43 protein-coding genes and 5 pseudogenes (1 of these 48 only partly in view) are annotated in these 50,351 nt (G+C 54.1%); 18 read left to right on the top strand and 30 right to left on the bottom strand.

Annotation, left to right across the window (positions count from 1 at the left end):
* Positions 1-189: the 5' end (the start) of a chromosomal replication initiator protein DnaA gene (dnaA, locus tag HA45_RS14450; RefSeq protein ID WP_100701607.1), read on the bottom strand. Its footprint begins 1,215 nt before the window's first position; 189 of the gene's 1,404 nt are visible here — the first part of the coding sequence; its start codon is at positions 187-189; the stop codon falls past the left edge of the window.
* A 601-nt stretch (positions 190-790) separates the two neighbouring features.
* On the opposite strand from dnaA, the gene rpmH reads away from it, so the two are divergent.
* The 8 genes from rpmH (at position 791) to HA45_RS14490 (ending at position 7,207) form a co-directional block, all read left to right on the top strand.
* Complete coding sequence (gene rpmH / locus HA45_RS14455; protein WP_003849659.1) at positions 791-931, top strand: 50S ribosomal protein L34; 141 nt, start codon at positions 791-793, stop codon at positions 929-931.
* Between the two features lie 14 nt (positions 932-945).
* Positions 946-1,305 carry a ribonuclease P protein component gene (rnpA, locus tag HA45_RS14460; protein WP_034830013.1) on the top strand — a complete coding sequence of 120 codons (360 nt, stop codon included), beginning with the start codon at positions 946-948 and terminating at the stop codon, positions 1,303-1,305.
* Complete coding sequence (yidD, locus tag HA45_RS14465) at positions 1,269-1,526, top strand: membrane protein insertion efficiency factor YidD (protein ID WP_071668252.1); 258 nt, start codon at positions 1,269-1,271, stop codon at positions 1,524-1,526. The genes rnpA and yidD overlap by 37 nt, the downstream gene beginning before the upstream one ends.
* 2 nt (positions 1,527-1,528) lie before the next feature.
* Positions 1,529-3,175: a membrane protein insertase YidC gene (yidC, locus tag HA45_RS14470; RefSeq protein WP_100701609.1), complete on the top strand. Its 1,647-nt coding sequence runs from the start codon at positions 1,529-1,531 to the stop codon at positions 3,173-3,175.
* Positions 3,176-3,382: 207 nt separating this feature from the next.
* Positions 3,383-4,747, top strand: a complete 1,365-nt coding sequence (gene mnmE, locus HA45_RS14475; RefSeq protein ID WP_100701610.1) for a tRNA uridine-5-carboxymethylaminomethyl(34) synthesis GTPase MnmE — start codon at positions 3,383-3,385, stop codon at positions 4,745-4,747.
* Between the two features lie 160 nt (positions 4,748-4,907).
* Positions 4,908-5,156, top strand: coding sequence for a helix-turn-helix domain-containing protein (locus HA45_RS14480; RefSeq protein ID WP_100701611.1), 249 nt, complete (start codon positions 4,908-4,910; stop codon positions 5,154-5,156).
* Positions 5,156-6,466: a type II toxin-antitoxin system HipA family toxin gene (locus tag HA45_RS14485; RefSeq protein WP_100701612.1), complete on the top strand. Its 1,311-nt coding sequence runs from the start codon at positions 5,156-5,158 to the stop codon at positions 6,464-6,466. The genes HA45_RS14480 and HA45_RS14485 overlap by 1 nt, the downstream gene beginning before the upstream one ends.
* A 150-nt stretch (positions 6,467-6,616) precedes the next feature.
* The gene (locus HA45_RS14490; protein ID WP_100701613.1) at positions 6,617-7,207 is read left to right on the top strand and encodes a malonic semialdehyde reductase; all 591 of its coding nucleotides are present in this window, start codon (positions 6,617-6,619) and stop codon (positions 7,205-7,207) included.
* A gap of 44 nt (positions 7,208-7,251) precedes the next feature.
* Here the strand turns inward: HA45_RS14490 and HA45_RS14495 are convergent, their stop codons facing one another.
* Positions 7,252-7,761, bottom strand: coding sequence for a flavin reductase family protein (locus HA45_RS14495; RefSeq protein ID WP_100701614.1), 510 nt, complete (start codon positions 7,759-7,761; stop codon positions 7,252-7,254).
* Between the two features lie 293 nt (positions 7,762-8,054).
* On the opposite strand from HA45_RS14495, the gene HA45_RS14500 reads away from it, so the two are divergent.
* On the top strand, positions 8,055-8,804 hold the full coding sequence (locus HA45_RS14500) for a 4'-phosphopantetheinyl transferase family protein (protein ID WP_100701615.1): 750 nt from the start codon (positions 8,055-8,057) through the stop codon (positions 8,802-8,804).
* Positions 8,805-8,833: 29 nt separating this feature from the next.
* Here HA45_RS14500 and HA45_RS14505 read toward each other — a convergent pair whose 3' ends face one another.
* Positions 8,834-10,147 carry an NCS2 family permease gene (locus HA45_RS14505; RefSeq protein ID WP_100701616.1) on the bottom strand — a complete coding sequence of 438 codons (1,314 nt, stop codon included), beginning with the start codon at positions 10,145-10,147 and terminating at the stop codon, positions 8,834-8,836.
* Between the two features lie 150 nt (positions 10,148-10,297).
* On the opposite strand from HA45_RS14505, the pseudogene yieH reads away from it, so the two are divergent.
* Positions 10,298-10,956, top strand: a pseudogene (gene yieH, locus HA45_RS14510) (6-phosphogluconate phosphatase).
* 112 nt (positions 10,957-11,068) lie between these two features.
* On the opposite strand, the gene HA45_RS14515 reads toward yieH, so the two are convergent.
* The 24 genes and pseudogenes from HA45_RS14515 to ravA form a co-directional block, all read right to left on the bottom strand.
* Positions 11,069-12,307, bottom strand: coding sequence for an MFS transporter (locus HA45_RS14515; RefSeq protein ID WP_100701618.1), 1,239 nt, complete (start codon positions 12,305-12,307; stop codon positions 11,069-11,071).
* 119 nt (positions 12,308-12,426) lie between these two features.
* Positions 12,427-13,161 carry a phosphate signaling complex protein PhoU gene (gene phoU, locus HA45_RS14520; RefSeq protein ID WP_100701619.1) on the bottom strand — a complete coding sequence of 245 codons (735 nt, stop codon included), beginning with the start codon at positions 13,159-13,161 and terminating at the stop codon, positions 12,427-12,429.
* Between the two features lie 14 nt (positions 13,162-13,175).
* Complete coding sequence (gene pstB, locus HA45_RS14525) at positions 13,176-13,949, bottom strand: phosphate ABC transporter ATP-binding protein PstB (protein WP_100701620.1); 774 nt, start codon at positions 13,947-13,949, stop codon at positions 13,176-13,178.
* A gap of 44 nt (positions 13,950-13,993) precedes the next feature.
* The gene (gene pstA / locus HA45_RS14530; RefSeq protein ID WP_100701621.1) at positions 13,994-14,881 is read right to left on the bottom strand and encodes a phosphate ABC transporter permease PstA; all 888 of its coding nucleotides are present in this window, start codon (positions 14,879-14,881) and stop codon (positions 13,994-13,996) included.
* Complete coding sequence (gene pstC / locus HA45_RS14535) at positions 14,878-15,840, bottom strand: phosphate ABC transporter permease PstC (protein ID WP_100701622.1); 963 nt, start codon at positions 15,838-15,840, stop codon at positions 14,878-14,880. Before pstC ends, pstA begins: the two co-directional genes overlap by 4 nt.
* A 90-nt stretch (positions 15,841-15,930) precedes the next feature.
* Positions 15,931-16,974 carry a phosphate ABC transporter substrate-binding protein PstS gene (pstS, locus tag HA45_RS14540; RefSeq protein ID WP_100701623.1) on the bottom strand — a complete coding sequence of 348 codons (1,044 nt, stop codon included), beginning with the start codon at positions 16,972-16,974 and terminating at the stop codon, positions 15,931-15,933.
* 178 nt (positions 16,975-17,152) lie between these two features.
* On the bottom strand, positions 17,153-18,982 hold the full coding sequence (glmS, locus tag HA45_RS14545; RefSeq protein WP_100701624.1) for a glutamine--fructose-6-phosphate transaminase (isomerizing): 1,830 nt from the start codon (positions 18,980-18,982) through the stop codon (positions 17,153-17,155).
* 246 nt (positions 18,983-19,228) lie between these two features.
* A pseudogene (glmU, locus tag HA45_RS14550) lies at positions 19,229-20,598 on the bottom strand (bifunctional UDP-N-acetylglucosamine diphosphorylase/glucosamine-1-phosphate N-acetyltransferase GlmU).
* A gap of 243 nt (positions 20,599-20,841) precedes the next feature.
* Positions 20,842-21,261, bottom strand: coding sequence for a F0F1 ATP synthase subunit epsilon (locus HA45_RS14555; protein WP_034830038.1), 420 nt, complete (start codon positions 21,259-21,261; stop codon positions 20,842-20,844).
* 24 nt (positions 21,262-21,285) lie between these two features.
* Entirely contained in the window at positions 21,286-22,683 is a 1,398-nt protein-coding gene (gene atpD / locus HA45_RS14560; RefSeq protein ID WP_100701627.1) for a F0F1 ATP synthase subunit beta, read from the bottom strand.
* A 63-nt stretch (positions 22,684-22,746) separates the two neighbouring features.
* On the bottom strand, positions 22,747-23,613 hold the full coding sequence (gene atpG / locus HA45_RS14565; protein WP_100701628.1) for a F0F1 ATP synthase subunit gamma: 867 nt from the start codon (positions 23,611-23,613) through the stop codon (positions 22,747-22,749).
* A 52-nt stretch (positions 23,614-23,665) separates the two neighbouring features.
* Complete coding sequence (gene atpA, locus HA45_RS14570) at positions 23,666-25,207, bottom strand: F0F1 ATP synthase subunit alpha (protein WP_100701629.1); 1,542 nt, start codon at positions 25,205-25,207, stop codon at positions 23,666-23,668.
* Positions 25,208-25,221: 14 nt separating this feature from the next.
* Positions 25,222-25,755: a F0F1 ATP synthase subunit delta gene (gene atpH / locus HA45_RS14575; protein ID WP_100701630.1), complete on the bottom strand. Its 534-nt coding sequence runs from the start codon at positions 25,753-25,755 to the stop codon at positions 25,222-25,224.
* A gap of 14 nt (positions 25,756-25,769) precedes the next feature.
* Positions 25,770-26,240: a F0F1 ATP synthase subunit B gene (gene atpF, locus HA45_RS14580; RefSeq protein ID WP_100701631.1), complete on the bottom strand. Its 471-nt coding sequence runs from the start codon at positions 26,238-26,240 to the stop codon at positions 25,770-25,772.
* A gap of 107 nt (positions 26,241-26,347) precedes the next feature.
* Entirely contained in the window at positions 26,348-26,587 is a 240-nt protein-coding gene (gene atpE, locus HA45_RS14585; protein ID WP_003849523.1) for a F0F1 ATP synthase subunit C, read from the bottom strand.
* A 50-nt stretch (positions 26,588-26,637) separates the two neighbouring features.
* The gene (gene atpB, locus HA45_RS14590) at positions 26,638-27,456 is read right to left on the bottom strand and encodes a F0F1 ATP synthase subunit A (RefSeq protein WP_100701632.1); all 819 of its coding nucleotides are present in this window, start codon (positions 27,454-27,456) and stop codon (positions 26,638-26,640) included.
* An 8-nt stretch (positions 27,457-27,464) separates the two neighbouring features.
* The gene (atpI, locus tag HA45_RS14595) at positions 27,465-27,845 is read right to left on the bottom strand and encodes a F0F1 ATP synthase subunit I (RefSeq protein WP_100701633.1); all 381 of its coding nucleotides are present in this window, start codon (positions 27,843-27,845) and stop codon (positions 27,465-27,467) included.
* A 713-nt stretch (positions 27,846-28,558) separates the two neighbouring features.
* On the bottom strand, positions 28,559-29,176 hold the full coding sequence (rsmG, locus tag HA45_RS14600; RefSeq protein ID WP_100701634.1) for a 16S rRNA (guanine(527)-N(7))-methyltransferase RsmG: 618 nt from the start codon (positions 29,174-29,176) through the stop codon (positions 28,559-28,561).
* A gap of 47 nt (positions 29,177-29,223) precedes the next feature.
* Complete coding sequence (gene mnmG, locus HA45_RS14605) at positions 29,224-31,113, bottom strand: tRNA uridine-5-carboxymethylaminomethyl(34) synthesis enzyme MnmG (RefSeq protein ID WP_100701635.1); 1,890 nt, start codon at positions 31,111-31,113, stop codon at positions 29,224-29,226.
* Between the two features lie 441 nt (positions 31,114-31,554).
* On the bottom strand, positions 31,555-31,995 hold the full coding sequence (gene mioC / locus HA45_RS14610; RefSeq protein ID WP_100701636.1) for an FMN-binding protein MioC: 441 nt from the start codon (positions 31,993-31,995) through the stop codon (positions 31,555-31,557).
* Positions 31,996-32,149: 154 nt separating this feature from the next.
* Positions 32,150-32,611 carry a transcriptional regulator AsnC gene (asnC, locus tag HA45_RS14615; protein ID WP_034830053.1) on the bottom strand — a complete coding sequence of 154 codons (462 nt, stop codon included), beginning with the start codon at positions 32,609-32,611 and terminating at the stop codon, positions 32,150-32,152.
* A 107-nt stretch (positions 32,612-32,718) separates the two neighbouring features.
* On the bottom strand, positions 32,719-34,845 hold the full coding sequence (gene ovoA, locus HA45_RS14620; RefSeq protein WP_100701637.1) for a 5-histidylcysteine sulfoxide synthase: 2,127 nt from the start codon (positions 34,843-34,845) through the stop codon (positions 32,719-32,721).
* Between the two features lie 66 nt (positions 34,846-34,911).
* The gene (gene viaA / locus HA45_RS14625; protein ID WP_100701638.1) at positions 34,912-36,372 is read right to left on the bottom strand and encodes an ATPase RavA stimulator ViaA; all 1,461 of its coding nucleotides are present in this window, start codon (positions 36,370-36,372) and stop codon (positions 34,912-34,914) included.
* The gene (gene ravA, locus HA45_RS14630; protein WP_100701639.1) at positions 36,369-37,865 is read right to left on the bottom strand and encodes an ATPase RavA; all 1,497 of its coding nucleotides are present in this window, start codon (positions 37,863-37,865) and stop codon (positions 36,369-36,371) included. The genes viaA and ravA overlap by 4 nt, the downstream gene beginning before the upstream one ends.
* 298 nt (positions 37,866-38,163) lie before the next feature.
* Here ravA and kup point away from each other — a divergent pair.
* Positions 38,164-40,031, top strand: a pseudogene (gene kup, locus HA45_RS14635) (low affinity potassium transporter Kup).
* Between the two features lie 12 nt (positions 40,032-40,043).
* Here the strand turns inward: kup and qseC are convergent.
* Positions 40,044-41,375 carry a quorum sensing histidine kinase QseC gene (qseC, locus tag HA45_RS14640; RefSeq protein WP_100701641.1) on the bottom strand — a complete coding sequence of 444 codons (1,332 nt, stop codon included), beginning with the start codon at positions 41,373-41,375 and terminating at the stop codon, positions 40,044-40,046.
* Positions 41,372-42,031, bottom strand: a pseudogene (qseB, locus tag HA45_RS14645) (quorum sensing response regulator transcription factor QseB). The gene qseC and the pseudogene qseB overlap by 4 nt, the downstream one beginning before the upstream one ends.
* Positions 42,032-42,202: 171 nt before the next feature.
* On the opposite strand from qseB, the gene HA45_RS14650 reads away from it, so the two are divergent.
* From HA45_RS14650 to rbsR, 7 genes and pseudogenes are all read left to right on the top strand, one after another.
* Positions 42,203-42,598, top strand: coding sequence for a YgiW/YdeI family stress tolerance OB fold protein (locus HA45_RS14650; protein ID WP_100701643.1), 396 nt, complete (start codon positions 42,203-42,205; stop codon positions 42,596-42,598).
* A gap of 154 nt (positions 42,599-42,752) precedes the next feature.
* Complete coding sequence (rbsD, locus tag HA45_RS14655; protein WP_128598965.1) at positions 42,753-43,187, top strand: D-ribose pyranase; 435 nt, start codon at positions 42,753-42,755, stop codon at positions 43,185-43,187.
* Between the two features lie 7 nt (positions 43,188-43,194).
* Positions 43,195-44,702: pseudogene (gene rbsA / locus HA45_RS14660) on the top strand (ribose ABC transporter ATP-binding protein RbsA).
* Complete coding sequence (gene rbsC, locus HA45_RS14665; protein WP_100701646.1) at positions 44,699-45,670, top strand: ribose ABC transporter permease; 972 nt, start codon at positions 44,699-44,701, stop codon at positions 45,668-45,670. The pseudogene rbsA and the gene rbsC overlap by 4 nt, the downstream one beginning before the upstream one ends.
* Positions 45,671-45,697: 27 nt before the next feature.
* Positions 45,698-46,573 (top strand): ribose ABC transporter substrate-binding protein RbsB, encoded by an 876-nt coding sequence (gene rbsB, locus HA45_RS14670; protein WP_084932739.1) that lies wholly within the window; start codon positions 45,698-45,700, stop codon positions 46,571-46,573.
* A gap of 64 nt (positions 46,574-46,637) precedes the next feature.
* Positions 46,638-47,567: a ribokinase gene (gene rbsK, locus HA45_RS14675; protein WP_100701647.1), complete on the top strand. Its 930-nt coding sequence runs from the start codon at positions 46,638-46,640 to the stop codon at positions 47,565-47,567.
* 13 nt (positions 47,568-47,580) lie between these two features.
* The gene (rbsR, locus tag HA45_RS14680; protein ID WP_100701656.1) at positions 47,581-48,564 is read left to right on the top strand and encodes a ribose operon transcriptional repressor RbsR; all 984 of its coding nucleotides are present in this window, start codon (positions 47,581-47,583) and stop codon (positions 48,562-48,564) included.
* Here the strand turns inward: rbsR and mdtD are convergent.
* Positions 48,561-49,964, bottom strand: coding sequence for a multidrug transporter subunit MdtD (gene mdtD, locus HA45_RS14685; protein ID WP_100701648.1), 1,404 nt, complete (start codon positions 49,962-49,964; stop codon positions 48,561-48,563). The genes rbsR and mdtD overlap by 4 nt on opposite strands.
* Positions 49,965-50,351: the final 387 nt, after the last annotated feature.

Genomic DNA, 50,351 nt, shown 5'->3' on the forward strand with positions numbered 1-50,351 from the left:
CAGCAGCCCATTGATACTGTTGAGATATTTATCCCGAACCCAGTCAAGCACAAACCGATTTGGTGCATACAAGGTCAGCGTATTGTCGTTTAATTCAGCCTGCAGCGGACGAATCCACATGCTGAATTCGGTGGCAGGAAGCTCATCCTGCAAACGGGCAAGACACTGTTGCCAAAGCGTAAGTGACACGGCGGACTCCACTCGTACAAAATCGATAAGAATTTCAGGCGCTAATAATAGAAACTGTCTTTTTTGACACAGGCGGTCAGAAAGCGCCTGCGACCGCTGTTCGCGGTAGTCATCCCCGGCGATCTCTGTGAGGATCGTCAGCGGAAGGGCGGATCATAGCGCAAAGCGGCACAGAGATCTTCCCTTTCTACACAGTTTTGATCCAATTTATCCACAGGCTGCTGAGGCGCTAATGAGTTTACGCTTTCTGTAGAAAAAGCGAGCGGGGATCTCGCTGAAAGAGGCAATTTTTCTGGTCGCCTCTCGTTTCCGCGCAATAAATCTGCAAATTGATCGCAAGAAGATCTTGCGCGATCCTTGCGCTTTACCCTGTAGCCCGTATAATTCCCCACCCGGCATTGTAGCGTGAAGCCTTAATGCCCGGAATCAGCGGGCTGTATCTGGGTTTCCAGGTGCCGCGAACTGCGAAGTAAATTGACTCTGGACTGTACAATTATTACAATCCCGCCTCTTTATTAAAGACACATTGAGGCGTCGGTCGATTTACTGGCCCGAAAACGCGTCACCCAGTGAAAATTTTCAAGTTTAGGTAGAAATCGCCATGAAACGCACTTTTCAACCGTCCGTACTGAAGCGCAACCGTTCACACGGTTTCCGTGCTCGTATGGCAACAAAAAATGGTCGTCAGGTTCTGGCACGTCGTCGTGCTAAAGGCCGTTCTCGTCTGACCGTTTCTAAGTAATAAAGCTAACCCTCGTGGTTAAGCTCGCATTTCCCAGGGAGTTACGTTTGTTAACTCCCACTCATTTCACTTTCGTCTTCCAGCAGCCACAAAGAGCCGGTACGCCGCAAATCACCATCCTCGGCCGACTTAATTCGCTGGGGCATCCCCGCATCGGTCTTACCGTCGCTAAAAAGCATGTGAAACGCGCCCATGAACGCAACCGGATCAAGCGATTGACCCGCGAAAGCTTTCGTCTGCGCCAACACGAGCTGCCTGCGATGGATTTTGTCATCGTGGCGAAAAAAGGGATTGCTGACCTCGATAACCGTGCGTTAACGGAAGCGTTGGAGAAACTATGGCGTCGTCACTGTCGCCTGGCTCGCGGCTCCTGATTGCCCTGATACGCGTTTATCAACGCGCCATCAGCCCACTGCTTGGACCTCATTGTCGGTTCCATCCCACCTGCTCGCAGTATGGGATTGAGGCCTTACGTCGCTTTGGCGTTATAAAAGGTAGTTGGTTGACGATTAAACGCGTATTAAAATGCCACCCTTTGAACCCGGGTGGTGACGATCCTGTGCCGCCAAAAACCTTTGATACCAGAGAACATTAACGATGGATTCGCAACGCAATCTCTTTCTCATCGCTTTTCTGTTCGTGTCTTTTATGATCTGGCAAGCCTGGCAGACGGACCACGCTCCGCAGCCACAGCAGACTCAGACCACGCAAAACACAAGCAGCGCAGCGGGTGATGCCGCCACTACCGGCGTCCCGGCTAGCGGTCAGGGCCAAACGATCACCGTTAAGACTGATGTCCTGTCACTCAGCATCAATACGCGCGGTGGCGATATTGAGCAGGCACAGCTGCTGACTTACCCGGACAAACTGGGTTCAGATGCACCGTTCCAGCTGCTGGAAACCACACCTGCCTTCATTTATCAGGCGCAGAGTGGCTTAACCGGTCGTAATGGTCCGGACAACCCGAACAATGGCGCACGTCCACTGTTCACCACTGCACAAGATCACTTCGAGATGGCCGATGGCCAGACCGAGCTGCGCGTGCCGCTGACCTGGACCGATGAAAAAGGTGTGGTTTACACCAAGACCTTCGTGTTCAAGCGTGGTGACTTCGCGGTTAACGTTGACTACAACATCAATAACGCCTCACAGCAGCCGCTGGAAGTGTCGATGTTTGGTCAGTTGAAGCAGACGATTGATCTGCCGAAACACCGTGACACCGGCAGCAATAACTTTGCTCTGCACACTTTCCGTGGCGCAGCGTACTCGACCAGCGAAGCGAAATACGAAAAATACAAATTCGATACCATCGCGGATAACGAGAACCTGAACGCAACCACCAGCAATGGTTGGGTGGCGATGCTGCAGCAGTACTTCGCTACGGCGTGGGTACCGCGTACTCAGGGTAACAACACCCTGTATACCAGCAACCTCGGCAACGGCATTGCGGCAATCGGTTATAAATCTTCACCGGTGACCGTAGCAGCAGGCGCACAGCAAGACCTCGGCGCAACCCTGTGGTTAGGGCCAGAAATCCAGGACAAAATGGCCGCTATCGCGCCACACCTGGACCTGACCGTGGATTACGGTTGGTTGTGGTTCATCTCTCAGCCACTGTTTAAGCTGCTGAAGTTCCTGCACAGCTTTATCGGTAACTGGGGCTTCTCTATCATCGTTATCACCTTCATCGTTCGTGGAATCATGTACCCGCTGACCAAAGCGCAGTACACCTCCATGGCGAAGATGCGTATGCTGCAGCCGAAAATTCAGGCGATGCGTGAACGTCTGGGCGATGACAAGCAGAAACAGAGCCAGGAAATGATGGCGCTGTATAAAGCAGAGAAAGTGAACCCGTTGGGTGGTTGCTTGCCGCTGGTTATCCAGATGCCAATCTTCCTGGCCTTGTACTACATGCTGTCAGGTTCGATTGAGCTGCGTCATGCGCCGTTCATTCTGTGGATTCATGACCTGTCCGCGCAGGACCCGTACTACATCCTGCCGGTTATCATGGGTATCACCATGTTCTTCATCCAGAAGATGTCACCGACCACCGTGACCGATCCGATGCAGCAGAAGATCATGACCTACATGCCGGTTATCTTTACCGTGTTCTTCCTGTGGTTCCCTGCCGGTCTGGTGCTGTACTACATCGTCAGTAACCTGGTGACCATCCTCCAGCAGCAGCTGATTTATCGCGGCCTGGAAAAACGTGGTCTGCACAGCCGCGACAAGAAGAAAGCGTAACGTCTGACTGCAACAGCAGCAGCGTATACTCAAGGGGCGGCATTTATGTCGCCCTGTTTTTTTCAAAATTTGTACCCTAAATAATTCGAGCTGCAGTAAGGCGGCAAGCGAGAGCATCCTCAGGAGCTTACTCAAGTAAGTGACTGAGGTGAACGAGCGCAGCCAACGCCGCTGTGGCTTGAAGTATGACGGGTAAGAGAGAGAATCATGAGCCACAGCGACACGATTGTTGCCCAGGCGACGCCTCCCGGCCGTGGCGGCGTCGGCATTCTGCGTATTTCCGGTGCCAAAGCCGCTGACGTTGCGCAAGCCGTGCTCGGCAAATTACCCAAACCGCGTTACGCCGACTACCTGCCGTTTAACGATGCGGATGGCAGCGTGCTGGATCAAGGGATTGCGCTGTGGTTTCCTGGCCCTAACTCCTTTACCGGTGAAGACGTGCTGGAGCTGCAGGGCCACGGCGGCCCGGTCATTCTCGACCTGTTGCTGAAGCGTATCGTGGCGCTGTCAGGTGTGCGCATCGCCCAGCCGGGTGAATTCTCTGAGCGAGCGTTCCTCAATGACAAACTCGATCTGGCGCAGGCGGAAGCCATCGCCGATTTGATCGACGCCAGCTCAGAGCAGGCCGCACGCTCTGCCGTGAACTCTCTGCAAGGCGCATTTTCACTGCGCATCAATACACTTGTGGAAGCACTCACTCACCTGCGCATCTACGTGGAGGCCGCCATCGACTTCCCGGATGAGGAGATCGATTTCCTGTCTGACGGCAAAATCGAAGGCCAGCTGAATGTGGTGATCGGCGACCTTGATAACGTGCGCGCCGAAGCACGCCAGGGCAGCCTGCTGCGCGAAGGGATGAAAGTGGTGATTGCCGGTCGTCCTAACGCTGGTAAATCCAGTTTGCTCAACGCCCTCGCCGGTCGTGAAGCCGCGATTGTCACCGATATTGCCGGCACCACGCGTGACGTGCTGCGTGAGCATATTCATATCGACGGCATGCCGCTGCACATCATCGATACTGCAGGCTTACGTGAAGCCAGCGATGAAGTCGAACGTATCGGGATTGAGCGCGCATGGCAGGAGATCGAGCAAGCCGACCGCGTACTGTTTATGGTGGATGGCACCACCACCGACGCCATCGAAGCCGCTGCTATCTGGCCTGATTTCGTGGCGCGCTTACCAACACAGCTGCCGATTACCGTGGTGCGTAACAAAGCCGATATGACTGGCGAAGTGCTGGGCCTGACAGAAGTGAATGATCACTCACTGATTCGCCTCTCTGCGCGAACGGGTGAAGGCGTGGATGCACTGCGCGACCATTTGAAACAGAGCATGGGCTTTTCCGGCAATATGGAAGGTGGCTTCCTGGCCCGCCGCCGTCATTTGCAGGCACTGGAGTTGGCGGCCACTCACTTACAGCAGGGCAAAGACCAACTGCTGGGTGCATGGGCGGGTGAACTGCTGGCAGAAGAGCTGCGTCTGGCACAACAGGCGCTGAGTGAAATCACTGGTGAGTTCACCTCCGACGACCTGCTCGGCAGAATCTTCTCCAGCTTCTGTATTGGTAAGTAACGCCCTTCCATATTGACTCAATTCACCTGCTGTAGCCGGTATACGTCAAATTACCTGCTATAGCGGGTAACATTCGTTCTACCTGCTATAACAGGTAGGACTTGATTTACACGCTATAGCGTGTAGATTTATGAACATTCCCTTTGCTGGAGCTGTTCATATGAAAGTGACGAATGCTAAGCAATTAAGCAGCTACCTGAAAGACGTAAGGCAATCCGAACGGTTATCGCAGGAAAAAGTGGCCAGCAAAGTGGGTATCCGGCAAGACACGGTTTCCAACTTTGAGCTACAGCCCGGCACCACCAAACTGGAAACACTGTTCCGCATATTGGCGGCTTTAAATCTTGAACTCGAAGTAAAGCCACGAGGCCATCAGCAAGAGACGGATGGCTGGAAAGAGGAGTGGTGATGCCTAAACTCGACGTCTACATGAACGGCTATAAAGTGGGCATTTTTGCTCGCGATGGCACAGGTTCCCATCAATTTCACTACGTTGATGAATGGCTAAGTCAGCCAGGAAATCGTCCGATATCCCTATCTATGCCGCTACGTCATCAGCCCTACATCGGTGACGAGGTTTATAATTTTTTTGATAATCTCCTGCCCGACAATCCTGAAATTCGCAATCGCATCCTCGCGCGTTATCATGCGGATTCAACTCAGCCATTTGATTTGCTTGCAAAAGTAGGGGCAGACACTGTGGGAGCGATCCAACTGCTCGCCCATGATGTAGCTCCGGGTAACGTGCAATCGATCCATTATCAAACTTTAGATGATACCGAGCTGGAAAAGATTCTGAATGGTTACCAGACCGGCGCTCCACTTGGCATGCTTGCGGAGATCGCTGATTTCCGTATTTCACTGGCTGGGGCACAAGAAAAAACGGCGCTGCTCCGTCTGAAAGATCAGTGGTGCTTACCACAGGGCACAACCCCCACAACTCATATTCTTAAGCTGCCGATTGGTAAAATCCAAAGCCATTCTCATACTATCGATCTCACTAATAGCGTAGAAAACGAATGGCTGTGTACCCTTATCGCGAAGGCTTTTGGTTTGCCTGTGCCAGAATGCTTCGTTGTCAAAGTGGGCGAGTGCAAAGCGCTGGCTGTAGAACGCTTTGATCGCCGATGGGCATCGGATGACCGTTGGATCATGCGTTTACCCCAAGAGGATTTCTGCCAGGTTCTTAATATTCCTTCCGCTGGTAAATATGAAAGCCACGGTGGCCCAGGCATCCTACAAATTATGCATTTTCTGTTGAGCTCCGCAGAGGTTGATCAGGATCGCTATGACTTTATGAAAGCACAGGTTCTCTTCTGGCTGCTTGCGGCGACAGATGGGCATGCCAAAAACTTTTCTATCTTTATCGAAGCAGATGGTCGCTTCCGACTAACACCCTTTTACGACATTCTCTCAGTGTATCCGGTTATTAAGGCAAAAGGGCTGCATATGCGCGATGCAAAACTGGCAATGGGGCTGAAAGGATCTCACGGGAAAAAATATGCAATTGAGCAGATATTTCCCCGTCACTTTCTGGCAACAGCCAAAGCTGTGGGTTTTGATAAAACAGCAATGATGCATATCCTGCAAGAGTTAAGTGCCAGCGTGGATCAGGTTATCGAACGCGTGACTGAACAATTGCCGGATGATTTTCCACAGGAAATTCAAGCAACTATTCTGGATGGACTCAAGGCACGCTCAGCGCGTTTAACCTTCTAACCAGTCAAATCTGATACATGCGTCTTTGTTATTTGGCTCCCTCTCTCCTTTGCAGTATAACGATCGCTGGCCTTTGCTAAAGCGCACCGGCCGCATTCACTATTCATGCTAAAAATCAGGCGCGGATGGCTGCCTGAACAGGAGAGAAACATGAGTACACCGCTCGACAGCGTGGCGCTGAACGCGCTGTTCAATGACGCTCGCACGCACAGCTACTGGCAGGACAAACCGATTTCTCATGATGTATTGCAGCAGCTCTACAACCTGACCGCGCTCGGCCCGACCTCAGCCAACTGCTCTCCAGGACGTTTCGTGTTTGTCACTTCGCAGGAAGGCAAAGAGAAGCTTAAACCTGCGCTCTCCTCAGGCAATGTGGATAAAACCATGGCAGCACCGGCAACGGTGATTGTGGCGTGGGATCCGGAATTCTATGAAGCACTGCCAAAACTCTTCCCGCACGGTGATGCGCGCAGCTGGTTTACCAGCAGCCCGGATTTGGCGAAAGAGACGGCGTTTCGCAACAGCAGCCTGCAAGCGGGTTATCTGATTCTGGCGGCGCGTTCGCTGGGGCTGGATGCCGGCCCAATGTCCGGTTTTGATCCGTCAAAAGTCAACGAAGCCTTCTTTAGCGAAAGCAAATGGCAGGTGAACTTGCTGATTAATCTCGGCTATGGCGAAGCCAGCAAACTGCACGCGCGTTTACCGCGCCTCGGCTTTGATGAAGCCAGCAAATTTGCCTGATTGAGCAAGGCGTCGAGCTTCTGCACGACGCCTGTTATGGGTGCTTAACCCAGCGAGTGGAAACCGCTGTTAAAGTAGATCATCGGCTCAGCCGCTTCACCTGGCAGTGAAATGCCAACAATGCGCGCCAGCAGCACGCTATGTGTGTTCCACTCCACCACTTTCTCCAGCTGACAATCAAAACTCACCAGCGCATCCGCTAATACGGGCGCACCGGTGCTCAGTGTCTGCCATTCTCCGCTCTGGAAACGCTCTGCACGACGGGCAGACTGGCTGAACTGCGCGCACAAATCGTCATGCTGCTCACGCAATACGTTGACGGCAAAATGGCCTGCATTCACGAAGGCATCGTGGCTGGATGCGCTACGATTCACGCACACCAGCAAGCTTGGCGGCTCGGCGGCCAGTGAGCTAACAGAGGTCGCAATCAGACCCAGTTTTTCGCCCTGGAACTCGGTGGTCACTAAAGAAACGCCTGCAGTCAGGCGGCGCATACCATGACGAAATTCATCAAGAGAGATTGATTCCTGGCGAGCAAGTGAGGTCACTGACATAAAAAAAACTCCGACGTGCATGCTGCTGCGATGAGCACGATTAGCTTGAGGTGGATTGTTTACGCACTTCGATGTGCTTTTGGCTGTCCAAATCCTACACCACATCAGGCTTTACGGCATCCTATCCGAGCGAATTCAGCAAAAGCGTTATATGCAAATTCGCCTGGTGGGATTGGTTGCCGCTTCGGTCTTATCTGAATTTTTGGTCATTAGATGTTATGCCGGATGCAAATCCGTGAGAAAATTCCTACAATAGCCCTGATGATTATCTGACCATTTTCACGGAGCGACAGATGGCTAGTCATTTTGTACGTTGGATGGGTCACTCGCCGCTCTCTTCAGAGCTGATGCGAGTTCCACAGGATGTGATTAACAGCGCCGAGCGCTTCCCTGACAAGCGCCGTAGCCGGTTTCTTGCCGCACGCGAATTGCTGGCGCAGCTGATGTTGCGCGTTTATGGCATTCGTGAACTTCCGCCGCTCGTCACCAGCAGCAGCGGCCGCCCTGGCTTTGCCGATCCTAACCTTCCTGACTTCAGTATTGCGTACGCCGGTAATACGGTGGGTGTGTTGCTGGCAGAAGAAGGCGGGCGCGCCGGATTGGACATGGAAATTGTGCGTGCCCACAGTCGTCAGACACAAGATACGCTGACGCAGGACCTTTCATCGGGTGAGAAGGCATGGATCAATGCCCAGCAAGATTTTATGGAGGCGGTGACACAAATCTGGACGTTACGCCAAAGCATTCTCAAATTGACTGGGGAAAGGGAAAACGGTGCGGGTTCACTGCAGCTGCATCCTGCTGCCGGTCGTTTGCGCTCCAGCGTGTTTCCGGATATTCAGGCGGTATGTGATGCCGAGCCGATGCTGGTATGGTCTTGCGCCCTTTCACCGGGCACTGAGCGCTTATGTCTGTGGGAGATTGATGCCCAACAGCAGTGGCAGCCACTGCGCGATGTTGAAATGAGTAAGCCGAATATTGGACCGCGTTCGCTGAGACTCACCAGCCTTACCCCCTCGCTACAGGAAATCGGACACCTGTAATAAAACAGGCCGCAATCGCGGCCTGTTTTTTAGTGCGCGTCGATAAACGCGATTTTCAGTACGAACAGTAACGCCACCACTACCACGCACGGGCTGATTTCACGCCAGCGACCAGTACCCAGTTTCATCACGCAGTACGAGATAAAGCCCAGTGCGATACCTTCGGTGATCGAGAAGCTAAACGGCATCATCGCCGCCGTGACAAACGCCGGTACCGCCTCGGTGAGATCGTCCCAGCGCACGCGTGACAGCGATGCCGTCATCAACACGCCAACATAAATCAGCGCACCCGCAGCCGCATAGGTTGGCACCATGGAGGCCAGCGGCGACAGGAACATCACCAGCAGGAACAGAATCCCAGTAACCACCGCCATCAAACCGGTGCGGCCACCAATCGCTACGCCCGATGAGCTTTCAATATAAGCTGTCACCGAAGAGGTGCCGATCAGCGAACCGGTCACCGAGCTGATGCTATCGACGTACAGCGCCTGTTTCATGCGCGGGAAAGTGCCTTTCTCATCGGTCAATCCGGCTTTATCCGTGACGCCAATCAGCGTGCCGGAAGAGTCGAACAAGTTGACCAGCATAAAGGAGAAGATCACTCCGGCCATGCCGATGTTGAACGCGCCTTTAATATCAACCTGGCCCACCACGGATGTCACCGCCGGCGGCGCGGAAAATACGCCACTGAATTTCACATCGCCAATTGCTAAACCAATCGCCGTGGTCACCACAATCGACACCAGCACCGCCGCGTGAATATTGCGCGATGCCAGAATCGCGATGATGAAAAAGCCCAGTGCACCCAGCAAGACGCTGTGTGAAGTGAGATTGCCCACGGTCACGATTGTGTCGGCGTTAGGAACGATGATACCGGCGTTTTTCAGTCCCATCATGGCGATGAACAGGCCGATGCCCGCGGTAATACCCACACGCAGGCTCATCGGGATATTGGCAATCATCCAGTAGCGCACGCGCAGCAGCGTCAGGATCAGCAGCCCCAGCGCACCCCAGAAGATTGCGCCCATGCCGACCTGCCATGAGTAACCCATGGCGCCCACCACCACAAAGGCAAAGAAAGCATTCAGCCCCATTGCCGGTGCCAGCGCGACCGGCAGATTCGCCACCAGCCCCATTAGAATGCTGCCAAAGGCGGCAATCAAACAGGTGGTGACAAACACCGCCTGCGTATCCATGCCCGCCGCGCCGAGAATCTGCGGGTTAACAAAGACGATGTACACCATCGTCAGGAAAGTCGTGAAACCGGCGATCACTTCGGTGCGCGCGGTTGTGCCGTGTTCCTGCAGCTTAAAGATGCGCTGCAACAAGCCCTGATTGTTCATTCAACTGTCCCGAAAAAAAATTAATCGCCGCGTATCCTATAGAGTTTAGCCGGGCAAAACACTGATTTTTCGCAAACGGTTGCCGGGGTCGCTTTCTGCGCTCAGTGCGCTAGAGTGTCAGCTGGTTGTTTAATAAAAGGATGATGTGCGATGTCAGTTGAATGTGTGTTTTCGATTGCGACGGCACGCTGGTCGACAGCGAAGTGATCTGTACGCAGTCTTACGTCAACACCTTTGCCCGCTACGGTATTGAGCTGTCTCTGCAGCAGATGTTTGAGCAGTACAAAGGGGTGAAGCTTTACGACATCATCCGCGACGTGGCGGCTGAGCATCAGGTTGAACTGCCATTGGAAGAGGTGGAAACGGCCTACCGTGCTGAGGTGGCGCGACTGTTTGATCTCGATTTGCAGCCGATTGCCGGAGCCAAAGCGCTGGTGGAGAGCGTGAAAGTGCCGATGTGCGTGGTCTCGAACGGTACAGTGAAGAAGATGCAGCACTCGCTGGGGTTAACCGGCATGCTGCCCTACCTCGAAGGTCGGCTGTACAGCGGATACGACATTAACCACTGGAAGCCCGATCCGGAATTGATGTATCACGCGGCGGAGCAAATGCAGGTGCCGATTGAGAAGTGCATTCTGGTGGATGATTCAGAAGCCGGTGCGCGTGCGGGGATCGCGGCGGGGATTCCGGTGTTCTATTACTGCGCCGATGCGCACAATCCAGAGTTGGATCACCCACTGGTGACGCGCTTTGACGATATGGCGCAGCTGCCGGATTTGTGGCGCGCCAGAGGCTGGGATTTGGTGTAACGCCGCATTCCATGCGATTTCGTAACGGCGCAATTTATTGCGCCTGTGTTGACCCTGTCATCGCTTCACATATGCGCGATGAATCACGCCGCTACGGTTTTCCCAAATCGGATTAGCCAATCGCGCCCAGCGAATCCTCGTTGCTCTGCTTCTTAGGCAGCAGGAACAGCGTCGCAACAATATCCAGCAGATAAATCAGCGCCAGCAAGGTGATCGCCGCCGTAAATGAAATCTGCGCCGCCAGCAGGCCGATCACCAGCGGACCGAAGCCGCCGACACCGCGCCCGAGATTAAACAACACGTTTTGCGCGGTCGCGCGCGCCTGCGGTGGGAAGGTATCCGAGATCAGCGCACCGTAGCCGCCAATCATGCCATTCACAAACATCCCCATGATCGCCCCGGTAAACAGCATCACGGTGGGATCGCGCAGCTGCGCATACACCACCACCATCACCACCGCACCAAACTGATACAGCAGGAAGATTTTCCAGCGCGCGAAGCGATCGGCCAGCACCCCGAACAGCCAGATACCGAAGGTCATGCCAACCACGGTGACCGCCGTCCACAAGCCGGACTTGGTCAGGCTGAAGCCAAAATTGGAGGACAAATAGCTGGGCATCCAAATCATCAGGCCGTAATAACCAAAGTTCTGCACCGAGCACAGGATGAAAATCCCCAGGCTGGCTTTGCGAGTGGCGCTGTCGACAAACAGCAATTTGATGCGCGCGCTGAATGACAGCTGCGGCGCTTTCTCCACGTGACGGGTAAAACCTTCCGGCTCGCCCATGCTGCGACGAATCACAAATGAAACCAGCGCCGGCAGCAGCCCCACCAGGAACATACCGCGCCAGCCAATTACGCTTAACAGCGGCGGAGTGATAAATGCCGCCAGCAGCACGCCTAGCTGCCAGCCAATGCCCACCCACGCCGAGGCGCGATTGCGCTTCTCCTTCGGCCAGGCTTCCGCAATCAGCGCCATGCCGATACCAAACTCACCGCCTAAGCCCACGCCCGCCAGCGTACGATAGGCCAGTAAATCCCAATAACCCTGCGCCACGGCGCACAGTCCGGTGAATACCGAGAACATCAGAATAGTGACGGTAAGAATACGGATACGACCATAGCGATCGCTGAGATGGCCAAACACGATGCCACCGATCACCGCGCCAATCAGCGTCCAGGTGACCAGGGAACCGGCCTGAGACGGATCGAGCGCCAGCGACACGCTGATCGCCGGTAACATAAAGCCCAGAATTAACAGATCGAAGCCATCCATCGCGTAGCCACTGATGGCGGCGAGCATCGCTTTCGCCGGTGTCACGGCGTTCTTTTTGGTTGTTGGGGGAGACATTTAACAGCACCTGGCAGTAAAAAGTGCGCCAAGTATAAAGAGAGGGAATCGCGGAGACCAATCAGAAATGAAGATGGCTGCCTGTTTACCACAGTGGCAACAGGCAGCCGAAACGGCAATTAAGAGGGTTTATTGCTGCCGTCATCACCAGACAGCAGTTCATCCAGCTTGTCGCCGCCAACGTGACGGAAATCCTGACCTTTAACGAAATAGAAGATAATTTCGCAGATGTTCTGGCAACGGTCACCGATACGCTCGATGGCGCGGGCACAGAACAGGGCCGTCAGTACGCTTGGGATGGTACGTGGATCTTCCATCATGTAGGTCATCAGCTGACGCACAATGCCTTCGTACTCTTTATCGACCTTCTTGTCTTCGCGGTAGATCTTAATCGCTTCATTAAGGTCCATACGCGCAAACGCATCCAGCACGTCGTGCAGCATCTGCACGGTGTGGCGGCCTAAAGACTCAAGGCTGACCAGCAATGGCAGGTGCTGCTGGCTGAATTTCTCCAGCGCGGTGCGGCTGATTTTCTCGGCAACGTCACCGATACGTTCCAGCTCAGAGATGGTCTTGATGATCGCCATCACCAGACGCAAATCGATCGCGGTGGGCTGACGTTTGGCGATGATGCGCACGCAGGCTTCATCAATCTCCACTTCCATCATGTTGACCTTCTGGTCACCTTCGATGACGCGACGTGCCAGCTCGCCATCCTGGTTATGCATCGCGGTAATGGCGTCGGTGAGCTGCTGCTCCACCATACCACCCATGATCATCACCTGAGTACGAATGTGTTCCAGCTCCGCGTTGAACTGACCGGAGATGTGTTTATTCAGATTCAAATTATCCATGTGCGTCTCCTGAATCAGCCGTAACGACCGGTGATGTAATCTTCGGTCTGCTTCTGTGCGGGCTTGGTAAACAGCGTATCGGTGTCGCTAAACTCAATCAGCTCGCCCAGATACATGAAAGCGGTATGGTCAGAACAACGCGCGGCCTGCTGCATGTTGTGCGTCACGATCACCACGGTGTAATCTTGCTTCAGCTCGGTGATCAGCTCTTCGATACGACCGGTTGAGATCGGGTCGAGTGCCGAGCATGGCTCATCCAGCAACAGGACTTCCGGACGGATCGCGATGCCGCGAGCGATGCACAGACGCTGCTGTTGACCACCGGAGAGACTGTAACCGCTCTGATGCAGCTTGTCTTTGGTTTCATTCCACAGCGCGGCTTTCGTCAGCGCCCACTGCACACGCTCGTCCATATCGGCACGGGACAGCTTTTCAAACAGACGCACACCAAACGCGATGTTGTCATAAATCGACATCGGGAACGGCGTGGGCTTCTGGAACACCATGCCAACGCGTGCGCGCAGCAGGGCGATATCCTGATGGGAAGCCAGAATGTTGTCGCCATCTAACAGGATGTCACCTTCAGCACGCTGCTCCGGATAGAGCGAGTACATTTTGTTGAAGGTACGCAGCAGGGTGGATTTACCACAGCCTGATGGCCCGATGAAGGCCGTCACCTGGTTCTTAGCGATATCCAGGTTAATGTTCTTCAGCGCGTGAAACTTACCGTAATAGAAGTTCAGATTGCGAACCTGGATTTTATCGGCAGAAGTCGTTGCCATACTCATTGCTCATCTCTCATGTGCAGCGCCGCCGAAGCCGCGCCGGGAAATTAATGTTTGCCCTTGGCGAAAACCACTCGCGCGACAATATTCAGCAGCAGCACACACAGGGTAATAATCAATACACCCGCCCACGCCAGACTTTGCCACTCGGCAAACGGGCTCATGGCGAATTTGAAAATCGTCACCGGCAGGTTAGCGATTGGCTGCATCATGTCTGTGCTCCAGAACTGGTTCGACAGCGCAGTAAACAGCAGCGGTGCGGTTTCGCCCGCGATACGCGCGACGGCCAGCAGCACACCGGTGATGATGCCGGAAACCGAGGCTTTCAGGGTGATGGCCGAAATCATCTTCCACTTCGGCGTGCCCAGCGCATAAGCCGCTTCACGCATGCTGTCAGGTACCAGACGCAGCATGTTTTCCGAGGTACGAATCACAATCGGAATCTGCAACAGCGCCAGCGCCACCACGCCTGCCCAGCCAGAGAAGTGCTGCATCTGCGCCACTACGATGGTGTAGACGAACAAGCCGACCACAATCGAAGGTGCTGAAAGCAGAATGTCATTGATGAAGCGAATCACTTCCGCCAGCCAATGTTTACGACCGTATTCAGCAAGGTAGATACCGGCCATGATGCCCAGCGGCGTACCAATCACCGTTGACCACAGAATCAGCAATCCACTGCCCGCCAGGGCGTTGGCTAAACCACCGCCTGCGGTGTTCGGTGGCGGGGTTGATTCGGTGAACAGTGACCAGCTCAGACCATCGATGCCTTTGGTGACGGTAGTGAACAGAATCCACACCAGCCAGAACAGGCCAAAGGCCATGGTCAACAATGACAAGGTCAGCGCGATTTTGTTTTTGGTGCTGCGCCACGCCTGCATTTTGCGGCGTGAAGCTTGCAGCTCTGCACGAGCCTGCATTTCGATAGCGGTCATGAACGGGCTCCTTCACTCTTCGCCAGGCGCAGGATCATCAGTTTGGAGATCGCCAGCACGATAAAGGTAATCACGAACAGGATCAGACCCAGCTCCATCAGTGCCGCCACATGCACACCTGATTCCGCTTCAGCGAATTCGTTCGCCAGCGCCGAGGTGATGCTGTTGCCCGGCATAAACAGCGATGCGCTGTCGAGCTGGTAGGTGTTACCGATGATAAAGGTCACCGCCATGGTTTCACCCAAGGCACGACCCAGGCCGAGCATCACGCCACCGATCACGCCGTTTTTGGTGAACGGCAGCACGATGCGCCAGATCACTTCCCACGTGGTGCAACCGATGCCATAAGCCGACTCTTTCATCATCACCGGCGTTTGTTCGAAGACATCACGCATCACCGAGGCAATGTACGGGATGATCATGATGGCGAGAATCACGCCTGCGGCCAGAATACCGATACCAAAAGCCGGGCCAGAGAACAGTGTGCCAACAATGGGAATGTTCGACATCACGTTGCCGACCGGAGTCTGGAAGTATTCCGCGAACAGCGGAGCGAAAATAAACAGCCCCCACATGCCGTAAACGATACTTGGAATCGCAGCCAGCAGTTCAATCGCGGTGCCCAGCGGACGGCGTAACCAGTTAGGCGCCAGTTCCGTCAGGAACAGTGCGATGCCGAAGCTCACTGGGACAGCAATGACCAGGGCAATAATCGAGGTGACGAGGGTGCCGTAAATCGGAACCAGCGCACCAAATTGTTCGTTTGGCGCATCCCAGGTTTTGGTCCACAAGAAAGAAAAACCAAATTTTTGGATGCTTGGCCAGGAAGAGAAAATCAGGGAGACGATAATGCCACCCATCAACAACAACACGATAAGCGCGGAGAGTCTGACCAGCGCGCCGAAAATCATGTCACCTTGTTTACCTGGGGCTTTGAACGTCGGCTTAGTGGCAGCCATAAGTTTCTCGGTTCTCAGAGGAAGTTCAGGGCGGCATACAATGCCGCCCATCGGGTTGGTCAATCAGGGTGGACTGACCGGGTCATTCGCTTACTTGTAGAGCGCTTTGCCGGAGCTGTCTTTGATGTTCGCTTTCCAGGCAGTACGAATCTGGTTAGCAACGCTTTCTGGCAGCGCAGCGTAATCCAGTGAGGTTGCAGTTTTGCTGCCACCTTTGTAAGCCCAGTCGAAGAACTTCAGCACTTCAGCGCCTTTCTCAGCATTCACCTGATCTTTGTAAATCAGGATGAACGTGGTTGAGGTGATCGGCCATGCATCGTTGCCTTTCTGGAAGGTCAGGTCTTGAGCGAAAGATTCGCTCCAGTTTGCGCCTTTGGCCGCATTAGCAAAGCTGGCTTCGCTTGGTGCAACAGATTTGCCATCGGCATCAACCAGTTTGGTATAGGTCAGGTTGTTCTGCTTAGCATAAGCGTACTCAACGTAACCAATTGAACCAGGCAGACGCTGTACGAAGGCTGCAACGCCATCGTTACCTTTACCGCCCAGACCGGTTGGCCAGTTAACGGTGTTGCCGGTGCCGATTTTTTCTTTCCAGTCTGCGTTCACTTTCGCCAGGTAGCTGGTGAACACATAAGAGGTGCCTGAACCATCCGCGCGGCGCACCACGTTGATGTTGGTATCTGGCAGTTTAACGCCTGGGTTCAGTTTAGTGATCGCCGGGTCGTTCCACTTTTTGATGTTACCCAGGTAGATGTCGCCAACGGTTTTGCCGTCCAGCGTCAGTTCACCTGATTTCACACCCGGGATGTTGACAGCCAGCACCACACCACCGATGACGGTAGGGAACTGGAACAGACCGTTTTTCTGCAGATCTTCATCTTTCATTGGCGCATCAGACGCACCAAAATCGACGGTTTTAGCGATGATCTGCTTAACGCCGCCTGAAGAACCAATACCCTGATAGTTCACTTTGCTACCGGTGGCTTGCTGATACTCTGCTGCCCACTTGGCATAAACCGGTGCCGGGAATGTACCGCCAGCGCCAGTCAGATCGGTGGCTGCAAAAGCAGATACCGCGCTTACTGCGAAGGTGGCGGCGAGGATTCGGGCTACGGATGTACGCATCAGTGTCATGTTCCCTCCAGGGGATTCAAAAAAAATCAGGCTCAATGCCTTTTTTAGTAAGAGTCAGTGATTGCTGCTGGAGGGAAAATAGGACAGTTTGATGACAGTGAAATGTACGAAATATGACAGTTATATGACACCGATTAAAAAGCGAGCGGGCCCGTTGCAGACCCGCTCTTTTTACTGATTATTCAACGGTAACCGATTTCGCCAGGTTACGTGGCTGGTCAACGTCTGTGCCCTTAATCAGCGCAACGTGGTACGAAAGCAGCTGCAATGGCACGGTGTAAAAGATCGGGGCAATCACTTCTTCGACGTGCGGCAGTGAGATGATTTTCATGCCATCGCTGTCGGTGAAACCGGCATCTTGATCGGCAAACACATACAGCAGACCGCCGCGTGCGCGTACCTCTTCAATATTGGATTTCAGCTTCTCTAACAGCTCGTTGTTCGGCGCCACCACGATAACCGGCATATCGGCATCAATCAGCGCCAGCGGACCGTGTTTGAGTTCTCCGGCGGCATAAGCTTCAGCGTGAATATACGAGATCTCCTTCAGCTTCAGCGCGCCTTCCATAGCGATCGGATACTGATCGCCACGACCGAGGAACAACGCATGATGTTTGTCGGAGAAACCTTCCGCCAGGCTTTCAATCACTTTATCCTGCGCCAGCATCTGCTCAATACGGCTCGGCAGTGCCTGCAGCGCATGCACGATTTCGTGCTCGGTTTCCGGCTTCATGCCGTGCAGACGACCGAGTTTCGCCACCAGCATCAGCAATACCGCCAGTTGGGTGGTAAAGGCTTTGGTCGAGGCTACACCGATTTCGGTGCCGGCTTTGGTCATCAGCGCCAGATCGGACTCACGCACCAGCGACGAACCGGCAACGTTACAGATGGCCAGCGAACCGAGGTAACCGAGTTCTTTCGACAGACGCAGCGCGGCCAGCGTATCCGCGGTTTCACCCGATTGCGACAGGGTGATCAGCAGGCTGTTTTTACGCACCGCGGATTTGCGATAGCGGAATTCAGAGGCGATTTCCACGTCACAAGGAATGTTGGCCAGCGACTCAAACCAATAGCGCGACACCATGCCGGAGTTGTACGACGTGCCGCAGGCGATAATCTGGATGTGCTCAACCTTGCTGAGTAATTCTTCGGCATGAGCGCCCAGCTCGCTGAGATCAACCTGCCCGTGATTAAAACGACCGGTAAGGGTGTTTTTAATCGCGTTCGGCTGCTCGTAGATCTCTTTCTGCATGTAGTGGCGATAGGTACCTTTATCACCGGCATCGTACTGCGCGGTAGATTCGATTTCCGCGCGTTTGGCTGGCTTGCCATCACGATCGATGATGGTGACTTCACGGCGCGTAATCTCCGCGATATCGCCCTCTTCCAGATACATAAAGCGGCGGGTTACCGGCAACAAGGCCAGCTGATCGGAAGCGATAAAGTTTTCACCCACGCCACGGCCAATCACCAGCGGGCTGCCGGAACGCGCGGCCACCAACACGGACGGATCGCGGCTGTCCATGATCACCATGCCGTAAGCACCGCGCAGTTGCGGAATCACGCGCAATACCACTTCGCGTAACGTGCCGCCCTGCTTCTGCTCCCAATGCACCAGATGCGCCACCACTTCGGTGTCGGTTTCTGAAGCAAAGTTATAGCCGCGCGCAATCATCTGGGCGCGCAGGGGCTCATGGTTCTCAATGATACCGTTGTGCACAATGATAATGTGCTCAGAGATATGCGGATGCGCATTGGCTTCCGATGGCTCACCGTGGGTTGCCCAACGGGTGTGAGCGATACCGGTGCCACCAATCAGCGGCTGCTGCTCTGCAGCTTCGGCCAGATTGGCGACTTTGCCAAGACGACGCAGACGCGTCATATGTCCCTGGCGATCCACTACCGCTAAACCCGCAGAGTCATAACCGCGGTACTCAAGACGACGCAGACCTTCCAGCAGAATTTCTGCGATGTCACGCTGCGCTACTGCACCAACAATTCCACACATATTCGTTTCCTGACTTCATGGCTTTTGGCCATTGCGTTGTCTTCTGACCTGACGTTCCCCGAGCCTTGTAGAGAGTTGGGGATCTACCCTTCATACTTCAAATTTCTGGTGCGTTGGCTGCGTGCATTCACCTCAGTCACTGACTTCAGTAAGCTCCTGAGGATTCATGCACTTGCCGCCTGCCTGAAACTCGAATTATTTCGGGTAGCTTTTTCCTACGAGCCGATCTTTGCCGGCCCTTAAAATTTATTTTTTCTTCACCGGACGTTGCCAGCCAGACTTCTGATTCTGTTCTTTGCGGTTATAGACCAGATCGGCGGCGGTGACATCTTTCATCACCGTGGTGCCTGCTGCAATGGTCGCGCCAGCTGCAACGGTGACCGGCGCCACCAGCTGCGTATCGGAACCGACAAACACGTTGTCGCCGATGATGGTTTTCGATTTATTGGCGCCATCGTAGTTGCAGGTAATGGTGCCCGCCCCGATATTCACGCCCGCACCAATTTCGGCATCGCAAGATAAGAGAGATGGCCGGCTTTAGATCCTTTGCCCAGCGTGGCTTTTTTCATCTCAACGAAATTGCCCACGTGCGCTTCTTCCGCCAGTTCACTGCCAGGACGCAGACGCGCGAATGGCCCCACCGTACAAGCGGCGGCTAAGCTGGCATCCTCGATCACCGAATAGGGACTGATTTCACAATCGTCGCCAATCACGCTGTTTTTAATAATGCAGCCCGCGCCGATTTTCACGCGATCGCCCAGCGTCACCTTGCCTTCAATAATGACGTTGGTATCGATCTCAACGTCACGACCGTGCGCCAGCGTACCGCGCAGATCAAAACGTGCCGGATCGCGCAGCATCACTCCTGCCAGCAGCAGATTTTCCGCCTGTTCTGTTTGATAAGCGCGCTCCAGCGTGGCCAGCTGCAAGCGGTTATTCACGCCATCGGTTTCGCTGATACGCGCCGGATGGACTGCGTTAATCACGCGACCTTCGTGGTGTGCCATGGCGATGATATCGGTGATATAGAACTCGCCCTGTGCATTGTTGTTGTTGAGCTGCGCCAGCCAGCGCTTGAGATCACCACCGTTGGCAATCAGGATGCCGGTGTTAATCTCCTGAATTTTCAGCTGCTCTGCTGATGCATCTTTCTGCTCGATGATACCGGTCACCGTGCCGTTTTCACGCACGATGCGGCCATAGCCGGTCGGGTTGTCTAACACCACGGTGAGCAGACCGATTCCACCCTCAGGTTTGGCGTCACGCAGACGCTGCAGCGAGGGTTGAGAGATCAGCGGCACATCGCCGTACAGCATCAGGATATCTTCGTCATCGGCAAAGAAAGGTGCTGCCTGCTGCATCGCATGGCCGGTACCCAGTTGCTCGGCCTGCAATACCCAGTTCAGGGTGTTGTGTGCCAGTTTCTCTTGCAGCAGATCGCCGCCGTGACCGTACACCAAATGCACCTGCTGGGCACCAAGGCCGGTCGCCGCATCAATCACATGCTGAACCATCGGTTTGCCTGCCAGGGTGTGCAGTACTTTGGGCAGATCGGAATACATACGGGTGCCTTTGCCAGCGGCCAGGATCACCACACTCATCGCGCTTGTAGACATAACTATCCAGACTCAATTTATCTTTCGAAAGTGTAAGGTTTACCCCTGAGATTACTACATTTTTCTCGGACCGAAATTAGCGGATAAAGATGAAAGGGATTTAAGGGGGGGTCAAAATGCTGAAGGTGGGCGATCCGAAGGCCACAAAGACGTTTCACAGCGGTTTCGTCAGGGGGTTTTCATGGGCACCGGGCAAAAAAAATGCCAACCCGAGGCTGGCATTTCGTGACGCATAAAGCCTGATTACATCGCTTTTTTGGTCAGCTCGATTACACGCAGTTTTGCGATAGCTTTCGCCAGCTCCGCAGAGGCCTGAGCATAGTCCACGTCGCCGTGGCTGCTGTTCATGTGCTCTTCTGCTTTACGTTTCGCTTCCAGCGCGCGCGCTTCGTCGAGGTCTTCACCGCGGATCGCGGTGTCGGCCAGAACGGTCGTGCTGCCCGGCTGTACTTCCAGCACGCCGCCAGAGAGGTAGATATACTCCTCTTCGCCGTGCTGTTTCACGATGCGAATCATACCAGGCTTGATGGCTGTCAGCAGCGGGGCGTGGCCAGGGTAAATACCCAGCTCACCTTCGCTACCTGACACCTGGATACGCTCAACCAGACCGGAGAACATTTGCTGCTCCGCGCTGACAACGTCCAGATGATAAGTCATAGCCATACTATTCCTCCTGGGAAACCGTTATTACAGTTTCTTCGCTTTTTCTACGGCTTCTTCGATAGCGCCGACCATGTAGAACGCCTGCTCTGGCAGGTGGTCGAATTCGCCTTCCATGATGCCTTTGAAGCCACGAATCGTGTCTTTCAGGGTCACGTACTTACCTGGAGAACCGGTGAAGACTTCAGCAACGAAGAACGGCTGAGACAGGAAGCGCTGAATCTTACGCGCACGTGCCACCAACAGTTTGTCTTCTTCAGACAGCTCGTCCATACCAAGGATGGCGATGATGTCTTTCAGTTCCTGGTAACGCTGCAGCAGAGACTGCACGCCACGCGCAACGTCATAGTGCTCCTGACCCACGATCAGTGGATCCAGCTGACGGCTGGTTGAATCCAGCGGGTCAACGGCTGGGTAGATACCCAGAGAGGCGATCTGACGGCTCAGCGTAACGGTTGAGTCTAAGTGAGCAAAGGTGGTTGCTGGTGACGGGTCAGTCAAGTCATCCGCAGGAACGTAAACGGCCTGAACAGAGGTGATTGAACCGGTCTTAGTGGAGGTAATACGCTCCTGCAACACACCCATCTCTTCTGCCAGCGTTGGCTGGTAGCCTACCGCAGATGGCATACGACCCAGCAGAGCTGATACTTCAGTACCGGCCAGGGTGTAACGATAGATGTTGTCGATGAACAGCAGAACGTCACGGCCTTCATCACGGAATTTTTCCGCCATGGTCAGACCGGTCAGTGCTACGCGCAGACGGTTACCCGGCGGCTCGTTCATCTGGCCATACACCAGCGCTACTTTATCGATAACGTTGGAGTCAGTCATTTCGTGGTAGAAGTCGTTACCCTCACGAGTACGCTCACCTACACCAGCAAAGACCGAATAACCTGAGTGCTCAGCCGCGATGTTACGGATCAGCTCCATCATGTTTACGGTTTTACCTACACCCGCACCACCGAACAAACCGACTTTACCGCCCTTAGCGAACGGACACATCAGGTCGATAACCTTGATGCCGGTTTCCAGCAGCTCTTGCGAGTTAGACTGATCTTCATATGAAGGGGCTGCACGGTGAATAGAGGAAACCTCTACTACGCTGCCGTCTTCATTCTGCAGGTCGCCTTTCATGTCGATTGGTTCGCCCAATACGTTCATGATACGGCCGAGGGTTGGTTTACCAACCGGTACCTGGATCGGTTTTTTCAGGTCGTTGACTTCGAGGCCGCGCTTCAGGCCATCAGAAGTACCCATGGCGATGGTACGTACCACGCCACCGCCCAGCTGCTGCTGAACTTCCAGCACCAGACGAGCATCACCATTTTGAACCTCAAGCGCGCTATATACCTGCGGTACCGCGTCCTGAGGGAATTCGACGTCAACTACGGCGCCGATAATCTGGACAATCTTTCCAGCTGCCATCTTGAATCCTCTACCTAATACGAGAATATCCGGCCGCGCTCGCGCGACAGGATATATGCCTGGTTAAACCGCGGAGGCTCCCGAGACGATCTCGGTAAGTTCCTGGGTGATGCTGGCCTGACGAGCTTTGTTGTAAACCAACTGCAGCTCTTTGATCAGGTTTCCGCCGTTATCGGTTGCAGCTTTCATCGCAACCATACGTGCGGCCTGCTCACTGGCCAGGTTTTCCACCACACCCTGATAAACCTGCGATTCGACATAGCGGCGCAGCAGAGTATCCAGCAGCGCTTTCGGATCGGGTTCGTACAGGTAATCCCAGGTCTTCGCCTTCATCTCTTCTTCACCTTCCGCTGGCGGTAACGGCAGCAGTTGGGTGATGGTCGGAGTCTGAGACATGGTGTTATTAAACTTGTTGCCGACGATATACAGCTTGTCGATGCGACCTTCATCATAGGCCTGCAACATCACTTTTACTGGGCCAATAAGATCAGACAGTGCAGGCTTGTCGCCCATACCAGTGACCTGTGCCACGATGTTGCCACCCACAGAGCCGAAGAACGAATTGCCTTTAGAACCGATAATGGCCAGATCGCTCTGCACGCCTTTATCAGCCCAGCTCTTCATATCTGCCAGCAATTTTTTGAACAGGTTAATGTTCAAACCACCACAAAGCCCGCGGTCAGTCGAAACGACCAGGTAGCCGACGCGCTTAACGTCACGCTCATCCAGGTAAGGGTGCTTGTATTCCAGATTACCGAGTGCAAGGTGACCAATCACTTTGCGCATGGTATCTGCATACGGACGGCTGGCCGCCATGCGTTCCTGCGTTTTACGCATTTTGGAGGCGGCGACCATTTCCATCGCTTTGGTGATTTTCTGCGTATTTTTTACGCTTCCAATCTTACTACGTATTTCTTTTGCGCCGGCCATTAGCTTCTCCTCAAAGCCTTGCGGCCTGCCTTTTCAGACAAGCCGCCAGACATTACCAGGACTGGGTTGCTTTAAACGTTTCGAGCAAGCCTTTCAGCTTCGCTTCGATATCGTTATTAAAGTTGCCCGCTTGGTTGATTTCAGCCATCAGCTCAGCGTGGTCGCGATCCGCGAACGCCAGCAGAGCGGCTTCGAAGCTGCCGATTTTCGCCAGTTCAACGTCGTTCAGGAAGCCGCGTTCAGCAGCAAACAGCACCAGACCCTGTTGCGCGACAGACATCGGCGCATACTGTTTCTGTTTCAGCAGCTCGGTCACTTTCTGACCGTGGCTCAGCTGTTTACGCGTTGCATCATCCAGATCGGATGCGAACTGAGAGAACGCAGCCAGTTCACGATACTGTGCCAGTGCGGTACGAATACCACCGGACAGTTTCTTGATGATCTTGGTCTGTGCAGCACCACCAACACGGGATACAGAGATACCCGGGTTAACGGCTGGACGAATACCGGAGTTGAACAGGTTTGATTCCAGGAAGATCTGACCATCGGTAATCGAGATTACGTTGGTCGGAACGAACGCAGAAACGTCACCCGCCTGAGTTTCGATGATTGGCAGCGCGGTCAATGAACCGGTCTGGCCTTTCACTGCACCTTTGGTGAAGCGTTCAACGTAATCAGCGCTCACGCGTGATGCGCGTTCCAGCAGACGAGAGTGGAGATAGAACACGTCGCCTGGGAATGCTTCACGGCCTGGTGGACGGCGCAGCAGCAGTGAAATCTGACGGTAAGCGATAGCCTGCTTAGACAGGTCATCGTACACGATCAGGGCATCTTCACCGCGGTCACGGAAGTACTCACCCATCGCACAACCGGCGTACGGTGACAGGTACTGCAGTGCTGCTGATTCAGAAGCAGAAGCGACAACGACGATGGTGTTAGCCAGCGCGCCGTGCTCTTCCAGCTTACGTACCACGTTAGAAATGGTTGACGCTTTCTGACCAATCGCAACGTAGACACACTTGATGCCTGAATCGCGCTGGTTGATGATGGCGTCGATTGCCATTGCGGTTTTACCGGTCTGACGGTCACCGATGATCAGCTCACGCTGGCCACGGCCGATTGGAATCATCGCATCGACAGATTTGTAACCGGTCTGAACAGGCTGGTCTACTGACTGACGGTCGATAACGCCCGGTGCAATCATTTCAACTGGCGAGAAGCCGTCGTTGTCGATTGCGCCTTTACCGTCGATCGGTGCACCCAGGGTGTTCACCACACGGCCCAGCAGGCCGCGGCCAACTGGAACTTCTAAGATACGGCCAGTACATTTAACCTTCATGCCTTCGGCAAGGTCAGCGTACGGACCCATCACTACTGCACCAACCGAGTCACGCTCGAGGTTCAGTGCGATAGCGTAACGGTTACCCGGCAGGGCAATCATCTCACCCTGCATCACATCGGCCAGGCCGTGTACGCGGATGATACCGTCACTTACAGAAACAATAGTACCTTCGTTGTGAGCTTCGCTCACCACATTGAACTGAGCAATGCGCTGCTTGATCAGTTCGCTGATTTCGGTGGAATTCAGTTGCATATGCTCCAGTCCCCTTAAGACTGCAAGACGTCTGCCAGACGATCAAGACGGCCGCGTACGCTGCCATCTATCACAAGGTCACCCGCACGGATAACCACACCTGCCATTACAGACTTGTCAATTTTGCAATTCAGCTTAACTTTGCGTGACAGACGTTTTTCCATCGCGGCGCTGATTTTACTCAGCTGACTGTCACTCAGGGTACTGGCAGAAATCACATCAACTTCGGCTGTCGCTTCATAAGCGTCACGCAGTTGAATGTACTGTTCCAGTACCGCAGGAAGCGCTGTCAAACGTCCGTTTTCCGCCATTACCTTAATCAGGTTTTGAGCGGGTTCATCAAGTTGATCGCCACATACCGCGTTGAAAGAAGCAGACAAAGCTTCCGGCGCGAGAGCACCGGAAAGAAGATCTGCCATCTGTTCGTTACGAGCCACTTCTGCGGCAAACGCCAGCATAGACTGCCAGCGATCGATACCTTGATGCTCAACAGCAAAGTCAAAAGCTGCTTTGGCGTAGGGGCGAGCTACAGTAATCAGATCAGACATCAGCCCCTCCCTCCTTACAGTTCAGCGACCAGTTTATCAACGATGTCGCTGTTAGCAGCTTCATCCACGGAACGTTCGATGATTTTCTCGGCGCCAGCTAATGCCAGCAACGCGACTTGCTTACGCAGCTCTTCACGGACACGTGAACGCTCGGCTTCGATTTCTGCCTGCGCTTGTGCCACGATGCGGTTACGTTCAGTCTCAGCTTCAGTTTTCGCTTCGTCCAAAATCTGAGCGCGGCGTTTGTTCGCCTGCTCGATAATGACCTGAGCGTCTTCTTTCGCTTTCTTCAGCTGGTCGGTCGCATTGGCCTGCGCGAGATCTAAATCTTTCTTCGCGCGCTCAGCAGAAGCAAGGCCTTCAGCAATTTCTTTCTGGCGCTTTTCGATGGCAGCCATAACCGGCGGCCATACGTACTTCATGCAGAACGCGACAAACAGAATGAACGCGATGGCCTGGCCGAGGATTGTTGCATTAATGTTCACAGCACAATGCCTCTCATTAAGTTAACTTGCTCTGCCGCTATCAGAGATAAGCGGCAGAATCCGTCCCTCATCACACCAGGTGCCATGAGTGAACAAGGCTACCAGGTTTAGGCGACAGCAAACATCACGTAGAGACCCAGACCTACAGCGATCATCGGGATTGCATCCACCAGACCCATTACAACAAAGAACTGCGTACGCAGCAGAGGAATCAGATCCGGTTGACGCGCTGCGCCTTCCAGGAATTTGCCTCCGAGGATGCCGATACCGATCGCAGCACCGATTGCCGCCAGGCCCATCATCACAGCGGCAGCCATGTACAGCAGATCCATATTCAGGTTTTCCATGACAGTCTCCAGTTTGTTTCAGTTAAAAGCTTACGTAGTTGAGATAAAAATCAATGTTCTTCAGATGCCATCGACAGATAGACAATCGTGAGGACCATGAAAATGAAAGCCTGCAGCGAAATGATCAGGATGTGGAAAATGGCCCATGGCACATTCAACAACCACTGCGACCACCACGGCAGCAAGCCGGCAATCAGGATGAAGATCAGTTCACCCGCGTACATGTTGCCGAACAGTCGCAGACCGAGTGAAACCGGTTTAGACAGCAGGCTAACACCTTCAAGAATCAAGTTGATTGGGATGAAGATCGGGTGATTGAAAGGCTGCAGCGTCAGTTCTTTGGTGAAGCCGCCAATACCTTTCATTTTGATGCTGTAGAACAGAATCAAAATAAATACGCCCAGCGCCATAGACAGCGTGATGTTCACATCTGCAGACGGCACAACGCGAAGCGCAGGCAGACCTAAATAGTGCTCACCGATAAACGGCAGCAGGTCAATAGGAAGCAGATCCATGAAGTTCATCAGGAAGACCCAGACAAAAATCGTCAGAGCCAGCGGGGCGATAAGTTTGCTTTTACCGTGGTACATGTCGCGCACGTTGTTATCAACGAAACCGACAACCAGTTCGATAGCCGCTTGTAGTTTCCCTGGCACACCGCTGGTGGCGCTTTTTGCCACTTTACGGAACACAACCAGGAAAATAAGTCCCAGTACCACAGAGAAAAACATGGAATCGATATTTAATACCCAGAACGTCGCAGGAGCGTCGTGCGGATTCACCAACTCGAAAGTACGCAGGTCCAACTGAAGGTTATTCAGGTGGTGACCTATGTATTCTTGCGGAGTAGAGATTTCTCCAGCAGCCATGATGCCTCTTACCCTTTGTTGTTAATTACAGCCGGCGCGACGATCTGCACCACCAGCACCGATAACCACGTGATTGCGAGAGGCCAAAAGACCGCTCCAAGCACACCTAACGCCACCATAAGAAGAATGACCGTCATGAAGACTTTGAACACCTCACCGAAGGCGAAGCTCCATGCAACACGACCTTTGGCAGGCGTTTGATCCTGCAGGCGCCAGGCTAAAAACATAAACAACACATTCGGCAGCCAGGCTGCCGCTCCACCGGCGATGGCGGAGGCGCCCCAGGTAACATCTTTCAGAGCAAAGAGCGCGCCGATGATGACAAACGTCACCAGCTGGATGACCAGCACGGTCCGGGCTAATTTTGCACTGTAAAGAGACACTGACATGGCGTTGAACTCTCCTGCCCCGAACGGGGTATGTCGCGTGTCGTATAAGACTGCCTTTACTCATTTGAGTCAAGCAGCAAAAGCCGTGCAAATTATACGGGCGCCACCTGCGATTTCAATCGGTAAGTAGCGAAAAGGTGAACAATTATTTAAATTTCTTTCTGAAGGGCTATTTTTCAAAACATCCTCTTCCACAATGGCTCAGCTAAATCGCTGAAAATGCCGTGTTGGCTTGCTTTTAAAGCGTGCTTTAGATCACATTATAAGCAATACAACGGCGGGTGAATTTGTTTTAAGCATGAAATCTATGATTCCAAAATGGATTAAAACCGTTTTCAATCATCATGATAGAATTAAACATCCCATAGCGAGTCATGATTTTCGATAAAAACACTCTATTGACATCGTACACCGCAATAAAAACGTAAAACGGATATTACGCACGCCGATTTATTGCAGAGTTATATTTTCCGGCGTGACTATTTGCGTCAGTAAATACAGCCAATAAAGTGATCTAACTGATAATGAAATGTGAAATGTTCGTTAAATGTAACAGAGCTTTTCGGATAATTTCCGCGGAGGTTGTTAACCCGTCCACCCTGCCCTGCCGAATAAAAGCTTTTGACTAAAAGTGTTCAACCGCTGTTTTTTTATGCAGCTTAATTTCACTGGCGGTGGGTGCGGCGGGTGTTAAATCCGCACCCTTTTTAGGGCTATTGCCGAGTAACCACCACTAAATGACGCTCACCTTCCAGTTCCGGCACGTGCAGTGATTCAATTTTCTCCACCACAAAGCCCGCAGGTAAGGCACTGATTTCATCATCAGGGCGTACACCCTTAAGCGCATAGAAGCGGCCTGAGGTGCCCGGCAGATGGTGACACCAGGTCAGCATATCTTCCAGTGAAGCAAACGCCCGGCTGATCACGCCATCAAACGGCGGCTCAGCGGGGAAATCTTCCACACGGCTCTGCACCGGCGTGACGTTAGTAAGTCCTAACTCATGCTGTACCTGGCGCAGGAAACGGATGCGTTTTCCCAGGCTGTCCAGCAGCGTGAAATGCGCCTGTGGACGTACAATCGCCAGGGGAATTCCCGGCAGTCCAGGGCCCGTTCCCACATCAATAAAGCGCTCACCTTGCAGATGCGGCTCTACCACTACGCTGTCGAGAATGTGGCGCACCAGCATCTGCTGCGGGTCACGCACCGATGTCAGGTTATAGGCCTTGTTCCACTTATGCAGCAATTCAACATAGCCCACGAGCTGCTGTTTTTGTTGATCGGTAAGGGAAATGTTTGCCGCGTCGAGCAGCTGGGAGAGTTTGTTAATCACAACGAGAGTTCCATTAACGGGGGCGAGTTGCCTCGCCCCGGGGTCGATCAGGCGCTTTTACGTAGCAGGCCCTGTTTTTTCAGATAGATCAGCAGAATCGAGATGGCTGCCGGGGTGATACCCGAAATACGGGAAGCCTGCCCGATAGAGGTTGGTTTGTGATCGTTAAGCTTCGCGATCACTTCATTCGACAGGCCATTAACCTGACGATAGTCGAGATCGGCAGGCAGCAAAGTGTTCTCATTGCGCTGCTGGCGATCAATCTCTTCCTGCTGGCGGGCAATGTAACCTTCATACTTAACCTGAATCTCTACCTGCTCAGCAGACTCTTCATCCGCTAACGCTGGGCCGTAGCTCGGCAACGTCATTAGTCGTTCGTAGGTCATTTCCGGACGACGTAGCAGATCTTCAGCGCTGGCCTCTTTGGTGAGTGGCGCACTGATCACGCTATTCACTTCGTCCACGTTGTCTGATTTTGGATGGACCCACAAACCGCGTAAACGCTGACGTTCCTGCTCAATCGCTTCCAGTTTCTGGTTATAACGCGCCCAACGCGCATCATCGACCAGCCCCAGTTCGCGGCCGGTTTCCGTCAAACGCAGATCGGCGTTGTCTTCGCGTAGCATCAAACGATATTCAGCGCGTGAAGTGAACATGCGATACGGTTCTTTGGTACCCAGCGTACAAAGGTCGTCTACCAGCACGCCAAGGTAAGCCTGATCGCGACGCGGTGCCCAGCCTTCTTTGTCTGCAGAAGCGCGTGCAGCGTTTAAACCCGCCAATAAACCTTGCGCTGCCGCTTCTTCATAGCCGGTGGTGCCGTTGATCTGGCCAGCAAAGAACAGACCGTGAATATATTTACTTTCCAGCGTCGGTTTCAGATCGCGTGGATCGAAGAAATCGTACTCAATGGCATAGCCTGGACGAATGATCTTCGCGTTTTCCAGACCTTTCATCGAGCGAACGATCTGCATCTGCACATCGAATGGCAGGCTGGTGGAGATACCGTTCGGGTAAATTTCATTGCTGGTCAGCCCTTCCGGTTCAAGGAAGATCTGATGAGCATTACGATCGGCAAAGCGCATCACTTTGTCTTCGATCGATGGGCAATAACGTGGGCCGATCCCTTCGATGATCCCGGCATACATTGGGCTGCGATCGAGGTTATTACGGATCACATCATGTGTTTGTTCGTTGGTGTGAGTGATCCAGCACGGGACCTGCTGCGGGTGCTGAGACACATTGCCCATAAACGAGAACACCGGCATTGGCGTATCGCCATGCTGCGGTGACAACACTGAGAAATCGATGGTGCGTGCGTCAATACGCGGTGGCGTACCGGTCTTCAGGCGGTTGACGCGCAGCGGCAGAGCACGCAGGCGTTTTGCCAGCGGGATGGATGGCGGATCGCCAGCACGGCCACCGCTGTAGTTATCCAGCCCGATATGAATTTTACCGTCGAGGAATGTGCCGACGGTCAGTACCACGGATTTTGCGCGGAACTTGAGACCCATTTGGGTTACAGCACCAACAACGCGATCGTTTTCCACAATCAGATCGTCTACCGCCTGCTGGAAGATCATCAGGTTCGGCTGGTTCTCCAGCGCGGTACGAACTGCCTGACGATAGAGCACACGGTCGGCCTGCGCACGAGTGGCACGCACTGCTGGGCCTTTGCTCGCGTTTAGTATCCTAAACTGAATGCCGGCGTGGTCAATTGCCGTTGCCATCAATCCGCCTAAGGCATCCACTTCCTTCACCAGGTGTCCTTTCCCAATACCACCGATCGCAGGGTTACAGGACATTTGTCCAAGCGTATCAATGTTATGGGTGAGTAACAGCGTTTGCTGACCCATTCGGGCTGCCGCCATCGCGGCTTCTGTGCCCGCATGACCACCACCAATTACGATGACGTCAAAAGGATCTGGATAAAACATGAAGTGGGTCCTCGTTAGTATTTGAACAGGGATCGTTGCCCTGGGCGGTGGATTCTACTGAAATTCTGTGGGCGGCGATAGTCGCGGGATCCGATGGTTTAAAAGAAAGGATCTTTATTCTTTTATATGATCTTCCTATTAGATCTCTTATTAGGATCGCGCATATCTGTTGATAACACGGAAAAGCCAAGACTTAACAGCGGATTAGAGAGGATCATTTGCTGTGAATGATCGGTGATCCTGATCGGTATAAGCTGGGATCAAAATAGCGAGTTATGCACAGAACAAAAAAGCATCACCCGTTGTTCTTTGGGTAACTACCGGTTATACGCATGATCTAAGCCTATTTATCCACAGGTGAAGCGAAAATAAAAAGATAAAAACAGCGTAATAAACTGGGGATCGCACCATTTTCACGATCCCCAACCAGCAAAGATCGCTTTAAATCTGGGTGTGCCAGCTCGCCACCCACACTTCAGCCGGATCTTCAGGAATCTCATGCTCGAGAACGTCGATCTCCAAGCGATCGCCAATACGTTTGGCGCCTAACTGGTTCAGTTGATCTTCCAGCAGCTTGATCGCACCACAGAACAGGTCATATTCATGATTGCCAATACCGACGGCACCATAACGCAGTGCCGAAAGATCCGGTTTGGTCTCCTGCAACGCTTCATAAAAAGGCAACAGATTGTCAGGCAACTCGCCCGCACCGTGGGTAGAGGTCACAATGAGCCAGATCCCTTCCTGCGGCAGTTCATCCAGCTCCGGTCCGTGCAGCACCTCGGTTGAAAAGCCCGCTTCCTGCAGTTTTGCTTCCAGATGTTCGGCGACGTATTCGGCGCTGCCAAGGGTACTGCCACTGATTAACGTAATATCGGCCATGATGCTCTCCCGCACTAAAGGCGAGCATTGTACGCTGTGATCAAGCCGTGATCCACCTGTGGAAAACAGGGTTAATAGTGGAAAGCATCAGGCGACAAGGCGCATCACACAAGTGATCCGCCTGGGATAAGGTTGTGCACAGCTTAGGAAGGGATCAAGGCTTAATGGTGCGCATGATGGGGTTTTGCAGCGAGATCAGCGTTTCGGTTGATTGAATTTCATCAATGGTCTGGATCTTGTTGATCAATACCTGCTGCAATGCATCGATCGATCGACACATCACCTTAATAAAGATGCTGTAGTGACCGGTGGTGTACCAGGCTTCGACCACTTCATCCAAGGCTTCCAGCTTGCTCAGCGCCGCAGGATAGTCACGCGCGCTTTTCAGGATGATGCCAATAAAGCAGCACACATCGAAACCCAACTGACGCGGATCGATTTCTACACGGGTGCCTAAAATAATCCCGGCCTGACGCATTTTTTCCACGCGCACGTGAATGGTGCCGGGGCTAACGTTGAACTGTTTGGCGAGCTCGGCATAAGCGGTGCGCGCGTTCTCCAGCAGCGCATTGAGAATGCCGCGATCAAGGTTATCCAGTTGCAGTTGTTCCGCCATCATCCATCCTCTTAAGGTTCTTCTTCTATGAACAGTGGAGAATGTGCAGCAAATTGACATCGCAGGCAAGGTGCAGACTGCGCGGCTGTCGCAGTCTGCACGCTTTTTTAACGCTTACGCCACAGGGTGAGCTGCGCCAGCGTATGTTGATACTTACGTGCGGTCTCACGGATAACGAAGGGCACATCCTGTGGTGATGCCACTTCTTCAAAGTCATCGCGCAGTAAACGTTGCAGCGCCTGGTAGCTGGTGAGTGCTTCGCCGTTTTCACGAACGCCACCCAGCCAGTTCTCCTTCGGAGTGAATTCTTCCAACCAGGTATACGGGGAAGAAAGTGCCAGGATCCCACCAGAACGGATCATCGGGATGACGTCCTGTAAAAAGCGTTTTGGCTGACGCAGTCGATCAATCAGATTGGACGCCAGCACCAGATCGTAGCGATCGGGCTGCGGTTTGAGATTACAGGCGTCACCTTGTACAAACTGAATGCGCGCGGCTGCTTCATCGCTGATAGTAATGTCCTGCAAGCGCACCTGACGATATTCCACCAGCTCACCTTCTTCGGGCACCACATAACGGAAATCCTCACCGGAAGTCAGTTGCAGCGCCACATCAATAAAGCGTGCTGAGTAATCCATTCCCGTTACCGTGCTGAAATGACGTGCCAGTTCAAAACTGGCGCGGCCGGTAGCGCAGCCGATATCCAGCGCTTCGCCACGCTGCTTGCAGTGGGGTAACAGCGTTTCAACCAGAGCAGCGGCATAATTGGGCACCGCGTAATAAGTCGGACCATATTGGAAATCAAGATACTGCGACACCATGCTGTCAGTTTCGTACGGATTCAGCGCCATGGTCTCTTCATGTGAGGAGACCACATAGCGGAAGCCCGCATGCTGGAAGAAATGACGGCGGAAGGCATAGCGAGCCGATTTCAACGCCTCGTTACCGGTAGAAATCCAGCTGCCGCCTTTGATCAACGCGTGTTTGCCATCAAAGGTGGGAGTGGAAAAGTCGTCATACAGTGGATGAACTTTAAAACCGGCAAAACCGTTGGTTGGCGTGGTGGTCCACTGCCAGACATTGCCAACGATGTCGTAAAATTCGCCCTGAGCAAAACGATCCACCGGGCTGGAAGAGGCCCAATGCGCCAGATTGATATTACCTGGCGCATCGTGCCAGTCAGGTTGATCGCCCGTGACCTGCTCACGCAATTGAGCCCATTCGGCTTCGCACGGTAACTGGATGGATTTGCCCGTTTCTTCTGCCAGCCAGCGACAGAACGCCGCCGCTTCCAGCTGATTAACTTCCGCTGGCCAATCCCACGGCATGGCCACTTCCTCAGCCATCAAACGCAGTTTCAACCGATCGGGCTGCGAAATGTCGCCGACCCAGAACGTTGGCATCTGCGCTGCTGAGAATTCACGCCAGCCCCAGCCTTCATCATCCCACCAGCGTGGATCCTGATAGCCGTTCGCGGCGACAAAGCGGTAAAACTCGGCGTTGCTGACCAGCATTTTGCTGGCCTTAAACGGTTTGAGTTCAGTCACTTGATTACCGTATTCATTGTCCCAGCCGTAAGTGTCGTCGGTTTTACCCTGCTGCACGCGGCCGCCAGGCATCACGACCAGGCTGTTATCAGGAACGGAGGCACGATCGTGGCGCGCCTGAGGGCAAACCGGCCAATGCGGCTGCGGGTTAACCCACTCAACGGGCAGCTGACGTATCAACACGCTGGAGGTTTCAAGGTGAATACGTTCGTGTTCAATCCCCATGAGCACCACCCACGCCGGGCTGTCCCATGTTATCGGTAATTCCAGCGGCAGGGTGCGGATAAACTCACTGACCAGGCTTTTAACTTTGCCTCGGTAGTCACGCACTTCTTCTATTGTTGGCCACGCATAATGGCTGTCGTTGAGATCATCCCAGCTCATCTCATCCACGCCGATCGCCATCATCGCTTCAATACGATCGTCCACGCGGTGATCCAGATACTGACCCGCCATCAATTTATTAATGTAGAACGTCGCGGTGTGGCCAAAATAGAAGATCAGCGGATGGCGCAACGAAATAGCTTTGTTAGTCCAGGCGCGTTCGTCAGCGAGACAATCAAACAGGCTTTCGTACAGTTCCCAGGTTTGGGTGAAATACGCCAGCAGCTCGGTCCGTTTTTGTTCGGTGTTTTGACCGGAGAGCGTCAGCGTGCGGGTGGGTGCAGGAAGTTGGGCGGTGGTCACAAGTTGCTCCAGATGCTCGGTGTGCGAACTAATCACTATAGCAAATAAGCATTTCTGTCAGATGAATTAGCGCTGCCAGCGGCGCAGCAGGCGACTTTTCAGGCCAGTATCAAAGCGCCAGATATGATCGAAGATGCGTAAGATGCCCGGTTTGCCATGAGTTGACATGGCGACCGCGTGGAAACGCTGCTGTTGATGACGCTGGCGCTGTTTAATGGTGTTGATGATCTCATCAGGCAGGCGCTGGGCGATAAAGTCAGACACGATCACTGCATCGGCCTCCTGCCACACGCTGCCTTCCATGCGCTGCACCACTGCGGCCAGACAGGCCGCGAGATCGGTGCCGCCACGAAAACGCTGACTGAGGAAACGGATCGCCTGTTCGATACCGCTATCGGCAGTGAGTTCGTAGCCAATCACTTCGTGAGCGAACAGCATGATGTAGCAGCGACGTTTATCGGCCAGCGCGACCTTTAATAAAGCCAGACAAAAAGCCTTGGCGCAGCGTTCATTAAATCCACCCATCGAACCCGAAGTATCGACACAAACGATAAAGGGTCCGCGCGGCTGCGCTTCATGTTGCTGGTGGCTGACCGGGCGCAGCGTGACTTTCTCGTGCCAGGCATCGCCCTGCAGTTGGTAGGTTAACAGGCGCTTTTCCACCAGACGGCGATAAAACTCCAGCTCCAGTTCGCTGATACTCAGCGCTGCCAGCTCGGGCGGCAGCAGGCGCAGCACATCGTCGCTCTGATGAATGCCGCTGACCTCTTCCGGCACGTTATCCGGCTCACGTACCAGCTGGTGAAACTCTTCCAGCGGTGCGTCCTGTGAGGGCACAGACTTGGCTTCGCGGCTGCGGCCCAGCTGCTGCGCCAGTTTCATCAACTCCGGCTGCTGCGCGAGGAAATCGCCGTATTGCACGATCAGCTCGTAATCACCGTGCTGCAGTGGCGCTTTGCTCATATCCCACAAACGTCCGGCAGCAGCTTCATCATCCTCGGTGAGAATCGGTGCCAACTGACCGCTGATGGCCATCCGCTGCTGCAGTTCGGCCATCAGGCGTTCACGCTGTTCTTCGAGGATAGTCTCGTTCAGCGTCAGCGTTTGCAGCGTCAGGCTGAGTCGCCAGCGTTGTAAAAACAGCGTGTGCTGCGCGTTGCTGAGTTGCACCGTTTCATTGCGCAGCAGCAGTTTGCTGGCTTCCTCGATAAACGGCGACGGCAGGCTTTTCAGCTGCGTCATGATGTGGGGAAGCTGGTGGCTGAAATCGTGGGTGCTGACGAGCTGCATCTGCTGGAAGAGCTGGAACTCCTGCGCCAGGGCTTCTGGCACCGGCGTGGCTTTCATCTGTTCGGCGATCTCCGTGCGCCAGCGTGGCAGATCGCGCATTAAGGCTTGTTTCATGCGCGGAAATTTTTCAAAGAACAGTGCCAACTGGGGCGACGCGAGCAGTGCCAAAATCAACTCTTCGATTAACTCGGTTTCGCCAATCGATAGCAGCGTGCTCAGCGTCTCCAGTGAGATCATTTACGTGCCTGTTTCAGCTGTTCCGCCACGTCCTGCAAGCTGGTTTCAATGCGTGCCAGCCAGTCGTCACTGATAAACAAGCAGCGCTGATGCTGGCTGAACAAGGTGCGCTGCGCACGTAACTGGGTATCCAGCGCATCGTATTCATCGACGATTTCCTGCGGCATTTCGCGGCTGTCACTGGCGCCAGGCAGGGTTAAGCGCGTTGATTGCAGGCTGACATCACGCAATGTCAGGCAATGATGCGCGTCCACCAGCAGATCGAGTGTCTGGCCAAAACCGATACCGTTCAGCTTGCCGCGAATCTCTCCGCCCTTCAGCAACCACTGATCAAGTGCTTCATGGCTTATCAGCACATGCGTCACCTGCATATCGTGCAAGGTCAGCGGCTGTTGCAGCATCAGTGTCAGTTGTTCGTCGGCGATGGCGGCAGGTAACTCGTAATGTGGTTTGCGGCTGAACATGCCGCTGTGTTTTTCCAGCGTCAACGCATGCGCCACGCTCTGCTGTTGTTGCAGGGCCAGACGGCGGCCTTTGATCTGCTGCAGCTTATGCAGCAGCGGCTGTTGCTGCCACGCATGTTGCGTCATCAACACATCAATTTCGCGATCCAACAGCTTCATCGAGGTGACGTCGTGCCACAGGCAATCCTTTAACAGGATGATATCGATAGGCGCGATGGTGACTCGACCACTGTAAAACGCACTGGCTTGCAGCAAATGGATGGCTTTTTTCCAGCGACGGTCGGAAATATACGGCGCGTCAGGCAGCGTTTCCAGCTGCTGGCGCAGCTGATAAATCAGTTCAAACACATGATCGGGCAAACTGACCTGACTGATGCCTTTCTGCCACTGATGGTACTCTTCATCGCTAATGCGCAGCGCTTCCGTCACCGGATTATCGTTTTCGTCCTGCTGGTGGGTGAGCATGCTGCGGAAGTTTTGCTTTTCGTGCACGTTGTCCAGCCACAGGCGAATCAGCATGCGGTCATACAAGGCTTCCAGCCCGCTGTCGGCTTCCGGCAGTTCGTTGGACGCGGTGACCAGCAGGCGCATCGGGATCTTTTCTTCGCTGTCGCCATTACGGAAGCGGCGTTCATTGATGGCGGTCAGCAGGGTGTTCAGAATCGCCGGACCAGCTTTCCAGATCTCATCAAGAAACACGATTTCCGCATCCGGCAGATAGCCTTTGGTTAATCGCTGATAGCGGCCTTCATCTTTCAATGCCTGGATAGACAAGGGGCCAAAGACTTCTTCAGGGGTGGAAAAACGGGTCATCAGGTATTCAAAGGCGCGGGCATTCTGGAAGGCGTATTTCAGGCGGCGGGCAATCAGGCTCTTGGCAATACCCGGCGGACCGAGGAGAAAAACGCTCTCGCCACTCAGTGCAGCCAGCAAGCACAGACGGATCGCATGATGCCGTTCATACAGCCCTTTCTCCAGGGCGTTGCTCAGGCGAGAAATTCTTTCTGCCAAAAGATGGGGTTGAGCCATAATCACATCATTGTCCTTCAGATTCTGGTGCCGTCATGTTCTGGCGAGCGCATTACTCTACTGGTTATCATGCTTGATTGCGTTGATAGCCGTCAGCTTTTTTGTTTCAGAAGGTTGAAGCGAGACAACTCGCTGCTTCAGGCGGCTTTTTTGGCCGAATTTCGGCGAAAAACCGCGTCGCTGACGTGATGGTGACATGTTGTAAGAGTAGGTTTTTTGGGAATATGTGCATACTGTGCGCTTTTTGATGGCCTGAGCGGTAGGCAAGTGCCTTATCGGCTCCAACAAAAGACAACTTATGAGCTCGGATAAGAAGCAGTCCCTTGGCGCAGTCACTCTCGCCGCGATTGGCGTGGTGTATGGCGATATCGGTACCAGCCGCTCTATACTTTGCGTGAATGTCTCTCTGGTCAGTTCGGCTTTGGCGTAGAACGCGAAGCGGTATTTGGCTTTCTCTCGCTGATCTTCTGGCTGCTGATTTTAGTGGTCTCACTGAAATACATCAGTTACGTAATGCGGGCCGATAACGCCGGCGAAGGCGGGATCCTGACATTGATGTCTCTGGCCGGGCGCAATACCGGTGCCAGAGCCACGGCCGTGCTGGTGATTATGGGCCTGATTGGCGGCAGCTTCTTCTATGGCGAAGTAGTGATCACCCCAGCGGTGTCGGTGCTCTCGGCGATTGAAGGTCTGGAGATTGCCGCGCCGAGCCTCGATGCCTATATCGTTCCGCTGGCGATTGCGGTGCTGACGCTGCTGTTTGTGATTCAAAAGCACGGTACTGGCATTGTCGGAAAGCTGTTCGCACCGGTGATGTTGGTGTGGTTTATCATTTTGGCGGTGCTGGGTGCGCGTAGCATCATCAGCAACCCTGATGTGCTGCATGCGATGAATCCTTACTGGGCGCTGCACTTCTTTATCCAGTACAAAACGGTGTCGTTCTTCGCGCTCGGCGCGGTGGTATTGGCGATTACCGGTGTGGAAGCGCTGTATGCGGATATGGGCCACTTTGGCAAATTCCCGATTCGTCTTGCCTGGTTTATCGTGGTGTTACCCTCGCTGGTGCTGAACTACTTTGGTCAGGGCGCGCTGCTGCTCAAACATCCTGAAGCGATCAAAAACCCCTTCTTCCTGCTGGCGCCAGACTGGATGCTGATTCCCATGCTGATTCTGGCAACGTTAGCCACCGTTATCGCTTCTCAGGCGGTGATTTCTGGTGTGTTCTCGTTAACGCGCCAGGCCGTGCGTTTAGGCTATTTGCCGCCAATGCGCATCGTGCACACCTCGGAAGAAGAGTCGGGCCAGATTTACATTCCGGTGATCAACTGGCTGCTCTACTTCTCCGTGGTGATCGTCATTGTCGGCTTTGAACACTCCAGCAACCTGGCAGCGGCTTACGGCATCGCGGTAACCGGCACCATGGTGCTGACCGCGATTCTCTGCTCCACGGTGGCGATTCAGAACTGGCACTGGAACCGCTATCTGGTGATTGTGGTCTTGATCGGCATGCTGTGTATCGACGTGTCCTTGTTCTCGGCCAACCTGGTCAAAGTGTTCTCCGGCGGTTGGCTGCCTCTGACCCTGGCGCTGATGATGTTTATCGTCATGACCACGTGGAAAAGCGAGCGCTTCCGCCTGCTGCGTCGTATGCATGAGCACGGTAATTCACTTGAAGCGATGATCGCCTCGCTGGAGAAATCTCCACCGGTGCGCGTGCCAGGCACCGCAGTGTATATGTCGCGTGCCTTGAACGTGATTCCGTTCGCTATGCTGCATAACCTCAAGCACAACAAAGTGCTGCATGAGCGTGTGGTATTGCTGACGTTGCGTACCGAAGATGCGCCTTACGTGCACAATGTGCGTCGCGTCACCATCGAACAGCTGTCGCCGACATTCTGGCGCGTGGTGGCGAGTTACGGCTGGCGTGAAACCCCGAACGTGGAAGAGATTTTCCACCGCTGCGGGCTGGAAGGCCTCAACTGCCGCATGATGGAAACCTCGTTCTTTATGTCACATGAATCGCTGATTATCGGCGATCGTCCGTGGTATCTGCGCCTGCGCGGCAAACTGTTCCTCGCACTGCAACGCAATGCGCTGCGCGCGCCGGATCAGTTTGAAATCCCGCCAAACCGCGTGATCGAGCTGGGTACTCAGGTCGAAATCTAACGATCAAGCGCGTCACCAGCTTAGGGTGACGCGCAAACCCTGTGGCTGCACATGGCTGAATGCGATACGAATGCCGTGTAGCTGCGCAATATTCTTCACGATCGATAATCCCAATCCGCTGCCGGTTTGCGTTTGCCCCGGCGGTCGCCAGAAACGTTCCCCTAAACGCGCAAGCTGTTCATCGCTGACGCCCGCCCCGTTATCCTCAAGAACGATGTTCCGCGCGTTTAGCGTGAACTGAATCTGGCTGCCCGGTGGCGCATAGCGCAGCGCGTTATCCAGCAGGTTACGCATCAGTAAGTTCAGCAGCAGCGGATGACCGTTCATCACTGGTTCGGCCTGCGCATGCAGTTGCAGATCCATTTGCTGCGCTTCCGCCTGCGGGAAATGCTCAATCAGCAGATTTTGCAGCAGCGGGGCCAGCTGAACGGGTTGGAATTCGCTGCGCAGATCGTCAGCTTCGACTCTTGAAAGCGTTAAGAGTTGATCCACCAGCCGCGTGGCGCGCTGGATACCGCTATCGAGCTGCTGCAATGCCCGTTTGCGCATCGCGTCGTCGTCATCCGCCAGCTGAATCACTTCACTCTGCACCCGCAGCGCGGCTAACGGACTGCGCAGTTCGTGGGCCGCATCGGAGGTAAAGCGGCGTTCGCGCTGCACCAGTTGTGCCATACGGCTAAATAGCCCGTTGAGCGCAGCCACCAGTGGCTTTACCTCTTTCGGCAAACGCGCTTCGGCCAACGGCGTGGCGTCATCGGGCGCACGCTGCTGCAGGGAAAACGTCAGACGTTTCAGCGGGCGAAGTTCGAACCACACCAGTGCCAGCAACAACAGCAGCATAAAAGGCATGGCAATCAACCACGGCAGTAGGCTGCTGAGCGCCAGATCGCGCGTCATGTCGTCGCGGTATTCCCACTCCTGACCGACCACCACGCGATACTGTTTATCCGCTGAAGTCAGCCACAGCAGCCGCCAGCTGTCATCGTCGCCGCGCAGGCGTCCGTCGCGAAAGCCATCACGCTTAGCGTCAAACTGCATATCGCGCCCGTTCTCGCCATCGTTAAGCAACGGCTGGCCGTCCGCACGGAAAATGGCAAAGGCCAGCGCATCATCATCCTGATCGCCGCGATGATGGCGCAAAATGGATTTGGTTTTTGGCAGTGAAGCGGCGTGCAAGCTGGTGGGATCGATCGACAGCAGGCGTTTGGCAAACAGCATCTGTTGGGTATCGAACAGCTCATTGACGGTATCGCGGGTTTGTTGCCAGGCGCTGTAGCTGGCCACGCCACCGCATAGAGCAATCAGCAGCACAAAGCCGATGGCGAGCCGCATAAACAGGCTCATTCAGCCGCACCCAGGGTGTAACCCACGCCGTGCACGGTGCGAATAAACGCCGTGCCGAGCTTTTTACGCAGATGATGAATATGCACTTCCACCGCGTTGCTGGAGACATCGTCATCCCAGCTGTAGAGTTTTTCCTCCAGCTGGCTGCGGGTTAGCACGCGACCCGGATTGCGCAGAAACAGCTCCAGCAGCGCAGTTCCCGGCTCTTCAGACTAATGGTTTCACCGTCAATCCAGACGCTGTGGCTGGTGGGCGACATCACCACTTTGCCGTGTGTTAACTCGGGCTGGAGTTGTCCGTGGCGGCGGCGAATCAGCGCCTGTAAACGCGCGGCAACTTCAGCCAGTGCGAATGGCTTGCACAGATAGTCGTCTGCGCCCAGCTGTAATCCTTGCACGCGTTGATCGAGTGCATCACGGGCGGTGAGGATCAGCACCGGAACATCTGCGCCCTGCTCACGCCATTGACGCAGGATCGCCAGCATCGCGCTCGGGCAATGAAAGATCCAGCACCACGGCATCCCATGGCGCGGCCGTCAGAGCCTGAAATCCCGCTTCGCCTGATACAAACCAGTCAACGCTGAAGCCGAGTTTCGTTAGCCCTACTTTCAGGCCATCGCCAATTAGCGTGTCGTCCTCAATCAATAATATGCGCATGCGTTTCTCCTTAAGTGCAGGAGTCGTTATACGAAGCCAAAACCGGCTTGTACAGCGTCAATCGCTGCATTTTGGCTATTTTTCGTGTTTTTTTACCCCTTAAGATCCTGTTAAGAACCCTGTGCTGTAATGGCTTCCGTATCCCACACATTCATGGAACAGAGGTGAAAAATGAAAAAGAGTGCAGCGCTAATTGCTATTGTGATGTTGGCATCGACGCCGGTTCTGGCCGCGCAGCAGGGTGGCTTTGTTGATCCAAGTGCGCCGAAGGCTCAGGTTCACGCCGGCGGCTTCCAGGCCGATAACACCAGCGTCGTGACGGTAAAGCAGGCCGAAGAGATGAAAGATGACAGCTGGATCACCGTGCGCGGTTATCTCGATAAGCAAATCGGTGATGAGGATTATCTGTTCCGCGACAGCAGCGGCAACATGAAAGTGGAAATCGACCATAAGCGCTGGCATGGACAGACCATCACGCCGAAGGATCAGGTTGAGCTGACCGGCGAGCTGGATAAGGACTTTAATTCCATCGAGTTGGACGTCAAGCAAGTCCGCAAGCTGCCGTAATCCCTTCCAGAGCCGCTCAGGCGGCTCATCTTCCCCGCCAAACTCAAATTATCCCCGGTACAAGCGAAACGTTTCGATGGTGATCACATTTCCGTGATGACGTCATTGAGTTGCCGCGCACATTTAATACACTCCCGCTCAGCGAAACGTTTCGCTGTGGAGTGGAAGAAATGAAAAAGGTCGCTTGTTAAACGCTGAACTCTCTCATGTGATTGCCCGCCTGGGGCACACCGACACGCTGACGATAGCTGATGCAGGCTTGCCGATTCCGGCCGGTCCACAGCGTATCGATCTGGCGTTGACGCCGGGAACGCCCGAATTTTTGCAGGTGGTTGATGTTGTCACCCAGGAGATGCAAGTCGAAAGCGCTCTGATGGCGGAAGAAATTAAGCAGCTCAATCCGCAACTCCACAACGCACTGCTCGCCGTGCTCGATGCCTTGCAACGGCACCAGGGGAATGTCATCACCATTAGTTACACCAGCCATGAACAGTTCAAACAAGAAACGCAGCGTAGTCAGGCGGTCATTCGCAGCGGAGAGTGTTCTCCGTATGCGAATGTCATCCTGAGCGCCGGCGTAACCTTCTGAGGCCGATATGCAACCGTTATTGCAACTCAAAGGGATTGAAAAGTCGTTTCCCGGCGTGAAAGCGCTAAATGGCGCTTCGCTTGCTGTTTATCCGGGGCGCGTGATGGCGCTGGTGGGTGAAAACGGCGCGGGCAAATCCACCATGATGAAAGTGCTGACCGGCATTTACAGCATGGATGCCGGCTCGCTGCAGTGGCTGGGCAAAGACGTGACTTTTTCTGGCCCCAAAGCGTCGCAGGAAGCGGGCATTGGCATTATCCATCAGGAACTCAATCTGATTCCGCAACTGACCGTCGCGGAGAATATTTTCCTTGGTCGCGAATTCGTTAACCGCTTTGGCCGCATCGAATGGAATCGGATGTACGCCGAGGCGGATGCCTTATTACATCGCCTGAACCTGCGCTTCAACAGCCATAAGCTGGTGGGCGATTTATCGATTGGCGATCAGCAGATGGTTGAGATTGCAAGGTGCTGAGCTTCGAGTCGCAGGTCATCATTATGGATGAACCGACCGATGCGCTGACCGATACCGAAACGCTTTCACTCTTCCGCGTGATCAATGAACTGAAAGCGCAGGGCTGCGGCATTGTTTATATCTCGCACCGCATGAAAGAGATCTTCGAGATTTGCGATGACGTCACCGTGTTCCGTGACGGGCAGTTTATTGCCGAACGCGCGGTGAGCGATCTCAGCGAAGAGAGTCTGATCGAAATGATGGTCGGCCGTAAGCTGGAGGATCAATATCCGCACCTCGACCAGGCGCCGGGCGACATTCGCTTAACCGTTGAAAATCTCAGCGGACCGGGCGTGGATAACGTCAGCTTTACTCTGCGCAAAGGCGAGATTCTCGGCATTTCCGGTCTGATGGGCGCAGGGCGTACCGAGCTGATGAAAGTGCTGTACGGCGCACTGCCGCGCAGTAACGGCAAAGTCATGCTCAACGGCCGCGAAATTATTACCCGATCACCCCAGGATGGCCTGGCTAATGGCATCGTGTATATCTCGGAAGACCGCAAGCGCGATGGCCTGGTGCTCGGCATGTCGGTTAAAGAGAACATGTCGCTGACCGCACTGCGCTATTTCAGCCATCCTACCGGCAATCTTAAACACAGCGAAGAGCAGTTAGCGGTGGGCGATTTTATCCGCCTGTTCAACGTCAAAACCCCTTCAATGGAGCAGCCGATTGGCCTGCTATCGGGCGGTAATCAGCAGAAAGTGGCGATTGCGCGCGGATTAATGACGCGCCCGAACGTGCTGATTCTGGATGAGCCGACGCGCGGTGTGGACGTGGGTGCGAAAAAGGAAATTTATCAGTTAATTAACCAGTTTAAAGCCGAAGGGCTGAGCATCATTTTGGTGTCGTCGGAAATGCCGGAAGTGCTGGGCATGAGCGATCGCATTCTGGTGATGCATGAAGGCCATTTGAGTGGCGAATTTTCCCGTGAGCAGGCTACCCAGGAATCCCTGATGGCGGCAGCAGTCGGTAAGCAACACAGCGAGGAGTTAGTTGTATGAGCACCCAAACCTTACCCGCCAGCCGTCGCTGGTTTAGCAAAGCCTGGCTGCTGGAGCAGAAATCGCTGATTGCGTTGATCGTACTGATTGCCGTGGTGGCGAGCCAAAGCCCGAACTTCTTTACCGTCGCCAACATGTTCAACATTCTGCAGCAGACTTCGGTTAACGCCATCATGGCGGTGGGCATGACGCTGGTGATTCTGACGTCGGGCATTGATTTGTCGGTGGGATCGCTGCTGGCGCTTACCGGCGCGGTGGCCGCCTCGATTGTAGGTTTGGAAGTGAATGCGCTGGTGGCGGTGGCGGCTTCGCTGGCATTAGGTGCGGCGATTGGCGGTATTACCGGCGTAATTGTGGCGCGCGGCAAGGTGCAGGCGTTTATCGCCACGCTGGTGATGATGCTGTTATTACGCGGTGTGACCATGGTTTACACCAATGGCAGCCCGATCAATACCGGTTTCAGTGATAACGCCGATCTGTTTGGCTGGTTCGGTATTGGCCGTCCGCTGGGCATCCCAACACCGGTCTGGCTGATGGTGGTGGTGTTCGCGCTGGCCTGGTACATGCTGCATCACACGCGTTTAGGTCGTTACATCTATGCGCTGGGCGGCAACGAAGCGGCCACGCGTCTGTCAGGCATCAACGTTAACCGCGTCAAAATCATCGTTTATTCGCTGTGCGGCACGCTGGCGGCATTGGCGGGCACCATCGAAGTGGCGCGTCTTTCTTCTGCGCAACCCACGGCGGGCACCGGTTATGAACTGGATGCGATTGCGGCGGTGGTATTAGGCGGCACCAGCCTGGCGGGCGGCAAAGGTCGCATTATGGGCACGCTGATTGGTGCGCTGATCCTTGGTTTCCTGAACAACGGCCTGAATCTGATGGGTGTTTCTTCTTACTACCAAATGATTGTTAAGGCCGTTGTCATTCTGCTGGCGGTGCTGGTGGATAATAAAAGCAGCAAATAACTCTGACCCTCACACAGGACACTATAAATGAAAAAGTTAACTGCATTGGCCGTCATCCTTGGCGCCACCCTCAGTGCTGGCGCGATGGCAAAGGACACCATTGCGCTGGTGGTATCCACTCTGAATAATCCGTTCTTTGTGTCACTGAAAGATGGCGCACAGAAAGAAGCCGACAAACTGGGTTATAACCTGGTGGTGTTGGATTCGCAGAACAACCCGGCGAAAGAGCTGGCCAACGTGCAGGATCTGACTGTGCGCGGCACCAAGCTGATGCTGATCAACCCAACAGATTCTGATGCGGTGGGTAACGCCGTGAAAATGGCTAACCAGGCGAACATTCCGGTGATCACGCTGGACCGCATGGCGGCACAGGGCACCGTGGTCAGCCACGTCGCCTCTGACAACCGTTTCGGCGGCAAAATGGCCGGTGACTTCATCGCCAAGAAATTGGGCGATGGCGCGAAAATTATCGAACTGCAGGGCATTGCCGGTACTTCAGCCGCGCGCGAGCGTGGCGAAGGCTTCAAACAGGCTGCTGATGCACATAAATTTAATATCCTGGCGAGCCAGCCGGCAGATTTCGACCGTACTAAAGGCCTGAACGTGATGCAGAACCTGTTGCAGGCGCATCCGGATGTGCAGGCAGTCTTCGCGCAGAATGACGAAATGGCGTTGGGTGCACTGCGTGCGCTGCAGACTGCCGGTAAAACCGATGTGCTGGTGGTGGGCTTTGATGGCACCGCTGACGGTGTGAAAGCGGTAGAAGCCGGTAAGCTGACGGCTACCGTCGCGCAGATGCCCGATAAGATTGGCGTGATTGGTGTTGATATTGCAGATAAAGTTCTGAAAGGCGAAAAAGTACAGGCAGTAAACCCGGTTGACCTGAAGCTGGTAACCAAATAAAAAACAAAGAAAAGCATGGCACCGCGCCACCTTACTGGTGGCGCAACTTCTTGGATCAAACCCTATGAACACAAGCGCAAAACTGGCGGTACTCGGCAGCATCAATGCCGATCACATCCTGAACCTCACCCACTTTCCACGTCCGGGTGAAACGGTGATCGGAAAACAGTATCAGATTGCTTTTGGTGGCAAAGGGGCTAACCAGGCTGTGGCGGCCGGTCGTGCCGGTGCGGATATCGCGTTTATCGCCTGTGTTGGCGCAGATGACATTGGCGAACGCATCCGCCAGCAGCTGCAGCAGGACCGAATCGATACTGCACCGGTGGAAACCGTGGCAGACGAAGCCACCGGCGTGGCGATGATCTTCGTGAATGGCGAAGGTGAAAATAATATCGGCATCTATTCCGGTGCTAACGCGGCGCTGACGCCAGCCTGTGTCGATCGCCATCAGCAAGTGATTGCGGATGCAGAGGCTTTGTTAATGCAGCTGGAATCGCCGCTGGAAAGCGTGTTAGCGGCAGCGAAAATTGCGCGTGCCAATGCCACTCAAGTGATTCTCAATCCAGCGCCCGCGACTCAATTGTCTGACGAGTTGCTGGCCTTAATCGATATCATCACACCAAATGAAACCGAAGCCGAAATTCTGACTGGCATCGCGGTGAAGAGTGATGAAGATGCCGCGCGTGCCGCGCAGGCGTTGCACAATAAAGGTATCTCTACCGTTTTGATTACCTTGGGTCGTCGCGGTGTGTGGCTGAGCGAGCAGGGTCAAGGCGTGCGTATTCCGGGCTTCAGCGTGCAGGCCATCGACACTATCGCCGCCGGTGATACCTTTAACGGTGCCTTTATTACCGCACGCCTTGAAGGTGTCACGATGCAGGATGCATTGCGTTTTGCTCATGCCGCCGCCGCGATAGCCGTGACGCGTGCGGGCGCGCAGCCCTCAGTGCCGTGGCGCGCTGAGATCGATGCCTTCCTGCAGCAACAGGGTTAAGCCTTTGGCAACCATGAAAGACGTCGCCCGCCTGGCGGGCGTCTCAACCTCCACCGTATCCCACGTCATCAATAACAATCGTTTTGTTAGCGAGCAGGTACGTGAAAAGGTTGAGCGGGCAATCCGCGATCTCAACTACGCACCGTCAGCGTTGGCGCGTAGCCTGAAAATCAACCAAACCCGCACTATAGGCATGTTGTTAACGGCCAGCAGTAACCCGTTTTACGCTGAAGTGGTGCGTGGAGTGGAAAACAGCTGCTATGAACGCGGCTACAGCCTGATTCTGTGTAATACCGAAGGCGATGAGGAGCGGATGAACCGCAGCCTCGAAACGCTGATGCAAAAACGCGTCGATGGTTTGCTGATGATGTGTACGGAAAGCCATCTCCCTTCCGCTGAGATCCTCAATCGTTATCCGTCAGTACCGATGGTGATGATGGACTGGGCACCGTTTGAAGGGCGCGGTGACATTATTCAGGATAACGCGCTGCTGGGCGGCGAACTGGCGACGCAGCATCTGATCGATCGCGGCTACACGCGCATTGCCTGTATTGCCGGGCCGCAGGATAAAACCCCGGCGCGTTTGCGTCTGGAGGGTTTCCATAAAGCGATGACCAGCAGTGGATTGCCGGTGCTGCCCGGTTATGTGGTGGACGGTGATTTCGAATTTCAGGGTGGTTTTAATGCCATGAATCAACTGCTGGCTCTGGAAATGCTGCCAGAAGCGGTATTCACCAGCAACGATGCGATGGCGGTGGGCGTTTACCATGCACTCTTCCAGGCCGGCTTGCGCGTGCCGCAGGATATCGCGGTGATGGGCTATGACAATATAGAACTGGCGCGTTATCTCACGCCACCGCTCAGTACCATCCATCAGCCCAAGGATGAACTGGGAGAACTGGCGATTGATACGCTGATTCACCGCATGAGCGATCCTGACGCCAGCCAGCAAACGCTGGTACTGACGCCGGAGCTGGTAGAGCGCGGTTCGGTTTAAGCCGTTTTCTTCTTTTTCTCACGATTGGCAATTAGATTGCGCCCGTCGCCTGGACGCAGCATCAGGAAGGCAAACGCCGACAATACGGTGATCACGCCCATCGTCAGGAAGGTGGCGTGGAATTGCTGCACGGTGCTGCTCTCGAAATCCTGATAGAAACGCAGCACCGCCGCGCTGACGGCCACGCCAAAGCTGATCGACACCTGTTGTGTCACGGCCAGCACACTGTTACCGCCGCTGGCATTCTCATCATTCAAATCGGCCAGCGTGATGGTGTTCATCGCGGTGAACTGTGTCGACATCGCCATACCTAAGACAAACAGCGCGGCTAAAAGCATCAGTATGCTTTCGCCCGGCGTTTGCAGTGAGAAGCTGGCTACCAGGATACCGATGATGATGGTGATTCCGACCAGCGTTTTACGATAACCGAAGCGACGCAGCACTTGTGTCACGGTGGATTTGGCTAATAGCGAGCCAATCGCCGTCGGGCCCATCATGCATCCAGCAATCAGCGCGGGGTAACCAAAGCCCACCTGTAACATCAATGGCATCAGGAACGGAATACAACCGGTGCCCAGACGGGCCGCGATGTTGCCAATGATGCCAACCGAGAAGGTGCGGGTTTTAAACATCGGTAAGCTGATCAGCGGTGCGGGATGACGGCGGGCATGCACTATATATAGAAGCAATAACGCGACACCGGCCAGCAGCACCAGCGCAGCCTGCCACGGCGATACAATCCGCTCGCCAAAAAGTTCGATACCAACTGAGATCAGCACCAGGCCAAAACCAAACAAGATAAAGCCGAGGAAATCAAAGCGACGTTTGGGCGTGGTGAAATCCGGCATAAATTTACGTGCATAAAAGATGCCTGCGATGCCAATCGGAATGTTGATCAGGAATATCCAGTGCCAGCTGGCGTAGGTGACTAACAAGCCGCCGAGCATGGGGCCCAGAATCGGCCCGACTAATCCTGGCATAGTCACGAAGTTGAGTACCGGCAGCAATTCACTGCGAGGATAAGCGCGTAATAGTGCCAGACGCGCGACCGGCATCATCATTGCGCCGCCGACACCTTGAATAATGCGCGAAACGACCAGCATGCTCAGCGAGCCGGATAGTGCGCATGCTAATGAACCCAGCGTAAACAGTGATACGGCGATGATGAAGATTTTACGCGTGCCAAAGCGATCGGCCAGCCAGCCACTGACAGGGATCAGCATCGCCACGGTAAGCGTGTAGCTGATAATGGCAGATTGCATGGCGAGGGGGGAACGTTCGAGGCTGGTGGCGATAGCAGGGAGCGCAGTATTGAGGATGGTGGCATCGAGGGCTTGCATGAAAAATGCCATTGCGGCGATCCAGGGCAAGCCGGCCATACTGCGCGCGGAGCGAATCATTGAAAATCCTTCTTTAATAATTGTTCAGTCTGCAAAGATAGCGGCGTTTGGCCAACAGAATAGCATTGGTGTTTGAACGCGTGACGCTGATTTGTGCCGCTGAAGCGGCGTTATTGACTGATTATTGATCGGGAAAAGTCTGTTTTTAGCCTGTTCGTTTAAAAAAGTAGCGCTCAGTCAATTTTTTGCAATAAACCCTTGTCAGCCCGGAAGAACTGCCTATAATGCGCATCCACTGAGACGGCAAAGCGGCAACGCAAGCGGCTCAGCAGGGCGTGAAGAGATTCAGTCCGCCGGAGAAAAACGCTGAAAAAAGTGTTTGACTCTGAAGGAGGAAAGCGTAATATACGCCACCTCGCAACAGCATGTTAAAACGCTGATTGCACT

Source organism: Pantoea rodasii (genome assembly GCF_002095465.1).
Lineage (GTDB): Bacteria > Pseudomonadota > Gammaproteobacteria > Enterobacterales > Enterobacteriaceae > Pantoea > Pantoea rodasii.

What these genes read in the sequence shown, in the direction of transcription:
- mdtD (WP_100701648.1), bottom strand. Translation starts at nt 49,964, where the DNA reads ATGATTCGCTCCGCGCGCAGTATGGCCGGCTTGCCCTGGATCGCCGCA.
- pstS (WP_100701623.1), bottom strand. Translation starts at nt 16,974, where the DNA reads ATGACACTGATGCGTACATCCGTAGCCCGAATCCTCGCCGCCACCTTC.
- yidD (WP_071668252.1), top strand. Translation starts at nt 1,269, where the DNA reads ATGGCGTCGTCACTGTCGCCTGGCTCGCGGCTCCTGATTGCCCTGATA.
- mnmE (WP_100701610.1), top strand. Translation starts at nt 3,383, where the DNA reads ATGAGCCACAGCGACACGATTGTTGCCCAGGCGACGCCTCCCGGCCGT.
- pstA (WP_100701621.1), bottom strand. Translation starts at nt 14,881, where the DNA reads ATGACCGCTATCGAAATGCAGGCTCGTGCAGAGCTGCAAGCTTCACGC.
- atpE (WP_003849523.1), bottom strand. Translation starts at nt 26,587, where the DNA reads ATGGAAAACCTGAATATGGATCTGCTGTACATGGCTGCCGCTGTGATG.
- HA45_RS14505 (WP_100701616.1), bottom strand. Translation starts at nt 10,147, where the DNA reads ATGAACAATCAGGGCTTGTTGCAGCGCATCTTTAAGCTGCAGGAACAC.
- mioC (WP_100701636.1), bottom strand. Translation starts at nt 31,995, where the DNA reads ATGGCCGATATTACGTTAATCAGTGGCAGTACCCTTGGCAGCGCCGAA.
- atpH (WP_100701630.1), bottom strand. Translation starts at nt 25,755, where the DNA reads ATGTCTGATCTGATTACTGTAGCTCGCCCCTACGCCAAAGCAGCTTTT.
- HA45_RS14515 (WP_100701618.1), bottom strand. Translation starts at nt 12,307, where the DNA reads ATGTCTCCCCCAACAACCAAAAAGAACGCCGTGACACCGGCGAAAGCG.
- HA45_RS14650 (WP_100701643.1), top strand. Translation starts at nt 42,203, where the DNA reads ATGAAAAAGAGTGCAGCGCTAATTGCTATTGTGATGTTGGCATCGACG.
- rbsC (WP_100701646.1), top strand. Translation starts at nt 44,699, where the DNA reads ATGAGCACCCAAACCTTACCCGCCAGCCGTCGCTGGTTTAGCAAAGCC.
- HA45_RS14500 (WP_100701615.1), top strand. Translation starts at nt 8,055, where the DNA reads ATGGCTAGTCATTTTGTACGTTGGATGGGTCACTCGCCGCTCTCTTCA.
- asnC (WP_034830053.1), bottom strand. Translation starts at nt 32,611, where the DNA reads ATGGCGGAACAACTGCAACTGGATAACCTTGATCGCGGCATTCTCAAT.
- HA45_RS14495 (WP_100701614.1), bottom strand. Translation starts at nt 7,761, where the DNA reads ATGTCAGTGACCTCACTTGCTCGCCAGGAATCAATCTCTCTTGATGAA.
- HA45_RS14490 (WP_100701613.1), top strand. Translation starts at nt 6,617, where the DNA reads ATGAGTACACCGCTCGACAGCGTGGCGCTGAACGCGCTGTTCAATGAC.
- mnmG (WP_100701635.1), bottom strand. Translation starts at nt 31,113, where the DNA reads ATGTTTTATCCAGATCCTTTTGACGTCATCGTAATTGGTGGTGGTCAT.
- qseC (WP_100701641.1), bottom strand. Translation starts at nt 41,375, where the DNA reads ATGAGCCTGTTTATGCGGCTCGCCATCGGCTTTGTGCTGCTGATTGCT.
- HA45_RS14555 (WP_034830038.1), bottom strand. Translation starts at nt 21,261, where the DNA reads ATGGCTATGACTTATCATCTGGACGTTGTCAGCGCGGAGCAGCAAATG.
- atpD (WP_100701627.1), bottom strand. Translation starts at nt 22,683, where the DNA reads ATGGCAGCTGGAAAGATTGTCCAGATTATCGGCGCCGTAGTTGACGTC.
- atpA (WP_100701629.1), bottom strand. Translation starts at nt 25,207, where the DNA reads ATGCAACTGAATTCCACCGAAATCAGCGAACTGATCAAGCAGCGCATT.
- atpI (WP_100701633.1), bottom strand. Translation starts at nt 27,845, where the DNA reads ATGTCAGTGTCTCTTTACAGTGCAAAATTAGCCCGGACCGTGCTGGTC.
- rbsK (WP_100701647.1), top strand. Translation starts at nt 46,638, where the DNA reads ATGAACACAAGCGCAAAACTGGCGGTACTCGGCAGCATCAATGCCGAT.
- viaA (WP_100701638.1), bottom strand. Translation starts at nt 36,372, where the DNA reads ATGATCTCACTGGAGACGCTGAGCACGCTGCTATCGATTGGCGAAACC.
- atpB (WP_100701632.1), bottom strand. Translation starts at nt 27,456, where the DNA reads ATGGCTGCTGGAGAAATCTCTACTCCGCAAGAATACATAGGTCACCAC.
- phoU (WP_100701619.1), bottom strand. Translation starts at nt 13,161, where the DNA reads ATGGATAATTTGAATCTGAATAAACACATCTCCGGTCAGTTCAACGCG.
- rpmH (WP_003849659.1), top strand. Translation starts at nt 791, where the DNA reads ATGAAACGCACTTTTCAACCGTCCGTACTGAAGCGCAACCGTTCACAC.
- ravA (WP_100701639.1), bottom strand. Translation starts at nt 37,865, where the DNA reads ATGGCTCAACCCCATCTTTTGGCAGAAAGAATTTCTCGCCTGAGCAAC.
- HA45_RS14480 (WP_100701611.1), top strand. Translation starts at nt 4,908, where the DNA reads ATGAAAGTGACGAATGCTAAGCAATTAAGCAGCTACCTGAAAGACGTA.
- pstB (WP_100701620.1), bottom strand. Translation starts at nt 13,949, where the DNA reads ATGAGTATGGCAACGACTTCTGCCGATAAAATCCAGGTTCGCAATCTG.
- rbsB (WP_084932739.1), top strand. Translation starts at nt 45,698, where the DNA reads ATGAAAAAGTTAACTGCATTGGCCGTCATCCTTGGCGCCACCCTCAGT.
- yidC (WP_100701609.1), top strand. Translation starts at nt 1,529, where the DNA reads ATGGATTCGCAACGCAATCTCTTTCTCATCGCTTTTCTGTTCGTGTCT.
- pstC (WP_100701622.1), bottom strand. Translation starts at nt 15,840, where the DNA reads ATGGCTGCCACTAAGCCGACGTTCAAAGCCCCAGGTAAACAAGGTGAC.
- glmS (WP_100701624.1), bottom strand. Translation starts at nt 18,982, where the DNA reads ATGTGTGGAATTGTTGGTGCAGTAGCGCAGCGTGACATCGCAGAAATT.
- rbsR (WP_100701656.1), top strand. Translation starts at nt 47,581, where the DNA reads ATGAAAGACGTCGCCCGCCTGGCGGGCGTCTCAACCTCCACCGTATCC.
- atpG (WP_100701628.1), bottom strand. Translation starts at nt 23,613, where the DNA reads ATGGCCGGCGCAAAAGAAATACGTAGTAAGATTGGAAGCGTAAAAAAT.
- HA45_RS14485 (WP_100701612.1), top strand. Translation starts at nt 5,156, where the DNA reads ATGCCTAAACTCGACGTCTACATGAACGGCTATAAAGTGGGCATTTTT.